At 69.7% G+C, this 57,671-nt stretch carries 37 protein-coding genes and 1 pseudogene (2 of these 38 cut by a window edge); 13 read left to right on the forward strand and 25 right to left on the reverse strand.

Annotated features, from left to right (window positions below; genetic code table 11):
- A protein-coding gene (locus JK359_RS12050; RefSeq protein WP_201834868.1) for a L,D-transpeptidase crosses the window boundary here: on the forward strand, window positions 1-849 show its 3' portion. 405 nt of this gene lie to the left of the window's left edge; only the last 849 of its 1,254 coding nucleotides appear in the window; its start codon lies off the left edge, out of view; it ends in the stop codon at window positions 847-849.
- Window positions 850-964: 115 nt separating this feature from the next.
- Here the strand turns inward: JK359_RS12050 and JK359_RS38965 are convergent, their stop codons facing one another.
- From JK359_RS38965 to JK359_RS12060, 3 genes and pseudogenes are all read right to left on the reverse strand, one after another.
- Entirely contained in the window at window positions 965-1,999 is a 1,035-nt protein-coding gene (locus tag JK359_RS38965) for a cytochrome P450 (protein ID WP_307788095.1), read from the reverse strand.
- A 219-nt stretch (window positions 2,000-2,218) separates the two neighbouring features.
- A pseudogene (locus tag JK359_RS12055) lies at window positions 2,219-3,589 on the reverse strand (NAD(P)/FAD-dependent oxidoreductase); the annotation flags it as partial.
- Window positions 3,586-3,717 carry a ferredoxin reductase gene (locus JK359_RS12060; protein WP_201834870.1) on the reverse strand — a complete coding sequence of 44 codons (132 nt, stop codon included), beginning with the start codon at window positions 3,715-3,717 and terminating at the stop codon, window positions 3,586-3,588. The pseudogene JK359_RS12055 and the gene JK359_RS12060, both read right to left, overlap by 4 nt.
- A gap of 450 nt (window positions 3,718-4,167) precedes the next feature.
- On the opposite strand from JK359_RS12060, the gene JK359_RS12065 reads away from it, so the two are divergent.
- Window positions 4,168-4,725, forward strand: coding sequence for a GNAT family N-acetyltransferase (locus JK359_RS12065; protein WP_201834872.1), 558 nt, complete (start codon window positions 4,168-4,170; stop codon window positions 4,723-4,725).
- 96 nt (window positions 4,726-4,821) lie between these two features.
- On the opposite strand, the gene JK359_RS12070 is transcribed toward JK359_RS12065, so the two are convergent.
- The 14 genes from JK359_RS12070 to JK359_RS12135 form a co-directional block, all read right to left on the reverse strand.
- Window positions 4,822-6,096 carry a cytochrome P450 gene (locus tag JK359_RS12070; protein WP_236677723.1) on the reverse strand — a complete coding sequence of 425 codons (1,275 nt, stop codon included), beginning with the start codon at window positions 6,094-6,096 and terminating at the stop codon, window positions 4,822-4,824.
- Window positions 6,097-6,631: 535 nt separating this feature from the next.
- Complete coding sequence (locus JK359_RS12075) at window positions 6,632-8,359, reverse strand: NAD(P)/FAD-dependent oxidoreductase (protein WP_201834874.1); 1,728 nt, start codon at window positions 8,357-8,359, stop codon at window positions 6,632-6,634.
- A 23-nt stretch (window positions 8,360-8,382) separates the two neighbouring features.
- Window positions 8,383-10,197 carry a non-ribosomal peptide synthetase gene (locus tag JK359_RS12080; protein WP_201834876.1) on the reverse strand — a complete coding sequence of 605 codons (1,815 nt, stop codon included), beginning with the start codon at window positions 10,195-10,197 and terminating at the stop codon, window positions 8,383-8,385.
- Between the two features lie 101 nt (window positions 10,198-10,298).
- Complete coding sequence (locus JK359_RS12085; protein ID WP_201834878.1) at window positions 10,299-11,123, reverse strand: thioesterase II family protein; 825 nt, start codon at window positions 11,121-11,123, stop codon at window positions 10,299-10,301.
- Between the two features lie 32 nt (window positions 11,124-11,155).
- Entirely contained in the window at window positions 11,156-12,439 is a 1,284-nt protein-coding gene (locus tag JK359_RS12090; RefSeq protein WP_201834880.1) for a cation:proton antiporter, read from the reverse strand.
- Window positions 12,436-13,233 carry a thioesterase II family protein gene (locus JK359_RS12095; protein ID WP_201834882.1) on the reverse strand — a complete coding sequence of 266 codons (798 nt, stop codon included), beginning with the start codon at window positions 13,231-13,233 and terminating at the stop codon, window positions 12,436-12,438. The genes JK359_RS12090 and JK359_RS12095 overlap by 4 nt, the downstream gene beginning before the upstream one ends.
- Window positions 13,230-14,471 carry a cytochrome P450 gene (locus JK359_RS12100; RefSeq protein WP_201834884.1) on the reverse strand — a complete coding sequence of 414 codons (1,242 nt, stop codon included), beginning with the start codon at window positions 14,469-14,471 and terminating at the stop codon, window positions 13,230-13,232. The genes JK359_RS12095 and JK359_RS12100 overlap by 4 nt, the downstream gene beginning before the upstream one ends.
- On the reverse strand, window positions 14,468-16,279 hold the full coding sequence (locus JK359_RS12105) for a non-ribosomal peptide synthetase (protein WP_307788077.1): 1,812 nt from the start codon (window positions 16,277-16,279) through the stop codon (window positions 14,468-14,470). Before JK359_RS12105 ends, JK359_RS12100 begins: the two co-directional genes overlap by 4 nt.
- 61 nt (window positions 16,280-16,340) lie before the next feature.
- Window positions 16,341-20,168 (reverse strand): non-ribosomal peptide synthetase, encoded by a 3,828-nt coding sequence (locus JK359_RS12110; protein WP_201834886.1) that lies wholly within the window; start codon window positions 20,166-20,168, stop codon window positions 16,341-16,343.
- Window positions 20,165-20,923 (reverse strand): thioesterase II family protein, encoded by a 759-nt coding sequence (locus JK359_RS12115; RefSeq protein WP_201834889.1) that lies wholly within the window; start codon window positions 20,921-20,923, stop codon window positions 20,165-20,167. The genes JK359_RS12110 and JK359_RS12115 overlap by 4 nt, the downstream gene beginning before the upstream one ends.
- Window positions 20,924-21,049: 126 nt before the next feature.
- Window positions 21,050-22,804 carry an MBL fold metallo-hydrolase gene (locus tag JK359_RS12120; RefSeq protein ID WP_307788096.1) on the reverse strand — a complete coding sequence of 585 codons (1,755 nt, stop codon included), beginning with the start codon at window positions 22,802-22,804 and terminating at the stop codon, window positions 21,050-21,052.
- A gap of 1,246 nt (window positions 22,805-24,050) precedes the next feature.
- Entirely contained in the window at window positions 24,051-25,073 is a 1,023-nt protein-coding gene (gene gntD / locus JK359_RS12125; protein ID WP_307788078.1) for a guanitoxin biosynthesis L-enduracididine beta-hydroxylase GntD, read from the reverse strand.
- A 411-nt stretch (window positions 25,074-25,484) separates the two neighbouring features.
- Window positions 25,485-26,354, reverse strand: a complete 870-nt coding sequence (locus tag JK359_RS12130; protein WP_201834893.1) for a dimethylarginine dimethylaminohydrolase family protein — start codon at window positions 26,352-26,354, stop codon at window positions 25,485-25,487.
- A gap of 85 nt (window positions 26,355-26,439) precedes the next feature.
- The gene (locus JK359_RS12135) at window positions 26,440-30,255 is read right to left on the reverse strand and encodes a non-ribosomal peptide synthetase (protein ID WP_201834895.1); all 3,816 of its coding nucleotides are present in this window, start codon (window positions 30,253-30,255) and stop codon (window positions 26,440-26,442) included.
- An 837-nt stretch (window positions 30,256-31,092) separates the two neighbouring features.
- Between JK359_RS12135 and JK359_RS12140 the strand changes: the two genes are divergently transcribed.
- The 4 genes from JK359_RS12140 to JK359_RS12155 all read left to right on the forward strand — a co-directional run bounded on the left by JK359_RS12140 (window position 31,093) and on the right by JK359_RS12155 (window position 38,601).
- Window positions 31,093-32,352, forward strand: a complete 1,260-nt coding sequence (locus JK359_RS12140) for an MFS transporter (protein WP_201834897.1) — start codon at window positions 31,093-31,095, stop codon at window positions 32,350-32,352.
- 115 nt (window positions 32,353-32,467) lie between these two features.
- The gene (locus tag JK359_RS12145; RefSeq protein ID WP_307788098.1) at window positions 32,468-33,214 is read left to right on the forward strand and encodes a thioesterase II family protein; all 747 of its coding nucleotides are present in this window, start codon (window positions 32,468-32,470) and stop codon (window positions 33,212-33,214) included.
- A gap of 468 nt (window positions 33,215-33,682) precedes the next feature.
- Window positions 33,683-37,366: a non-ribosomal peptide synthetase gene (locus tag JK359_RS12150; RefSeq protein WP_201834901.1), complete on the forward strand. Its 3,684-nt coding sequence runs from the start codon at window positions 33,683-33,685 to the stop codon at window positions 37,364-37,366.
- A complete protein-coding gene (locus tag JK359_RS12155) occupies window positions 37,363-38,601 on the forward strand; it encodes a cytochrome P450 (RefSeq protein WP_201834902.1) in 1,239 nt (412 codons plus the stop codon). The genes JK359_RS12150 and JK359_RS12155 overlap by 4 nt, the downstream gene beginning before the upstream one ends.
- 82 nt (window positions 38,602-38,683) lie before the next feature.
- Here JK359_RS12155 and JK359_RS12160 read toward each other — a convergent pair whose 3' ends face one another.
- The gene (locus tag JK359_RS12160) at window positions 38,684-41,152 is read right to left on the reverse strand and encodes a non-ribosomal peptide synthetase (protein WP_201834904.1); all 2,469 of its coding nucleotides are present in this window, start codon (window positions 41,150-41,152) and stop codon (window positions 38,684-38,686) included.
- Between the two features lie 646 nt (window positions 41,153-41,798).
- On the opposite strand from JK359_RS12160, the gene JK359_RS12165 reads away from it, so the two are divergent.
- From JK359_RS12165 to JK359_RS12175, 3 genes are all read left to right on the forward strand, one after another.
- On the forward strand, window positions 41,799-42,098 hold the full coding sequence (locus JK359_RS12165; protein WP_307788099.1) for an ACT domain-containing protein: 300 nt from the start codon (window positions 41,799-41,801) through the stop codon (window positions 42,096-42,098).
- A 12-nt stretch (window positions 42,099-42,110) separates the two neighbouring features.
- The gene (gene gntD, locus JK359_RS12170) at window positions 42,111-43,193 is read left to right on the forward strand and encodes a guanitoxin biosynthesis L-enduracididine beta-hydroxylase GntD (RefSeq protein WP_201834906.1); all 1,083 of its coding nucleotides are present in this window, start codon (window positions 42,111-42,113) and stop codon (window positions 43,191-43,193) included.
- Window positions 43,194-43,794: 601 nt separating this feature from the next.
- A complete protein-coding gene (locus JK359_RS12175; protein WP_201834908.1) occupies window positions 43,795-45,171 on the forward strand; it encodes an MFS transporter in 1,377 nt (458 codons plus the stop codon).
- Between the two features lie 50 nt (window positions 45,172-45,221).
- On the opposite strand, the gene JK359_RS12180 is transcribed toward JK359_RS12175, so the two are convergent.
- The 4 genes from JK359_RS12180 to lnt all read right to left on the reverse strand — a co-directional run bounded on the left by JK359_RS12180 (window position 45,222) and on the right by lnt (window position 50,247).
- Window positions 45,222-47,141: a helix-turn-helix domain-containing protein gene (locus JK359_RS12180; RefSeq protein ID WP_201834910.1), complete on the reverse strand. Its 1,920-nt coding sequence runs from the start codon at window positions 47,139-47,141 to the stop codon at window positions 45,222-45,224.
- Window positions 47,142-47,217: 76 nt separating this feature from the next.
- Entirely contained in the window at window positions 47,218-48,033 is an 816-nt protein-coding gene (locus tag JK359_RS12185) for a 3-hydroxybutyrate dehydrogenase (protein WP_201834912.1), read from the reverse strand.
- A gap of 55 nt (window positions 48,034-48,088) precedes the next feature.
- Entirely contained in the window at window positions 48,089-48,568 is a 480-nt protein-coding gene (locus JK359_RS12190) for an NUDIX hydrolase (protein WP_201834914.1), read from the reverse strand.
- A 68-nt stretch (window positions 48,569-48,636) separates the two neighbouring features.
- Window positions 48,637-50,247: an apolipoprotein N-acyltransferase gene (lnt, locus tag JK359_RS12195; protein ID WP_201834916.1), complete on the reverse strand. Its 1,611-nt coding sequence runs from the start codon at window positions 50,245-50,247 to the stop codon at window positions 48,637-48,639.
- 381 nt (window positions 50,248-50,628) lie between these two features.
- Here lnt and JK359_RS12200 point away from each other — a divergent pair, with 381 nt between their 5' ends.
- Window positions 50,629-51,603, forward strand: a complete 975-nt coding sequence (locus tag JK359_RS12200) for an O-antigen ligase family protein (protein ID WP_201834918.1) — start codon at window positions 50,629-50,631, stop codon at window positions 51,601-51,603.
- A 336-nt stretch (window positions 51,604-51,939) separates the two neighbouring features.
- On the opposite strand, the gene JK359_RS12205 is transcribed toward JK359_RS12200, so the two are convergent.
- Together JK359_RS12205 and JK359_RS12210 are read right to left on the reverse strand one after the other, a co-directional pair.
- Complete coding sequence (locus tag JK359_RS12205; protein WP_201834920.1) at window positions 51,940-52,497, reverse strand: hypothetical protein; 558 nt, start codon at window positions 52,495-52,497, stop codon at window positions 51,940-51,942.
- Window positions 52,498-52,907: 410 nt separating this feature from the next.
- Complete coding sequence (locus JK359_RS12210) at window positions 52,908-53,693, reverse strand: glutamate racemase (protein ID WP_201834922.1); 786 nt, start codon at window positions 53,691-53,693, stop codon at window positions 52,908-52,910.
- 57 nt (window positions 53,694-53,750) lie between these two features.
- Between JK359_RS12210 and JK359_RS12215 the strand changes: the two genes are divergently transcribed.
- Window positions 53,751-54,935, forward strand: coding sequence for a glycosyltransferase (locus JK359_RS12215; RefSeq protein ID WP_201834924.1), 1,185 nt, complete (start codon window positions 53,751-53,753; stop codon window positions 54,933-54,935).
- Between the two features lie 6 nt (window positions 54,936-54,941).
- Here JK359_RS12215 and JK359_RS12220 read toward each other — a convergent pair whose 3' ends face one another.
- Window positions 54,942-56,249, reverse strand: coding sequence for a TerD family protein (locus JK359_RS12220; RefSeq protein WP_201835443.1), 1,308 nt, complete (start codon window positions 56,247-56,249; stop codon window positions 54,942-54,944).
- A 285-nt stretch (window positions 56,250-56,534) separates the two neighbouring features.
- Between JK359_RS12220 and JK359_RS12225 the strand changes: the two genes are divergently transcribed.
- Both JK359_RS12225 and JK359_RS12230 read left to right on the forward strand, forming a co-directional pair.
- Window positions 56,535-56,972, forward strand: coding sequence for a DUF6643 family protein (locus JK359_RS12225; RefSeq protein ID WP_201834926.1), 438 nt, complete (start codon window positions 56,535-56,537; stop codon window positions 56,970-56,972).
- 43 nt (window positions 56,973-57,015) lie between these two features.
- Window positions 57,016-57,671: the 5' portion of an MOSC domain-containing protein gene (locus JK359_RS12230; RefSeq protein ID WP_201834928.1), read on the forward strand. The gene runs 169 nt beyond the window's last position; the window shows 656 of its 825 coding nt (coding positions 1-656); the start codon lies at window positions 57,016-57,018; the stop codon falls past the right edge of the window.

The following is a 57,671-nucleotide window of genomic DNA, read 5'->3' on the forward strand; positions in this document are numbered from 1 at the left end:
GAGGCCGAGGACGCCGAGGGCCGCTCCGCCACCGCCAACGCCACGATCACCACCGTCTCCCCGGCCAACGACTTCATCGGGCACCTCTCCCCCGAGGACGGCTCGACCGTCGGCGTGGGCATGCCGGTGACGGTCAGCTTCGACAAGGCGATCGGCGACAAGGCCGCCGTGCAGTCGGAGATCCAGGTCAGCTCCAGCAGCGGCCAGCAGGTCGTCGGCCACTGGTTCAACGACCACCGGCTGGACTTCCGCCCCGAGAGCTACTGGAAGCCCGGCTCCACCGTCACCGTCACGCTCACCCGCAACGGCATCCGGAAGACGGTCACGTTCAAGATCGGCCGGAGCCAGATCAGCACCGTCGACACGAAGACGAAGCAGATGACCGTCGTCCGGGACGGCAAGACGATCAAGACCATCCCTGTCTCGTCGGGCAGCCCCGAGCACCCGACGTACAACGGGCAGATGGTGATCTCCGAGAAGTTCCGGCAGGTCCACATGAACGGTGCGAGCGTCGGCCTCACGGAGAAGGACGGCAAGCCCTCGTACGACATCAAGGCCGTGCCGCACGCCATGCGCCTGACCGATTCGGGCACGTTCATCCACGGCAACTACTGGGGAAACTCCGTCTTCGGCAAGGTCAACACCAGTCACGGCTGTGTGGGCCTGAAGGATGTCAGGGGCGGCGGCGACGGCAGGCAGCCCGCCGCGTGGTTCTTCGACAACTCGATGACCGGTGACGTCGTGATCGTCAAGAACTCCGAGGACAAGACCACGTTGGCCCCGGGCAACGGCCTCAGCGACTGGAACATGCCGTGGAGCGAGTGGGTCGCGGGTAGCCCGACCACCTGACACCACGCCACTGCGCCGGCCCCGAAGACCGCAGCCGGGCCGGTTCGCTCTGTTCGGATGCCCTGCCGGCCGGGCCGTCCGCGGCGCGACCGTGCAGCGGGCCACGGCTGCCGCGTCAACCGTCACCCTGCTCGATGTCCAGATGGACCGGACCCCGGAGAACGGGGCTGCGCCGGTACGGCGGCGGGTCGGCGACCAGCCTGGGGCGTTCGAGCCGGCGTACCAGCTCGGTCAGTGCGATCTGGGTCTCCCGCCGGGCCAACGGGCCGCCGAAGCACAGGTGGATGCCGCTGCCGAACCCCAGGTGCTGGTTGTCACGCCGGTCCGGGTCGAAACGGTCCGGATCGGGGAAGCGCTTCGGATCGCGGCTGCCCGAGGCCAGCATGAGCATGATCTGCGAGCCCTTGGGGATGACGGTGCCGGCGACGGTGATGTCGCTGTACGCAGCCCGCCAGGGAATGATGTGCACGGCGGGCTCGTACCGCAGCAGTTCCTCGACCAGCGGCACGACGAGGTCCGGTTCGCCGCGCAGTCGCCGGAGCACCTGCGGGTGGCGCAGCAGCGTCAGCATGCCGTTGGCGATGAGGTTGACGACGGTCTCATTGCCGGCGATGAGCAGCAGTTTGGCTGTGGCGACGATCTCGTCGTCCGTCATCCGGCCGTCGGGCCCGTCATCGTTGGCCAGCCTGGCCAGCAGACCGTCGTCCGGCCGGCTGCGGCGCTGTTCCACCAGCCCGCCGAGGCACTGGCGCAGGTCCTTGCGGGCCTGGACGCCCTTGTCCAGTTTCTCCTTCGGATCGGACTTGGGGTCGTAGTCGATCGAGTTCATGATGTCGTTCACCCAGCGGTGGAACCTCGGCTCGTCCTCGCGTGGCACGCCGAGCAGGTGACAGATCACGGTCACCGGGAACGGGGAGGCGAAGTCGTCGACGACGTCGATCCGCGCCTTGCCCGCGACATCGTCGATCAGGCTGCCGACGGTGGCGGTCAGGTCGCTCTCCATGCCGGTCACCAGCCCCGGTCTGTGCGGGGGGCCGAAGTGACGCATCGCCATACGCCGCAGGCGATCGTGCTCGGGCGGGTCCATCTTGATGAACGCCGGCTTGACCCCTTCCTCGAGCGCGGGCATCGGACGCGACAGACTGCGCATGTCGCAGCTGAGATGCGGGTCGTTCAACGTGTCCGTGATCTCACGGTAGGTACTGATGACGTAGCTGCCGTCCTCCTGCCGGGCCACCGGCGTCTCGCGCAACTCGGCATACAGCGGGTACGGGTCGGCCCGGGCGGAGTAGTCGAAGATCCGTTGCAGCGTGCCGGGCCTCCCGGTCGTGGCCGACCGGCCTTCCTCCTGCCGGTGCCGGCGCACGGCCGTGACGCGGCGCTCCCCCGGCTCATGGCCCGAGACGACCACGGTGGCGCCCTGAGCGGACAGGCTGGGGCCCGGGAAGCCGACGGGCACCGGTTTCATGCCGGCCGGCTGGTCCGGCGTGGGGCAGGGGGGCGGGAAGGGTGCGGCCGTCTCGATCAGACGTCGGTAGTAACCCAGCCAGTGGGCGTTGTCGAAGCTCACGGCAGCCGTGACGCGGCCTCGATAGCCGTATGCGGTGACAAACCGGTGGTCGTCCAGCGATCCCTGGACAACGACCAACTGGTCGGCGAAGTTCGGCACGCCGACGGACTTGATGTTGACGCCGAACTGGATCGACCAGAACAGCGGGATGGACAGGTGGGACCGGTGGTCCGCCTGGGCGCTGACCATGTTGTGTGCCGCGACCTCGGCCTGCTCCACGGCGTTGGCCCAGTGCTCCAGGGAGATGAGGCGGTGTTCGTAGAGGGGGTTCGGGCAACGCGCCACGTCTCCCGCGGCGAAGACGTCGTCGGTGACGCGGCCGTTGTTGTCGAGGGCGCGGCAGCCCGTGTCGCAGGTGATTCCCCACACGTCCGCCGACAGGCCCGAATCCCGCAGCCACTCGGTGTTGCGGATGGACCCGAGTGCCACCACCGCCACGTCGGCGTCGACCGTACTGCCGTCGTCGAAGTGAGCACGGCGAAACCGTCCCTGCGCGTCGCCCTCAAGCCGGGTCACCTTGACACCGCAACGCAGGTCGACGCCGTGAGCGCGCTGCAGATCCGCCACGACCTCACCGATCACGGCACCGAGCGCCCCGGCCAGCGGGGCCGCCCCGAGTTCGGCGACGGTCACCGGGATGTCCCGCTCCCGGCAGACGGAGGCGATCTCGGAGCCGGTGAATCCCGCACCGATGACCAGGACGCGGGACGGCCCGGCGGCGAGGGCTCGCTGCAGGCTCTCGGCATGCTCGCGCGTACGCACGACGAACACGCCGTCCAGAGCCGCCTCGGACTCGACGAACCACGGCCGGGCCCGTACCCCGGTGGCGATCAGCACCCGGTCGAAGGGAACCGCACGTCCGTCGGCGAGTCGCACGTGCTTCGCCGTGAGGTCCAGACCACTGGCGGGCACGCCCAGCAGCCACTCCGCACCGATGCCACGCCGGCGGGGCAAAGCGGTGCTTCCGGCCGGCACCCACCCGGCCAGTACCTGCTTGGACAGGGGAGGCCGGTCGTAGGGCTCGCCCGGCTCGTCGCCGATCATGGTCAGTGATCCGGTGAAGCCCTCGTCGCGCAGCGCCTCCGCCGCCCGCAGTCCCGCCAGTGACGCCCCGACGACCACGATGCGGCCAGCACGCCTGAACGCCTGCAGATCGTCGGCACCGGTCATGACGGCGCCGTCTCCGCCGGTGCGTGCCGCGTCGCCGACCGGCCGACCGGGATCGCCTGCACCGGGCGGGCCGCCGCGGCGCGCGGCACCTGGGCGCGCCGGGCGTCATCGGGGTTCGGGTCGTACATGAGCCCTTCCTCCCCCGCATCCGGAACGCCTCGGGAGCGAGGAACGCGCACTGCGCATACCCCTTCGCATCGGAAGCGAAGTGCGAAGGCGCTGCCCACCCTGCGAAGTGCGAAGGAGTCCACCGCGTTCGTCGGGTCTCCATAGAAAAGAATTGATCATCGCGGCTAAGGCGATCGGAGCCTGATCAGGTACATATCCCTGGATGCGGCTGCATTTGGGTTACGTGAGCGGCACTCTTCCGGATCGCCGTTTCGAACGGACCCTGTGGCACGGTATGCCGGAATACCGTCAGAGAGTCAGCGTATCAGCGGCATCAATACCGGCGAGGCCGGCGTTGGAGGGCGCGATCCAGTCTGGACGACGATCAGGGGTGAGACAGGGCATGGCGGGCAACACCTGCCTCGGTGTGGCTCTCGGTCCCGCGCGCGCAGCAGCTGATCAAATAAGGCATGGCATCGTCCTGGACTGGCAATCGGGTACGGCTACGCGCAATCGAGCCCGACGACTGGACAGCGTTCATGCACCTCGCCGACGATGACGGGCGGCGAGGCAGCCGGCTGGATCTGCCTCGGTCCGCCGAGAGCTACCGTGCCTGGGCGAGGGAGCAAGCCGTTGCCGAGTGCCATGACGAGCGCTTCCGGTTGGCAGTCGAGGCGACGGCCACAGGAGAGCTGGTGGGCACGGTCGGCTCGCACCGCACCGGCCCTCGTTCAGGTTGGTTCGAGTGTGACGTCACGATCGGCGCCGACCACCGGCGCAAGGGCTACGCGGCAGAAGCCGTGGTGCTGCTGCTGCGTTTCATGTTCGCCGAGCGGCGCTATCACAAATGCCTGGCAGCGGTCTTCGCCCACAACGAGGCATCTCTGGCGCTGTTCCGTCGGCTCGGCTTCACCGAGGAGGGGCGTTTACGGGAACACGTCTTCTTCGCCGGCCGGCACCACGACCTCGTCTTGATGGGCATGCTCAGCCAGGAATTCGATCAGCGGCACACGGTGAGCCGACCATGAGCTGGTCATCCGGGCGTGTACGGAACGGCACTCGAACTCCGTCGACGTTCGCTGTTCGCCGGCGGAGGCGTCCTGTCACCGAAAGCAGGACTGCCCTCAGCCACGCGGGGTGGCGCGCAGGCGCAAGCCGACGGTTGCGAGACCTTCCAGGGTGGTGACCTGGTAGCTGGGTTCCGGTCCTGGCGGCTCACTCAGGTGGTGGCAGCGGGCGGTCTGCGCGGTCAGGAGCGTCAGCATCGCCATGGCCAGAGCGGCTCCCTCGCAGCCGTGCGGCCCGGTACCGAAGGAGAGGAACACCCCGGGCTTCGCCGGCGAGCCCGGTTCATCGAGCCAGCGTTCGGGCTGGAACCGGTCCGGCTCGGGATACTCCCGTGCGTCACGGTGGGCGGTGTAGGGGCAGACGAGAACGGTGGACCCGGCGTCGATGGTGTAGTCGCCGAGCTGAGTCTGCCGCGGGGCCCGCCGGGTCAGTAGCCAGCTGGGGGGATACAGCCGGAGCACCTCACTCACCAGTGCCTGGGTGTATTGCAGGCTGCCGAGGTGGGTGCTGGTCGTCGCGGCCGGGTCCGCGGGCAGCACGGCGGCTTCCGCCGCGACACGGCCCGCTGCCTCGGGGTGCCGGGCCAGATGGAGCAAGATCCATCCGGCTGCCCGGGAAGGAGTCTCGAAGGTGGCGACGGTGATCCCGGGGAGAGTGTCGAGGACGGCTTCTTCCGGCAGCAGGCCGTAGTGGGGGGAGGGCCGGAGCATCTGTCCCAGCATGTCGTCACCGAGCCGGCCCGATGAACGACGCCGGCGGACGATGGGCCGCAGAGCGTCGGTGAAGGCGACTTGCTGCCGTGTGCGGAACCGCCGGGCCGGTGTGGGGATCCAGCGCGGCCATACCCAGCGTGCGGGGCGTACGAGCACCTCCCGGGCCAGGAAGAGCTGTGCGGCATGAGGCAGCAGGGTGGGCGCGTCCTCGGAGAAGAGATAGCTCACGCCGATCTCTGCCAGGGCGTGCCGGACCCGGGGCAGGATCTCGACGTCCTGCCCCGTGGGCCACTGGTCGGCAAATCGAGCGGTCCGGGGCGCGATCTCACCGATCCGAGCCGCAACCGCCTGCGCACGTAGTCCGCGCATGCGGGCGGCGTGAGCGTGCGCACGCTCCTCGGGAGTCGGTGTTCCGCCCGACCGCTTCAACGGCGGGAAGAGAGGCGAGGGCGCCTTGGGGAAGTCCTGGGCGCGGCGCAGGACCGCTTCACACGGCCCGGCCGCAGCGGCCACGTAGACACCCGGCTCCAGCTGCCAGACGTCCCCGCACTCCTCAGCACCACGGCGCGCCATCGCCAGCCGGTCGCGGCTCCAGGCCGCGAAGCTGCCTTCGGGCAACCGCGGCGGCTCATTCCTTCGGCCCATGAGATCGTCCCTGGCGCTCGTGCCTGTCCAGGCCGATGTCGTCGGCAGCGTGGCTCGGAACTGGCGGGCGCCCAGGGGCGCCCGCCGGCAGCGCGGTCAGTCCTGCTAGTCGCCTGCGTAGGCATCCCACTCGTGGGAGCCGTACGCACCGTAGTGGCGGGTGAAGGACAGCTTGCCGAGCAGCTTGGCGATCATGGTGCACTCCTCTCGCCTGTCTTCAGCACCGAAAGCCACACATGACATATTGCCACGCACAGCGCATCTACGATATGGGGCATATTTCGGTCCTCAGCCGCAGGCAATGGCTTCCGAAGGCCCTCCCGGTCCTCGGCTATGTGCGTCTGACCTGCGTGTTTCTACGGTGTGCTCCCCCACCCCGCCAGCCTCACCAGAATCGTCGCCGCCAGCGACATCGGCACCACCATCGAGTGGCACGACACGGACAAGCCGCATGCGGACCTCGCCCGAGACAGGGGCGTGGTCCGCATGCGGCGTCCCGGAGGTGCTGTCAGCTACCGACAGTCGACGGGGCTCGGTAGAGCGCGCGCATTTCCGCTTCCAGCACCTTGACCTCGTCCAGGCGCGGCCGGCTCTTCGGCGCGAAGAGACCGTCCTGTTCCCAGCGCTCCGGGTTCAGACTCAGCGCCGTGACGTTCAGCCAGCCTCGGGCCCGTACGGCCTCAAGGTGCTCCGGAAGTGCGTCTTCCAGCGCCAGGTAGAAGATCACGTGGGCCAGTTCCTCGATGCGGTCGAGTCCGTCACGGATGCTGGTGAGCACCGAGGCGAAATCGAGCGAATCGGCACCGGGGAGATTCTGGACGAACAGACGGGCGAGCGTCGGCAGGTCGTCGTAGTAGTCGATGTAGTCGAACTCGAATGCTCCCCGGTAGGAGCGCGCCCACTCCTTGAACAAGTTCATGATGGTGCCCTGGGTAGCCACCGCATGTGCCCCCAGCGCGCTGATCGTGGTGCTGGTGGGCTCGTCCAGATAGGTGTTGTTGTAGAACTGCGGGTCGGAGAACGACCAGCCCACGTAGTAGTCCCAGATGGTCTTCAAAGACATGATGACCGCGTTGTCATGGAACGCATAGGACCCCTGGATGTTCTGGGTCAGGCCTTCGGCCAGCGAGAGGAACCAGCGGTTGGCGTACCGCACAAACGGCTCGTCGAAGGTGCCTTCCTTGTCGCGGCCGATCATCTCGGTCACAAATCCGTTGGCATAGCCGATCAGGTTGGAACCGACCGAGTAATAGGGGTCGGCGAAAACCGCGGCGTCGCCGACGCACGCCCAGCGGTCCTGCGAGAACACCTGGTGCGAGGAGTGGCTGTAGTTCTTCAGGACACGGAAGTCCAGGACCGGGAGTTCACGGATGGCGGGGGCGAAGCCGGGGACGCGGTCGACCACGAAGTCGATGGCCTTCTCCAGCCGGTTGTACTTCGTCACGGGGTGCAACTCGTCGGACACCACGATGCCGACGCTGGTGTGGTCGGGCGCCAGCGGTATCGCCCATACCCAACCACCCTCGAACATGAAGTGGTTGGTCGAGTTCCAGCGGGTCTCCTGTGCTCGGTCGTGCCAGGCGGTGTGCTCGGCATCCACCACACTGTCGGTGTTGAGGCGCCCCTCGAGGCGGAACCAGACCGAGTTGTGCGGCTTGGGGTAGCGCTTGGTCAGGTCGAGCTTGCGCTGGAGCAGCCGGTGGCGACCGGTCGCGTCGACCACCCAGCGACACGTGACGGCGACGGGCTCCTGCTCACCGTCGCCGTCGGGCTGGTAGGTCACCCGGTGCGGCGCGTCCTGCTCACCGATCTCGATGTCCAGAACCCGGACGCCCTGTTCGAGAAGGGCACCCGCCTCGACCGCGACCACGCGCAGATGTTCCTCGAAGGAGCCACGGTTGAGCTGGTAGGACTTCGCCGGCAGGAACCTGTTGACCCCGAACTCGGACTCCTGGTGGAGCCCTTCACCGTTTCCGTAGAAGTAGCGGAGCCCGAGCTTCTCGAGCTGGTGCTCCTCCAGGTAGTCCCGCACCCCGACCACCGAGGCGAAGTAGTGGGCACCCACTTCGACCGACGACTCGCCGACCTTGAAGGCGGACAGCGGGATCGGTGAACGCTCGCGTTCGGCGACAAGCACGCTGAGTTCGGGGTGCGAGTCCCTCAACTGCTTGGCGAGACAGAGACCGGCCAGTCCCCCACCTGCGATGACCACGTCGTAGTCGACATCCGTGAACATGGATTGAGTACCGCCTTGCCTGCTCAAGATATTTCCGTCTCGGTGTTCTGAAGGTTCTCGATGATGCGGGCCAGGCTCTGGATGGTCCTGCCCAGGTACGGGTCGGAGTTGTCCAGTTGGACCCCCATCCGCTTCTCCACCTCGGCCACCAGGTCCATCACGCTGAGTGAGTCGCCCCCGAGGTCGAAGAAGTCCTCGTCCAGCCCCACGGCCAGCGGAGCGAAGATCTGCTGCCAGATGTCCAGCAGTACGGCTTCAGCATGAGTGCTCGGCTCGGGAGCCGCGCCGGGCCTCCCGAGGAACTCCTCATAGCGCGCGGCCAGGGCCGCCGTGTCGACCTTGCCGTGCCGGGTGAGCGGCACGGCGTCGATGGGGATGACCGCCGAAGGCACCATGTACTCCGGCAGATTGTCCCTTGTCGCAGCACTCAACCGCTCGATGTCCTGCGCCGTGGGGCCCACGACGAAGGCCACCAGGCGTGGCGTCACGGTGTCGGCGCCGTTCCAGTGCAGGGCGACGTGTTCGACGGTGCTGTCCCGCTCCAGGACCTCCGCCACGCTGCCGAGTTCGACCCGCCGACCGCGGACCTTCACCTGCTGATCCCGGCGCTCCACGAACTCCAGAACGCCGTCCTCGTGCACCCGGACGATGTCCCCCGACTTGTAGGCGCGCCGTCCGGCGAACGGGCCCGACGACGGGGTGACGAAGCGCTCTGCCGTCAGTGCGGCATCTCCCACGTAACCTCGGGCAAGTCCCGCACCGGTCAGGTGGAGTTCGCCGCAACCACCTGGCTGCACCACGTTTCCGGACGCATCGAGGACGTACGCGTGGGTGTGGTCGATCGGTTTACCGATCAGCACCGTGGGGTCCGTCGGCGTCAGCCGGTGCACCGTGGAGCAGACAGAGTTCTCTGAAGGCCCGTATTCATTCAGGAGAGCAACGTCCGGGAGGCGCGCATAGTGCTCTCTGACCAGATCGGTCGTAAACCATTCCCCCGCGACGGTGACGCTGCGCAGCGCCTTCACCGAAGCGGCTTCCATGCCGACGAGGAGGCGTCGATAAAGGCCGGGCGTAATCAGGAAGTGAGTCACGTCCCGGCATGTCATCAGATCGACCAGATACTGCCGGTCGGTAATCCGGTCGGGCCGCGGCAGCAGCAGTTTCGCACCGGACGTGAGGGCGCAGAGGATGTCTTCGACGGAGCTGTCGAAGGAGGGACGAGGTATCGCCAGCGTCACATCATCCGAAGTGAATCCATAATAGGAATTCCGCCAGGTGATCGTATTCACGATGGAGCGGTGTTCGACGGCTATGCCCTTGGGCATCCCGGTCGTCCCCGAGGTGTAGATCACATACGCCAGGTCGGCGGGACCCGAGATCGGCACGGGATCCGAGTCCGGGGTGCCGAGGAGTCTGCTCATCACGTCGATGACGAACAATTCACCGCTGAAGAACGCCGCACCGACGGCGGTCGAGGACTCGACCACCATCGCACGGGGCCCGACGTGCTCCACGATCCGGTGGGTCACCGCCGGCGGATTGTCCGGATCGAGTGGCACATAGGCGCCGCCCGCCTTCAACGTCGCGAGTGCAGCAACGATCACACTCGGGGGATGTCGCACCAGGATCGCCACCGTGTCATCGGGGCGGACTCCGCACACATCACGCAAATGGTGGGCGAGCTTGTTGGCCCTGTGGTTCAGCTCAGCATAGCTGAGGGAGTCGCCCTCATACTCGAGGGCGATACCGTCGGGGGAATTCCGGACACTCTCTTCGAAAAATTGCTGTATGGTCCACGAGTTGCCCGCATCGGCCACCTGAAAATCCCCCTGCACCATGCCTTTAGCTTTCTTCCTGCCGTACCGTATCCTCTTCTGATCGAGTGATCAAGAGGAAGCTTCCAAACCCTCGAGAGCGCGCATATAAAATCCGAATCGAATCACGTCACCGCGATGTCGAGGTCGCGGACGAGCGCATCGATCGTGTCCGGAACGCGGGTCTGCGGAAAGAAATGTCCACCTGCTATCTCCACCGTCCGGAAGGGTCCGGAGCACAGGTGCCGCCAGGTCGAGACGGCCTGCTCCGTGGCGACCGGATCCTCGTTCCCGTACACCGCGGTGACCGGAAGGGTCAGCGCCGGCCTGTCGGCCGGCGGCAGGAAGGCGGCGTGCGCCCTCAGGTCCGCGCGCAGAGCCGGGAAGAAGCCCGCGCGGAACTCCGGGCGTTCGAGTCCGGCGGGGTTTGCGCCGAGGAGCCGCCACAACCGCTCGATCTCCTCGTCGTTCCCGACGGGCTGCAACGGTGTCAGGCCAGGGGCCCCGGCCCCGAGCACGAAGAGATGTTCCGGCGGCCGGCCCGCCTGTGCGAGCCGGTGAGCCGTCTCATGAGCCAGAAACGCACCGAAACTGTGCCCGACGAGGACCAGGGGCCCGGGAACCGCCAGAACGTCCGGCAGCACGTCGTCGACCAGCTCGTCCACCGAACCCAGCGAAGGTTCCCTGCCTCGCTCCTCCCGCCCGGGCGGAATATGGGCGTGCAGCGTCAGCGCTTCCGGCAGTCGGCGACGCCACGCGGTGTACGCCGTGGAACCACCTCCCGCATAAGGGAAGCAGACGAGCGAGACACGGCCTTCGTCCCGGGAAGAAGCGGCCGGTGAGCCGAGACGTCGAAGGGCTCCGGTCCCGTGAGGCCTCGCGCCCAGCGCGGCCGCGGGTGCCTTGGCACGGCCGTCTCGAGTGGCATCGCGCGTACCGGACTTGATCATCCCTCTCCCTGAACGGTGTTCCTGAGTCCTCGTCAATGCGCGTCCGCGGTCTCGGGCAGACCCGCCGAGTCGGTTTCACCGGCGCCCTTCGCCTTGTATCGGCGTGTGAGCACCAGCAGCGGCTGGGTGAGCAGCGTGGTGATGATCGCCATCAGCACGAGGACGGTGTACAGAGATGCACTCAACAGGCCTGCCTGGAACCCCGCGTTGAGCGCGATCAGCTCGGTGAGTCCGCGAGTGCTCAGCAACACTCCGATCGTCACCGACGTCCGCCCGTCGAGCCCACTGACCCGGGCCGCCAGCGCGCCGGACCCCACCTTGGCCACGACCGCCAGCACTGTGACACCGATCAGGACGGCGACCGCGGTACCGTCCATCGAGCTGACGGAGACACTGCGACCCGAGACCACGAAGAAGAACGGCAGGAACAGGGAGCCGATCGCGTCCAGGCTGCGGACGAGATCCGGGTCGAGCGTGCCGTCCGGTTCCCTCGGGGTGACCACTCCGGCCAGGAGCGCACCGAAGATGACATGCAGGCCAAGAGCGCTGGTCACCCATGCGGCGGTGAAGGCGAACCCGATGAGCACCGCGAGACGTGCATGCGTGGACACGGCGGGGCGTCGCATCACCCGACGCAACAGCAGGCGCACCGGCCAGGCCATCACGGCCACCGCGAGGAGGAGCAGTACGATCCGCACGGGGACGGGCAAACCGGATGCGTCACCGCTGCCCATCAGGGTGGCGACCAAGACCATCCAGCCCGCGACGTCGATCAGCCCGGCTGCCGAGACGGCTACCACTCCGGACACCGTGCCGGCGAGTCCGCTCTCCCGGACCACGACGATCAGCACCGGGACCGCCGTGATCGACAGCGCCACGGCCAGGAAGAGGACCGAGCTGGCCGTCATCTCGCGCGGCAGGCCCAGCTTCTCCAGCGTTCCGTGGAAGAGCACCGCGGCGCCCACGCCCACCAGCATGGGGACCACAAGCGCGGCGACGGCGACGGACAACGTGACCCGTGACCTCCCGCGCAGCACGTTCAGATCGAGCTCATAGCCGATGAAGTAAAGGAACAGCACCAGGGAGACCTGGCTCAGCCCGGTCATCATCGGCGCGATCTCCGCGGGGAAGAGTGTCTCCCCGACGGAGGAGGGAAGCTGACCGAGCAGGCTCGGGCCGAGGGCGATTCCCGCGATCAACTGACCGACGATGGACGGCTGTCCGAGCTTGCGCGCCAGAACACCCGCTCCGTTGGCGATCAGCAGGATGACCGCCGTCACGCCTATGAGATGGGTGATGGCCAGATCCGTGCTCACAGTTCTCCTTCCGTGGCTGGTGCCGCATTTGCGCAGGGTCGCGGAGCAGCGGCCTTCTGCAGCAGTTCCTGTAGGGCGGATCCGGCGTCGGGGCGCTCGAACAGATAGAAGTGACCGCCGGGGAAACCTCGCACGACGACCGGGTCCGGGCCACAGTCCGCCCAGTCGCTCAGGCCGTCCGGCGCCGACGTCTCGTCCTCGGTGCCGTACCAGACCTCGTAGGGGACGCCCCGGTGGTCACCCTCACCGGCTGTGTAGGTGTCGGCGAGGTGGAGGTCGTGGCCGAGTACGTCGACGAAGTGCGCGACGAGTTCGGGATCCTCGAACAGTTCGGGCGGACAGCCGCCGAAACGGCGCAGGTCCTCGAGGACCGACACACGGGTGCGGCTGACGAACGGGGCTGCGGGCATGGTGGCGGCGGCCGCGGCTCGGCGCGGTGACGCGGAGGCCGACACCACGACGGTGCGGACCAGCGCTCGTCGGTCGTCGGGAAGTGTGCCGACCAGCCGGTGCGCGAGAAGGCCGCCCAGGCTGTGACCGAAGACCACGCACGGCCGGTCCACCGCGGCGCGGAAATCCCGGGCGAGACGGTCCACCGCGTCCTCGAAGTCCGTGGGCCTGAGGGCCTCCTCGCCCTCGTCGCGGCCGGGGAGTCCGAAGAGCAGCGACTCGGTCTCGGCCCGCAGGCCCCGGACGAACGGCAGATAGGCGGTTGCCGAGCCGCCGGCATGGTGGAAAGCGAGCAGCCGGGTGGGGGCGTCCGACGGCCCGACGCGCAGGAAGGTGGCGGTCATTCCGGTCGGTCCCCCGTTCCGTTCCGGCCGTGGAAGGTGACCGGCAGGCTGATGGTCCCGTTGATGAAGTTCGACCGGAGCCGCTGGACCGGCCCGGACAGGGCGGCCGTCACCGGAAGGCCGGCGATCGCGCGGAAGAGCACCGAGAGTTCGGTCTGCGCGAGCATCGCCCCGATGCACCGGTGCAGGCCGGCGCCGTAGGAGAGGTGCCGGTTGGGGGTACGGGCGAGATCGAAGGTCTCGGGGTCGGTGAACTGCTTGGCGTCACGGTTCGCCGATGCATTCCACAGAGTGACGACATCGCCGCTACGGATCATCCGCCCGCCGATCTCCACGTCCCGCAGTGCACCGCGCCGCACATACAGATTGGTGGAGCTCCAGCGGAGTATTTCGTTGACGGCGCTGTCCAACAGGCCGGGCGTTTGCCGCAGTTCCGCGTACTGTCCCGGATGGCCGATGAGTGCCTCCAGTCCGGAGCACGCCGTGTACGACGAGGTCTCGTTACCGCCGACGGCGATGTTCATGCAGTTGTAGAGGATCTCGTCCTCGGTCCAGGCGCGGCCGTTCATCTCCGCCTTGAGCAGTCGGCTGATCAGATCGGGGCCCGGGTTCTTGCGGCGTGCGCGCAGGACCTCCGCGAAGAACTCGAAGATATCGGCCTGCGTCATGGCGAGGACCAGGCGCTCGTCCTCCGCCGGGTCCGTGAAGTGCGGGTCCCGGAAGCCGATCATGCGGCGCGTCATACCGATCAGGTCGTGGGCGTCCCGGTACGACACCCCGGTGATGGCCATCACCGCGCCCGCGGGAAGTTCGGTCGCCACGTCCGTGGCGAAGTCACAGCCACCGTCGGCCAGCGCACGCTCCAGGGCCGTCGTGACCAGCCGGGTGACCTGCTCCGCGACTCTGCGGAGCATGTCCTGGCTGAACGCCCAGTGCAGTTGCTGGCGAATCATCCGGTGCCGGGGCAGATCCGTGGCGACCATCATCAGCCCAGCCGAGGGGTCTTTCTCGCTGCGGAACGAACCGCCGAGCATGGGCCCGCTCTCGGAGCTGAAGCCGGTGTGATCGAGGTACACCTGAGAGATCTCTTCGTACCCGGTCAGAGCCCAGAAGCCGCCGTCCTGACCGGTCTCGTGCCAGTGGACCGGGTCGTTCTCACGTAGCCACGCCAGCATCGCGTGGTGTTCCTGCCGGACGAACCGATCGGGATCGGTCAGGTCCACGACGGGCCGAGTCACGGGCGCACCGCCTCCTTCCGGTCACGTATGAGAGCGGCGAGAGACTCCAGCCGGCTGGTGGTCAGTACCTCCCGGGAACTGAGCGTGACCCCCAGCTCCTTGGAGACCCGCCGCAGGAGCCTGAAGGACAGCAGCGAGTTGCCGCCCAGCTCGAAGAAGTCGTCGGTGGCACCGGCCCGTTCGACCGCCAGGAGTTCCTGCCAGATGGCCGCCAGGTAGCGCTCCTCCTCATCACGCGGGGTGATGTACGCGGCATCGCGCCTCTGGTGCTCCGCGACGACATGGCGCAGCTGGTCCAGATCACGCTTCCCGTGGGCTGTGGCGGGGATCTCCGGGACCCTGATCAGCGCGCTGGGAACCATGAAGTCGGGCAGTGCCGCCTCGGCGTACTCGCGGAGCGCGCTCAGCGAGACAGGGCCGTCGGCGACGACCAGCCCCACCAGGTGGCGGTCCTCCCCCTCTCCCACGGGGAGCACAGCCACCTCGCGTATGTCACCGTGCCGGGCCAGTGTCCGCTCGACCTCGCGGGGTTCGACCCGGTATCCACGGATCTTGACCTGGTCGTCGGTACGCCCCAGATAGTGCAGCTGGCCTTCCGCGTCGAGGCGGACGAGATCACCGGTCGCGTACATCCGGCTGCCGTCGGCGGCGAACGGGTCGCGCGGGAACCGCTCGTCGGTGAGTTCAGGCTGGTCGAGATAGCCGAGCGCGACGCCGGAGCCGGCCACGTACAGCTCACCGGATTCACCCGGACCCACCTCGGCACGGGAGGAGGCGTCGAGCACCCGGAGGGTGGCACCGCGCAGTGGCCGGCCGATCGGGACGGAAGCCGCGTCCGGTGCCAGCTCCCGTACCTCGTACGCCGCGCATGCCGTGGTCGCCTCGGTGGGGCCGTACAGGTTGAACAGGCGTCCGGAGAACGATCCGGCCAGCAGATCACGACAGGCTTGCGGGAGGATGACGTCCCCGCCCGTGCACAGGATGCGCAGGGGCGAGAACGCGTCCCGGTCCTCGCGTACCACGTGGTTGAAGGCCATGGTGGGCACCAGCATGGCGCTGATCCGGTGACGCCGGAGTTCCCGCTGGATGTCGCGACCCACCAGGTCAGGCATGGTCGGCAGGACCACGATCTCGGCGCCACTCGCGAAAGCGCACCAGGTCTCGTAGTGGAAGGCGTCGAAGGAAAGGCTCGACACATGTCCCACCCGGTCCTCCGGACCGAGTCGGGGCAAGGTGTCGTCGTACGCGAACTGGTGCAGGTTCTCGTGGGTCAGGACCACGGCCTTCGGGGTGCCGGACGAGCCCGATGTGAAGAGCAGAGCGGCCGGGTCGGCTGCGTCGACGGGCTCCTGCCGGCCCGACGACGGTTCCGTTCCTTCCCCGACGTCCGGGAGATCTGCGAGGCGGATCGACTTGACGCCGAGTCCGGCCAGGTGTCCGCTGTCGGGCGAGTCGGTCACCACAAGTGCCGGCCTGCTCCGGGTGATCATCAAGTCGCGACGGGCATCGGGGTACCGGGTGTCGACGGGCACGTAGGCCGCGCCGGCCTTGAGGACCGCGAGCAGGGTGACGAACACCTGGACTCCGCGCTCGAGGTGGTAGGCAACGCGATCGCCGCGCTGCACACCGGCACCGCGCAGCCGCACAGCGAGCGCGTCGGAGGCCCGGTCGAGCTGCCGGTAGCTCAGGTTGGTCCGGTCGTCCCGGACAGCGGGCCGGTCGCCGTGTCGCAGAACGGTTTCCCGGAACAGTCCGTTCAAGGTCGCCCCGGACACCGGCTGGCCTGGGAGGGAAGTGTTGTGTTCCACTGATCCAGAGTTTCTGACTCGAGGGCACCGAGGTGACGGTGCGACATGGTGGGCGGGGGATTCAGAAGTCGTAGTGCGTCGCACCCAAGCCCGGTTCCGCACTGGCTCGTTCGCTGGAGACGCGAGTCGCGGGACTCGTGGTCACCTCACGCAGCAACTGGACCAGCTGGTCGGCGAATTCCTCTGCCTCCTCAGCCGTCACCAGACAGTCGTCGTAGGTGAGATCCAATCGCAGAAGGTCACCGCGGCGGCTCGCGTACAGCCACAGGTCACTGTTTGCGGGCAGCTGGTCGGGCAGTACGTCCTCGACCGCATAGGTCTCGGCGCGGATGCTCGCGTTCTCCCAGCTGACACCCAGATCCAGCAGCAGGCTGCGGCCCGGGCCGCCAGGTAGCGGAACGCGCTCGGCGAGGACGTCGAACGGCAGCCGCGACTGCTCGTACGCCTCGAAGACACGGTCCTGGACGTGCTCCAGCAGACCGGCCAGATCGGTCTGCGGCCCGAACTCGAGGCGCAGCGGGACCGCGTTGGCCAGATAGCCGATCAGTGGATCGGCGTCAGCGTGCCGGCGCAGGCTGGCCGGGAATCCGACGACCAGGTCGCGGCGTCCGGTGGCCCGGTGGACAAGCGTCGTGAACGCGGTGACGGCCACGGCGAACGCGGTACCCGTGGCCCCGTCCAGGACAGTGGCGGGTACTGTGCGTCGGGCCACGCCGGCCTGTCCGCGCCGGGTGCCACGCCGGGTGCCGTCCACCAGATCGCCGTACTGCTCCACACCGTCCAGCCGCTTGCGCCAGAATTCTTCCTGCTCGCGGGCCTCTTCGCTGTCGAGCCAGGCGTGTTCCTCCGCGATCCAGTCCCGGTAGTCGTACTGCAGCGGCGGAAGTTGCGCCGGCTCACCCGCGACCACCTGGTCGTAGGCGGTGAACAGATCGGTGAGCAGCACCTCGACACTGGCACCGTCGTACACCAGGTGGTGCGCCGTGACGGTCAGCAGGTCGCCGCCACGCGTGCCCTGGAACAGCCGGACCTCCAGCAGCGGGGGCCGACCCAGGTCGAAGGAGACCTGCCGGGCCTCGCGGAGCGCGTCCATCACCTCGCTCCCACCGGGGTCCGCGTCGGGCAGAGCGACAACCGACAGCGGTGGGCCGTCCGGAAGGCGGTCCAGCACGACCAGCTCGGCCGACGCCCCCTGGGAGCGGACGCAGGCACGCAGCATCGACTGCCGGGCCACGACGGCGTCCAGGGCCGAACGCAGCGCGTCCGCGTCGATGCTACGGCCGGTGTGGACCAGGTCGGAGATGATGAACGCGCCCGGTGTCTGCCGGCGCGAGGTCAGCCAGACCCGGCGCTGCGCACGCGACAGCGGGCCCGCCGCGCCGGCTGCAGGACCAGTCCCCTTGCCCACAGGGCCGGCCGGTTCGGACGGTCGCCGCGGGGTGCCTGGCGCATCGTCCGCGACTGTCCGGGCCACGGCCCGGACAGTCGGCCGGGCGAAGACCGTCTTCACGGCCACCCCGAGTTCCTGGGCGATCCGGGCGGCGACCAGGCTGTGGCCCCCCAAGGAGAACAGGTCGGCGTCGAGATCGGTGACCGGCTTGCCCAGCAGCTCCGACCAGAGCCGCGCGACACGCTGTTCGGTCTGGGTCCAGGTCGCATCCGCGGCCGGGGCATCGGATGCCGGGGCGTCGGGCAGGGCGCGCCGGTCCAGCTTGCCGCTCGGCGAGAGCGGCAGTGCGTCCACCGTGACGAAGGCCTCGGGCACCATGAACGCGGGCAGCCGCTCGGCCAGGAACGCGCGCAGACCGGAGTGCGCCGCGCCGCCCACCACGTAGGCCACCAACCGCAGTTCGCCCGACGCGCCGGGAGCCGCGATGACGGCGCAGGCACGGACCTCGGGGGCGAGTTCCAGGACGGCGGCGGTCTCGCCCGGCTCTACCCGGTTGCCGCGAATCTTGACCTGGTCGTCGATCCGGCCCAGGTAGCAGAGTGTGCCGTCGGGCAGCCAACGTGCGAGGTCACCCGTACGGTACATGCGTTCGCCGTCCCGTTCGGGGTGCGCGACGAACCGCCGGGCGGTCAGTTCCGGGGAACCGAGGTAACCGCGTGCCAGGCCCACGCCGCCGACGCATAGTTCGCCGGGTGCGCCGAAGGGCACGAGACGGCCGTCCTCGTCGAGCACGTCGGCCCACCGGTCCGGCAGCGGTCGTCCGATGGGGACCGCCTCCTCGCCCGGGACGAGCCGGTGCAGGGTCGACAGGACGCTGTCCTCGCTGGGGCCGTACTCGTTGAAAAGATCGGAACCGGGCAGCAGTCGGGCGTGCCGGGCGGCCAGCGCCTCGGTGATCCGTTCCCCGCCGAGCACGACCTGCCGTACGGAACGCAGAGCGGACCCGGCGTAGTCGAGCAGCAGTTGATAGAGGCTCGGCACCATCTGGGCATGGGTGATCCCCTCCCGCTGGATGACCGCCGCGACCTCGTCGGGGTCGAGCAACTGTTCGCGAGTGATGACGACGAGCGGGGCCCCGGACGCCAGAGCGGTGAAGACGTCGGAGATACCGGCATCGGCATGGAGGGGATCGACCTGGAGTACGCGGGAGTCGGGCCCCATTCCGTAGTAACCGATCCTGAACAGCACGGTGTTGAGGATCCCCCGATGTTCCACCATGACGCCCTTGGGGGTGCCGGTGGAGCCCGAGGTGTAGACCACGTAGGCGAGGTCGTCCGGGCCGGCGGCGGGGAAGTCAGCCGCGCTGCCACTGGCGGCGGCCGAGGAGGTCCGGGCCGCGACCACCGGTACGCCGCACTCGGCCAGCGCTCCGCCCGGTATGCCGTCCGTCACCACGACGACGGCACCGCTGTCCCGGATCAGACCGGCCAGCCGGTGCTCGGGCTGCTCGGGGTCCAGGGGCAGGAAGGCGGATCCGGTCTTCAGGATGGCGAGGAGGGCCACCACCATCAGTTCGGAGCGGACGCACGCGAAGGCCACCACGCGGTCCGGGCCGATGGGTCCGGCCGCTGCGATGCATCGGGCCAACGCCTCAGCTCTGGCGTCGAGTTCAGTGAAGGTCAGGGTCCGTTCGCCGCAGCGCACCGCGGGCGCATGTGGATGCCGGGCGACCTGGGCCTCGACCAGTGCGAGCAGATTCCCCTCGGTGACGAAGTCACTGTCCCCGCCGGAGCCGAGTGCGAGCAGTTCCGCGTGCTGTTCCGGCGGGAGGGACCGGCACGCCCGCACCGGTTGGTCCGGGTCCGACGTAAGGCATCCGAGCAGCAGGCAGAGGTGATCGAGTATGCGCCGGACAGCCCGCTCGTCCAGCACATCGGAACGGTGGGAGGCCGAGATCTCCAGGGTGCCGTCGGGCCGGGGCCGCCCCACGGCGATGGTCAGGTCCCCCACCGGGGTGGCACGGGTGCCGTCGGGATCCTGCCGCACCACGACGTCCAGGGCGAGGTGGTGATCGGCGGGCCGGCCCGCGACCTGGCCGTGGGCGGAGGCGAGGGCGGACGCCTCGGCATGCGCCAGTTCGCGCAGGGTGCGGTCACCGTCGACCGTACGGCGCACCACCCGGAGGGACCCTGGTTCCCCGGCCATCACACCGAGCGCCACGTCCGCCTGTCCGCTCAGCCGTGCGAGCAGGACACGCACGACGGCGGCCGTCACCGCGAGCGGTGAGCCGCCGGACTCTCCGCCAAGCGCGGTGAGCCGCTCGGCGACCGCCCGCTCCACGGTGGCCCGCAGGTCCGAGGTGGCGTCGGGACCATCGGGACCGGGACCTCGGCCGAGCGGCAGGTCCGCCGCGCGGTCCGCCGAAACCTGCTGCCCATGGGCGACTTGCCGCTCGTCGGCGCCGGTCAACTGCTCCTCGTCCACATCAGAACCCTTCACAGTCTCAGGTCGGACAGTTGCTCGGCCAGGTCGCCGAGGAGGACAGGGAGTTCGTCGATCAGATAGAAGTGTCCGCCGGGGTATCGGCGGGCGGTGAAGCCGGCGGTGGTCTCCCTTGACCACCCGGTGAGCACGTCACCCGGAACGCGCGGGTCCGTCTCGCCGGCGAACGCCGAGACGGGACAGCTGAGCGCCGGTCGCACAGCGGGGCGGTACGCCTCCAACCAGGAGAGATCGCACCGCACCGCGGGGATCACCAGCTCCAGCAGGTCCGGCAGGGCCAGCAGCTGCTGGGATATCCCGCCCTGTTCGACCATCCAGTCCAACAGGCCGGCCTCGTCGAACCGTGACACCGCTCTGTTCGGGGTGGCGAGCGCGGGCGGCGGAGAGCCCGAGACCGACAGGTGGACCGGCCCCGCTCCGGTGGCGCTGAGCCGGTGCGCCAGTTCGAAGGCGAGAAGCGCGCCGTTGCTGTGACCGAACAGGGCGTACGGCACGCCCTGATGGTCGGCGTCGACAGCCTCGGCCATCGCGTCGAGATCGATGCCCAGAGGCTCCCGGATCCGGTTCTCACGACCGGGGAGTTGAACGGCGATCACGTCGATCCAGGCAGGCAGGCTGCGCGCCCAGTCCCGGTAGGCCGAGGCACCGCCGCCCGCGTGGGGCAGGCAGTAGAGGGCGAGGCGGACGTCCGGGCGCCGCTCGCCACGCATCAGCCAGGGGCTTCCCGGCCTCGCGGATTCCTGCATGGTCATGATGTCAGCCACTTCATCGGTGCGGTTGCCGGACTACGGGACTGGTGAGTGCCGGGCCCGGGGGTACCGGTACCGGAGGTCCTCCGGACTACGGTCCACATGGGTATGACGGCGGTCGGAGCAGCGTCAGGCCGCAGGCCAGCTGCGCTCGGCCTGGCGGTACAGAAGCTCGGCGGTCACTCCGCGCCGGGCCGTCAGTTCGGCGAGCAGCGCCGCCTGCTGTACGGGTTCGGCATCCGCCTCGTACTCGGATCCGGTGAGGTGCTTGAGCCAGGGCTCGAGACCCATCGCGTATGCGTACACATGCTCGGCGCCGAGTTGCGCGGCCAGCCGGTCGGCCATCGCGGCATCGCTTCCCTTGAGCCGGCGTTCCGCGTTGTGCTGGCGTGACAACGGCTCGTCGAGCAGCGGCCCGTACAGCCATTTGAGCGGGGCGCCGACGCACTCGAGTCCGATGAAGAGCGCGTCGAGCCGACCGATGACGTCGGCGATGTTGTCGTACAGCGCCGGCTCCACCGGGGTGATGTCGGTGGCGAACATGAAGGAGCGGCCGAGTGCCCGAACCATCGGCACGATCTTGGTGCGGATGTCCAGGTCGGCGTGTTCCCCGATGAAGGGCAGTGCCGTCACCTCGACACGCTCCGCGATGCTGTGGCTCTCCAGCTCGCCCAGCTCCTGCACCCGCTCGAACCCGAGCGCCTGGAGCATCGTCTTCAGGCTCGGGTCGGCCAGCGAACCTCCGGAGGCCCGCGGCACGAGGATGACGCCTACCCGCGACCGCAGTTGGAGCAGTGTCTCCAGGGAGAAGTGGTCGGAGTGGAAGTGGCTGATGACGACCGCGTCGATGAAGGGAGGCAGATCGGCAATGGTGAAGTGCTCGTGTCCGTCACCGTCGTAGCCGATCAGCGGATCCAGCAGCACCGCCGTGTTCTCGGTCTCGATGAGTACGGTCGCGTGGTTGAAGTAGCGGACCCGGACCGTGTCGGGTGCGGCCTTTTCGTACGGCTCCGGCGCATCCGCCTGGAAGAGCGCGGTGAACGCATCCAGGTCGGTGACGTCGAGGCGCTCGGCGAGCGCCTCGACGTCCACCGGGGCGAGCCGGGCCGCGAAGAACTCGTCCCACAGCGGGGAGTCGAAAGGCACCGGCACGTCGAGGCGGTGCGGGCCGGGAAGGACCGGGCTCCCGTAGACGAAAGGCTGGGCCGCGGGCGCCGCGCTCAGCGTCATGGTCTGGGCTTCGCGCTCGAATGCCTGCGAGCGGTACATCAGCGATTCGAAGAAGCGGAAGGAGGGGCGGTGCGCTGTGTCGTACACCAGCTCCACCCGGCCGCGGAGCGACTCGGGTACCTGGGCGTACAGCGGCTCCATCGAACCGCCGGCGGCCTTCTCCTTGAGGAGTGCCCGCAGTTGGTCGATGTCCTCCGCCAACTGGAGCTTGGCGCTGCCTCCACTGAGCATGGCGTCAAGGAGTTCCTTAACCTGCTCGACACCGGCGCCTTCCGGATTCAGGAAGGGACCCCCGTACCGCGAGGGGTCGGACAGGACGGACTCATGCATGTGAGGTGCCATCAGGTATGCCTGGACGATCGGCAGTAGGCGATCCCTCAGGTTCAGTGCGCCTGTGTGCGGCGCCAGCAGATACGGCCAGGCGTACCAGCGGTGAAGGAGCGGCTGAGCCACCACAGACGGACGGAGATACATTCTCCGGTTGGCCGACACGGTTCCCCCATGAAGTCTGGATCGATGCGGACACGCCAGTTCGCGGCATTGCGCACGCTCAACATGAACTTGGACAGACAGCAAGAAAGCGGGACCACGCATTACGGATCGATGGCCCCGGGAGAGACGTAACACCACCTCTCCAGCTGCAAGAAAGGCCATTTCTACCACATGGCGAGTCCGCTGGTCTCGACGATATTTCTGAGTCGCCGCCGTGATCGGCCCACCGACATGAAGCACTTCCAACGCCGTCCCATGTCAAGGGAGTTGGGTTGCGATGTGAATCACATGGAATGCCGAAGCAAGATCGTGCTTGACTGCCTCGTAGGCGTGAGCGGTCGGGTCGGGGGACGACGAGGTGTGAGTCGGAAGGGTCGCCCCACCCACCATACCCAAGCCTGACCAATCCTCGTCTCACACAATTCACCTCTTCGACAGACAAGTCCTTCGTGCGCTTCTTGAGTTCTGTCGTCGGCCAGACCGCAGGTCATCCGCCAAGAACTCCGTTCACCGCTGCACACAGTTCGTGCGAAATCCCGCTTTTGAACGCAGGGAACTCCAACGAGAATCGTGCAATGACTCGAGACAGCCGCGCGGGTTTCGGCCCGGTGCAGGGCCAAGTCTCGTGCAAGTTCCGTGACTGCGCCGGTGGTTGGGTAGAGCCGGTTGGGTGCGTAGCGGGGCAGGGACATTGCCGGCCGAGGAGGTCCAGCGGTCGGCGGAAGCCGGCCATGTTGTCCGGGCCGTGTCCGTTGCGGGCCTTGCAGGCGTCCCCGGTCGAAAGTGGTGTCGCGGACGAAGTGGAGCCTGTTACCGATGGCCCATGGTGAGCGGACGATGTTCGCGATGTGTTCGGGGGAGGCTTCCCGGCCGGCCAGGTCCGTGACGACGTAGCCGGTCGTAGGCTTGCGCGCTCGCCTTCGCCCCAGGGAAGAGGGGCGAGTTGGCGGTGCGGGTTTTTCTGGCTGCGTTTCACGGTGAACCCGCGGTCGACCTTCTTTTCCTCGACTTCGTTGGTCTTGGCCGCCGGGGCAGGCAGGGTTCAGCATCCGCCGACTCGTCGCCGTACCATGCGCGATGCGCAGACCGTAACGGTGCGGGCGCCGAGCTGGGCAACTGCGTCCTGCGGTGCGCTCGGTACCCACTGCCCGATCGCCCGGTGCCGGCCGCCGGCGACTTGACCAGGCAGACAGTGGAGAGGGCTGACGTACATCGAAACTCCGGTTCCGCAGGGCGACTTGAGAGGTCACCCTCGTCAACCGGGGCTTCGTTGCGTTCGCAATGCTCCAGCGCACATCGTCACACCGCCGTGCCCTGTACATTCACATACTCACCGGCACTCTGAACCCGCCTGTGGAGTGCCTATGGAGTACAGAGAACATCAAGCCCGCCGAGATCAACTTCAAGATCACACCACAATGCGAGCCGCGGCGCAATCCCGCGCGGCCCGCGACTTGCGGAGATCACGGGTAATTACCGTTTTCTGCAGCCAGCGGTCGGTGCCGTCGTAGCGTGCCGTGAAAGCGCGACGCCCATGGGCTGCAAGGTAATTGTCGACGACCAGCAACGCGCCCGCATCGACCACCACATCCTGTTGTACCCGCTCCAGTTCCGTCACCAGTTCCTTGAGCGCCAATTCTGCCTCGACATCACCATCAGCGCAGCGCATGAAGAAAGGATCGATGCGCAGATATGGTGAGTCCGTGGCACCGAAGAGAACTGCGACCGGTTCGGGGTCTTCCCTCATTGCACGCATCCGCAGCAATCCGGGGTCATCGGGCCGCTCAACGGCGAGCTGACGCAGATGCTCGTCGTCGGGCAGAATGTAGAAGCGCCGCTCGGACAGCACCTGGCGGGCGGGTGCCGACAAGTGCACGTCACGAATGGACGCCAGGGTCGTCGGCACCCGGTCGTGATTACGAATGCCGAAAAGGGCGAGGTAGTCACAGCGATAGGGATGAAAAGCATCCTCGGTGTGCCACTCCAACAGCACTTCACTGCCGTGGCCACTTTGCTGGCCTTCTTCGCCAGCGATGGGCAGCACATTCTGGATCATGCGGCCGGATTGCAATGTCGGCCAGCTGAACACTTCGCCGAGGCACTTGCTGATCAGTGAGAGAAACAGCTCTTCGCGGCGGGTGCGTCCGGCGGCTGCGGCCTCGGCCCAGTCGCGGGGCGTCGGGCCGACAGCACTGTCGTCGACGCCAAAGCCGTGCAAGAGGAAGGCGGCAGCCGAGTCATTACGTCGAAATTCCTCCAAGAATCTACGCAATCCGATCGGAACACGCGACACCAGCTCCCAGGCGTTGTCATGGAACACCTGCTCCCCGGGATCGCTGTAGTCAACATCCGGGTCAGCCAGCAGCTGCTCCAAGGAGCAGACTTCCTCGACCGAGAGCTCGTAGTTCAGGATTCCGTGATAGTGACTCACTGATATCTTCTTTTCTCGTTCAGGGAATAATGGGATCGCTGACAAGACCCAGCGGGGGACCAATAGAGAAGTTGGCCCGGAGACTTTGCGATGTCTACCGCTACCCCAATGGCAGGAGCAAGCACGGAAGGCGCAGATCGGTCCCTCTTGCGCCTCTCCGGCTCGTACATCGATGATCGTCGTCATGTCGTGCACGAGCTGCCCTCAAAGCTGCTGCTTTGACCAGTGAAGATATGAGCCTGGACGCTCGAGCTCGTGTCATTCATCGACCACCACCCCGCGCCGAGGCGTGCAGCCCGCACGGGGAGCGATCAGGTCGGGTGGGTGTCAACCGCTACGCAAGCGGGTCCGCCAGGCCGGTTCGACGAGGGAAAGCGGCTTGGCATCACGCGGGGACCGGCGCCGGCGTGGCTACCGGGAACCAAGATTCAGGTCGAGCGTCATGCAGCGGATACCGCCTCCCGCCTTCAGGAACTCGCCGATCGAACTGACCACCACCGTGATACCACGGGCTTCCAGCGCGGCGGCCAGGCCATCGGAGCAGGCGGACATCACGACGTTCTTCCCGATGACAACGGAGTTGGCGCTGAAGTTCATGGCCTCCGCCTCGCTCACGACCAGTGGATCCGGGACCAGGTCGAGCACCCGCTTCCTGCTCTTTTCGTCCCATGCCGAAGGAGCCATGATCGCGGTGCGGGAGTCAAGGGGGCAGAACGACATGTCCAGGTGGTACAGGCGCGGGTCTCGCAGCTGGATGCTCACGACCTCGCTCTGAAAGACCGCGGCCATGTGCTCGTGCGCGGATCGCGTGGTCCGGAAGCCATGGCCCGCCACAAGGGCATCGGCGAAGGCGAGCACATCACCGCCCTCGAGGAACGCCTCGGCGTCTGTCAGCGGTTCGAGCTCGGCGAAACCATTCGTGGTCAACCAAGCGGCCCCGTACGCCGCCTCGGCGCGCCGTTCCTCATGGCGGAACTTCGCCCGCAGAAACCGGCCGCCCCTGACCACGGCGATGTCCGCCGGGAACACCATGTCACTCAAGCCCTCGACGGAATCCTGGGCGAACGTCTGGGCGCCGCAGCCTTCCAAGGCTTGGCGCAGGCCTTCCCACTCCGAAAAGCTGCGCTCGCGGTCCGGCCGGTTCTCCCGGTTCATCCATGGGTTGATTTCGAAGGTCACATCGAAGTGCGAAGGTCGGCAGAGCAAGAACCTTCGCCCGGACCCGACCCGCGCCGACACGGAGTCCGCTGCAACCAAGGTGCTTTTCTCGACATTGTGCATCAGGACTGAGCTGCTTTCTCTCGATGGGTGTGCATCCTGGTTGTGGCGTGCCCCGGCCTTACGGCGCCAGCGGCCCGGCCGACGATCACGGCGCGGCGGTCAACGGCGCGTCGGGGGCAGCCAGGAGCTCGGTGAGCAGCGCCCCCAGCCGCTCGCCCAGCTGCGTGGCGCATTCCCAGGTGAACAGGTCGCGGCGATGGCCGACCCACACCTCGGCACACTCGGACGAAGCCGGCGGCGGGATCAGGAAGCTGAACGACAGGTCGAAGTCCGAGACCTGGTCGTCCGCCGGCAGATGATGCACGGTCTCTCCGCCGTCGGAAGGCGCCATCCCGGCAGTGCCCGAGACAACGGTTTCCACGAGTACGTCGAAGAGCGGGTTGCGGCCCTGGTCCCGTGGCAGGCCGAGGTCCCGGACCAGTCGGTCGAAGGGGTACTCCTCGTGTTCCTGGGCGTCCAGTGCGGTGCGCACACAGTCTTCGACGAGCCGGCTGAAGCCGGCGGACGGGTTGAGCACGGTGCGCAGCACTACGGTATTGACGAACAGGCCCGCCTCGTGAGCGAGATCGGGCGTGGGGCGCCCGGCGGAGACGGTACCCAGCGACATGTCGACGGCACCGGTAAGCCGGTACAGCAAAGCCCTGACGGCGGCGGTGTACACCATGAACGGGGTGGCGCCGGTGCGGACCGCGAGGGCCCGGACGCCCTCGGTCGCCCGCTCATCCAGGACTACGCGGGCGAAGCCGCCCGCGTTGGTGCGGCGCGGGCCCGGGACCAGGTCTCCGGGGAGCGCTGGAGCGGGTGGGAGGTCGGCCAGCGCCGCCCGCCAGTACCTGGCGTGCTCCTCACCCTGGCTGCCGGAAAGCCGGGTGTCCAGCGCTGCGGCATGGGCCACGTAGCCGGCCACCTCCGGCAGACGCGGCCGCTCGCCGCGCTCGAAGGCCCGGGCCGCGGTCAGCAGGTCGTGCATCAGGACGCTGTATGACCAGGCGTCGTTGACCGCGTGGTGGACGTTGAGGAGTAGCACCGGCGGCCGGCCGGTGGTGGTGAGGCAGCGCAGCCGGAACAGTGGGCCCGCGGCCAGGTCGAAGCGCCACCGTGCCTCCTCCGCCCGGGCCTTGGCCAGGGCCTCGTCGAAGGTGTCCGGCGAGACACGCTGGAGCCGTGGCCGGACTCTGAGCCGACCGGCGGGCCGGACCACCTGCCAGAGTTCGCTGGACCCCTGCTCGGCGGACATCTCGAACACTGTGCGCAGCGCCTCGTGCCGGTCCGTCAGGTAGCCGACTGCCGCCTCCAGCGCGGCCGGATCCAGTGCCCGGGTCAGCTGGTAGGCCTCGACCATGTTGTAGGTGCGGACCTCCTCCTCGTCGAGGGACTCCAGCAGCCAGAGGCGGGCCTGGGCGTTGGTCGCGGGCCAGCGGGACGGCCTGCCGCCGGCCGGGGCCGGTGTGCCGGTGGGGTTCGGCTCGGGGTCGCGGGCGGGCATCTCGCGCAGCGCCTCGGCGAGGGCGCGGGGAGAACGGGCGCTGAACACCTGGCGGATCGAGAGGCCTTGGGCCGCCGGGTCGGTGCAGAGCACACCGACCAACTGGGCAGCGGTAAGACTGTGTCCGCCGGCCTCGAAGAAGTCCTCATCCGCCGACTGCGGTGGGTGGCCGAACACCGTCTCCCAGGCGGCGGCCACCGCGTGGTCGGCATCGTCGACGGGGATCCAGGTGCCTTCCGCCTCGGGCGCGGACTCGGTAGCCAGCGCGAGCCGGTCGATCTTGCCGTGCGGGGTCCTCGGCAGCTCGCCCACTTGCCGCAGCAACCTGGGCACCATGTGCGCCGGAAGGAGCTCGGCCAGCGCGGCGCGGACGGTCTCGGGCTCGACGTCGCCGTCGGCGGTGTACCAGGCGCCCAGGACCACACCGTTCACACCGACCGGCCGGGGCAGGACGACCGCCTCGCGGACGCCGTCGAGTCCGACCAGTGTCTGTTCGACCTCGCCGGGCTCGACTCGGTTGCCGTGCAGCTTGACCTGGTCATCGTTGCGACCGAGGAAGTGCAGCGTCCCTTCCACGTTCCAGCGTGCCAGGTCGCCGGTGCGGAAGGCCCGGCCGAGACCCGGTATCGGGCAGTCGACGAACCGCATGGCGGTGGCCTCCGGCACGCCGAGGTAGCCCCCGGCCGCGACAGCAGGGCCTACGACGTATATCTCGCCCGGTACACCCACCGGCGCGAGGTCGCCGCTCGACGTCAGCACCAGCACGCCGAAGCCGGGGTTCGGACGGCCGATGGGGACCGCTGACAGGGAGACCGCCTCTCCACCCGAGCAGTGGAACGTCGTGCAGGACATAGTGGTCTCGGTTGGCCCGTAGACGTTGACGAACGTGCCGATCCTCAGCCGCCCCCGGGTGCGGTCGAGCAGACCACGGGGAATCGTGTCGCTGCCCAGCACCAGGTAGGGCAGTTCGAGCCCGGCGTCCGGCGGGAGCACCTCCAGCATGGTGGAGAGCAGGCTGGGCACGCAGTTCACCATCGTGACCTCGTACTCGCGTATCCGGTCCCAGAAGGTGAGCGGATCCAGCTCGTCCGGCGCGCCGATGGCGACCAGAGCGCCGCCCACGGCGACGGCGAGGAAGATCTGGAAAGCGGTGGGGTCGGCGGAGATCGCGGACAGCAGCGCACAGCGCAGGCTCTCGTCGACGCCGAGCAGATCGGCTGACATGACCACGTGGTGGGCGATCTGGTCATGCCTCAGCACGACGGGCTTGGGCAGGCCGGTTGAGCCCGAGGTGAAGAAGACGACTGCGTCGTCCTGCGGCCGGGGCCCGGGCAAGGGCGACGCCGCGGCGGGCTCCCCGGCGGCCTCGGAAGCGGCGCGCAGTTCGAGGGCTGACAGAACCGGCAGCCGGCTGTCCCCCGTGGTGACGTCGCCGATGACGAGGCATGCCGCGCTGCTGTCGATGAGGTGCTGAACCCGCGCGGCCGGGTGCCGCGGATCGATCGGGACGTACACGGCGCCGGCCCTGAGCACGGCAAGGGTGGCCAGGATGAGGTCGCCACCGCGGGGCACGGCGACCGCGACCCGGTCACCGGGCCGGATGCCGTACTTGTCGGTCAAATGCCTGGCCACGCGGTGGGAGCGTGTGGCGAGTTCCCCGTGCGTCCAGGAGAGACCGGACTCGACGACCGCCACCCGGTCAGGCCAGCGGCCGGCCGAGGCATCGGCGAGGTCCGTCAGCGTCCGGGGCGGGAAGGCTGCGAGCAGCGGCAGGCCGCTCCACGCCTCTAGCTCGGCACGTTGCCCGGGGCTCAGCGGGTCGATCTCGGCGGCCGTCCGATACGGGTCAGCGGCTATGGCGTCGAGGGTGGCGGCGAGGCAACGAGGCAGGTCCGCTCCGACAGCGGGAACCTTGCCGTCGGAGCCGACCACCTGCAGCCGGATACCGCCGTCGGCCGCCAGTTGGCCGTGCACGAGCATCTCAGCGGGGGCGGTGAGCTGTGCCTCACCCCAGGCGACGGCGAGTTGAGCGACAGCGGAGCCGTCGGCCTCACCGACCGCGTCGAGCCGAGCGATCAGCGCAGCCCGGTCCTGCCACGGCAGCGCGGACGCCTCGGCCAGATCCCGGTGCAGCTCCTGGAGGAAGTCGCTCACCTTGGTGTCCGGACCGAGCACTGTGCGCAGCAGCACCTCGCCGCTGCTCATGCCGGGCGCCGGGCAGAGGACCGCGAGGTCCTTGGCGGCCCCGAACCGAGCCATGGCGAGGCGGGTGGCGGCGATGAGCAGCAGATGGAGACCGGTTGGATCGTCACCGGCGAGGTGCCGCAGCACAGCCGCCCGCGCCGGTGGAACCACCACAGCACCAGGGGCGGTCACGGTGGCGCCACCCGCCGGAAAGAGGTCTTCCCGGCTCATGCCCCGAAGTGCGGTAGCCCAGTGCGCTCGGATAGCTGCGGGTTCCAACAACGATTTCTCCCTGAAAGAGCTCTGGGTGGCGGGAGATCAGTTGTATACGAGTTAATCGTTTCCGGCCACATAAAATTCCCGCAGGGCACTTTCCCGTTCACATTGAACGGTTGAAAAGTTATCCAATCATGATGATCGCACACCATCAATGTGATTGGCATCACAGCACCCAATCGAGAGTCGACGCCGGCAGTCGCCAGGCGCGGCCTCCACCGCTGTTTTGAAGGAATGAGTCCAGCGCCTGGCCGGCGGTATTGGCCATGCCGCCACACACTTCCGTAGTTAGACCGCCGAAGCCCCGACAGCAGTACCTCGACCGTCTCCCGCAGGGTCCGTCGGACTGACGCCCGAGGGGGTCGCCGGCGACTCCTTCACCGAGACCGGGGCCCACCCATTCACCCAGGAGAGCCTGCTCGGCCCCACTCGGCTGATCCTCCCGGCGCGCTTCAAGAGGTATCGGACACTTCGTCAACATTGATCCATTTGCGGCGAGTTAGCCGCACATGGCCTTGGCCGTTGGAGCGAGCGGGTCAGTGGAGTCTCCCCCGGCACGACCCTGACGGGGTTCGACGTGGTGCGCCACGGTGGCGACCAGGAGCCAAGGTGATCTGCATCACAAAGAATTCGATTGAGAGGCAAGATCGTGAGCGGCTAAGTTGTGGTCGCTTGTTGCGATCGGCTTACGGTCGAGGCTCTTGCCAAAGGTACTTCGGGGGATCAACAATCAGCGCCGGTCGGCGGAATAAGGCCACCCTTGATGCACTCCTCCCTGAATGAAGGAACTGTGTGAGTTCATTCCGCATCTTCCGTGCGAATCCGGCATTCAGGCGGTACTGGTCCGCCAGATCGGTTTCCTTGGTGGGAGACGGCATTGCCACCGTCGCACTGTTGCTTCTGATTACCGGCAGCGGGGCGAGCCCTACCGGGGTCGCGGCGCTGTTGCTGGCTCAGGCGGTACCCAGATTCTTCGGACCCATTGCGGGCGCGCTCCCCGACCGTTTCGAAATCAAGCGCCTTCTTCTGTCGGCAGAAATCGGGCAGGGCGTCGTCTTCATCGCCATCGCCCTGGTGCCGTCGCACACGATTCTCCTCGTGCCCCTCGTCGCACTCGCGTCGTCACTGTCCACGATCTTCAATGCCGCCGGCCGTACGGTCATGCCCCGGCTGGTCGACACTGATCAGCTGGTGTCCGCCAACGCCTGGATGGGTACCGCGTTCAATCTCCAGGCGGCACTCGGCCCGGTCCTGGGCGGCACGGCCGCCGCGCTGATCGAACCCAGCGGCGCACTGCTGGTCAATGCGGTCAGCTTCTTCATCGGTGCCGCTCTGCTGCTCGGCCTCCCCCGAATGGAGCCCGTCGGCTCCTCGGACACCGGCTCGTCCGGATTCCTCGCGGGGGTCGGCGCGGGTATTGCCTTCACATGGCGGCACCGGACGGCTCGGGCTATTTTCCTCGTGCTGCTCTTCGGCATCATGTTCGCCTCGTTGGACAATGTCGTCCTGGTCTTCCTCGCCCGCGACGTCCTCGACTCCGGTTCGTTCGGCTTCGGTCTGCTCGGAACCGGTTCAGGGGCGGCGATGGTCCTTGCGTCACTCTGGCTGACCCGGTCCACGACCAAGCTCTCGGCCGTGACCCTACTGGCCGGAGGATGGTTCATCGCCGGACTGGGTATCGCGCTCACCAGCATGGCTCCGATCCTGGCGGTGGCCGTGGCGGCCCAGGCCCTGATGGGCGTGGGCAACAGCGTCGCGATGATCGGTGAAGAGACCCTGCTGCAGAAGGGCGTACCGGCCGAGATGCTGGGACGTGTGGGTGGCGCGCTCTCCTCCGCCGCCTTCGCGGGCAGCGCTCTGGCCTACGCCGTCGGCGGATTCGTCGCCAGCGCGCTGGCGCCCCGGACCTCCCTCGCCATCGCCGGTGTCGGTCTGATGGCTGTGACGTTGTTCTGTCTGCCTGGTCTGCGCCACCGCGGCGCCGACCAGGGCGAAGAGCCGGCCGAGGGCGACGACCTGGAGCATCACACAGCTCCTTCGTCGCCCGTATGAGGGCCACCGTGTGCCCGGCCGGTCCGTCCGCTGGGAAGTGCTTCCGTTGACCGCTGACACCGGCGGGCTGATCGCCTGGGACCCGCCCCGGACTGCACGCGTCCACCTCGTGTGCGTGCCACATGCAGGCTCCGGGGCCTACCAGTTCCGCTCTTGGCAGCGGTTGCTCAGCCCTGAAGTCTCCCTACTCGCCGTACAGCTGCCTGGCCGGGAGAACAGGTGGCGCGAGCCGCCGGCCACCCACATGGCAGAAGTACTGGACGCACTGGTACCGGAGTTGCTCAGCCGCCTCCAACTGCCCTACGTCGTCGTCGGACACAGCATGGGTGCACTCCTGGGCTACCAGCTGGCCCAGGTCCTCGGCACCCGGCACGACCGCTGGCCCGAGCACTTCGTAGCCTCGGCCGCCCTGCCGCCCGACGAACCGTTGCCGCTCAGCGGCATCGACGGCCTGGACGACGCAGAACTGGTCGCCGAACTGATCGAGCAGGACGCGATACCGGCCGACATCGCCCGCAACGACCGTCTGGTCCGGCTCGTGACCAGACCGCTGCGCGGTGACCTCGCCATGTGCGACGCCTACGTCCCCACCGCCGGGCCCCCCCTTCCCTGCCCGCTCGACGTCTGGCGCGGGGCAGACGACCCCGGGGTGTCCCATGACGGCGTCCAGCGGTGGAGTCGCCACTCCTCCGCGGGCACGACGTTCCGCACATTCCCCGGCGGCCACCTCTACCACCTGGCCGATCCGCGTTCCGTCATCGACGAACTCCGCCGCATCGTCACCGGGGTACGGCCACGAGGCGGGCACGCCCGGGGGCTTCACTCCACAGACCGTGCCTCGGTCGACGAGGAGGCACCGTGACCACCCCGCGCATCCCACCGCGGACCGAGCCCGTCGCCGGCGTCGAGGGGATCATCAACGACCGTGAACCACTCTCCGTACTGTTCGGCGCCCGCCGCGCCCCCCTGCTGCGATTCGACGCCTCGCTCGTGACTCCCGTAGACGGCGACGGCGAGGCGGCACGTGCCTCCGCCGGCATCAACGAGCTGCTGGAACAGTCCCGCAGCGCTGCCCGATGGCCACCGTTGACTTGGTCTTCCGCAACAACCACCGGGTCGTGCACTCCCGCACCTCCTTCACAGCGCGCCACGACGGTACCGACCGCCGGCTCAAGCGGATCAACGCCACGCACGATCTACGCAAGTCTGCCGACCTGCGCCGCCCCGCGGCTCCGCTTCTGATCGGCTGGGGCCCGCAGGCAGCGGGTCCCGCAGCAGCCTCCGGTTCCGGCAGCCCATCGCACCACCAGCACACCGAAAGGACCCCGCCATGACGTCTGCCGAGCCGACGACTCACGCTCCAACACTCCGCCCCGTTCCCGGGCCCGACGTCCTGCTCGCCGCGACCATCGCCGTAATGGGCCACTTCGACGGCGACGCCGACCAGACGCTGACGGTGTGGCAGAACGGCTCCGCGCGTACGGTCCGTGTGTCCACCGACGCCACCGCCGTGTCCGCCACTCTTCTGGCTGCCACGAGGTCGGGTCTGCTGGACGCCGAGCCGGCACCGTCCCTCGACGCCGGACGGCTCGTCGACCTCACCGGAAACTGTCCCGCGCCGGCCGACCTCGACCTGCTCGTGCGCCTCGACGACGCCCAGCGGACCGTGCACGTGGCCACCGGTCCGGCCTGGGCACGCACCGCGACGGCCGAGCGGCTCAGCGGGCTCATCCAGCGCGTCGCCGACCATCTCGCCGACCCGGCCACCGCCGATGCCTCGTTGTCCCGGCTGCCGTTCCTGACCACCGACGAGCGCAACCGCCTGGTGATCGAACTCAACGACACCACCGCCGAAGTCCCGCCGCGTACGGTCGCCCAGGCCATCGCCGATCTCGCCGCCGAGGACCCGGACGCCCCTGCGGTCATCACCCGTGACCGCACCCTGAGCCGCCAGGAACTGCAGGATCTGGCGCGTACGGTGGCGGGGCAGCTGGCGCGGGCAGGGATCCGACGGGGCGACTCGGTCTACGTCTGTCTCCCCCGCTCCGCCGAACTCGTGGTCGCCTGGACGGCCGCCCTCGGCGCCGGCATCGTATGCGTTCCGGTCGACCCCGCCTACCCGCAGGCCCGGATCCAGCAGATCGTCCAGGGCGAGTCCCCGACCGTTCTGACGGTGCCCTCGACCCACGAACTGATCCCTCACGCACGGCGCATCCCAGTGGTGCTGGATCTGCCGACCGGCTCTCCCTCCCCGGACTGCGAGTGGCCGGTGGCGGCCGCGCCGGAGTCGGTGGTCTATGTCATGCACACCTCTGGTTCGACCGGTGTCCCGAAGGGCGTCGCAATCCGTGAGATCGGTTTGCGCAACCTCATGCACGCCTCCGCCAGGCAGTTCGGTCTCCGCCCGGGGCGGCGCTCGTTGAGCCTGGCGAGCCCCGGATTCGACGCCAACGTGTGGGAACTGCTCGCCCCGCTGTACGCCGGTGCCGCAGTAGTGCCCTTCGACGACGAACTGATCTCGGCAAAGGGCCTGGCCGAATGTGTCCGGGAGACCGAAGCCGACACGTTCTTCCCGTTCTCACCGCTACTCATCAGACTCGATCCCGCCGACTTCCCCGGCATCCGGACCGTCATCACAGCCGGCGAGCTGTTCAGCCAGGACCTCGTCGACCGCTGGCAGCCAGGCCGCGACATGATCTACGCCTTCGGTCCCACCGAGGCCACCGCCCTGCAGTCCTGGCACTACTGTCACGCAGGCTCCTCCGAGCCGGCTCCCTCGATCGGGCGGCCGATGACCAACCTGCGTATGTGGCTGGTGGATCCCTGGGGCGGACTTGCCGCGCCCGGTGCCGTGGGAGAGCTGTACATCGGTGGCCTGGGAGTCGGGGCAGGTTATGCAGGACTGCCGGAGGCCACGGCGGCGAAGTTCGTCGTACGGCCCGAACTCGACGGCGACAGCACGCTGTACCGCACCGGCGACCTCGCGAGTTTCCGCCCCGACGGGGCCATCGACTTCCGTGGCCGCAAGGACAACCAGGTCAAGCTCCGCGGTTTCCGGGTCGAGCTCGGCGAGGTGGAGACGGTGCTCGCCGCCCTGCCGGGCATCGACACCGCGATCTCCGTGGTCCATGAGACCGATACGGAGCGGCTCCTGGTCGCCCACCTGATCCCGGCTCCGGGCGCCGAGCTGCCGTCCCCCGCACACCTGCGGGAGCAACTGGCCGATCTGCTGCCGTACTACATGATTCCCAGCGCCTTCGTGGCGCTCACCGATATCCCGTACACCCCCAACGGCAAGATCGACCGTACGGTACTGGCCCGCAGGCCGCTGTCGGAGCCCTCCGGGCCTGCGACCGGCTCCGACCACACGGCGAACCGCGAGATCCTCGCCGAGGTCAGCGCCGCCTTCGCCGTCGTCCTCGGCGTCCCCGAAATCGCCCCCGACCAGGACTTCTTCGCCGCTGGAGGCCACAGCCTCGGCGTCGCCGAAATCGCCGCACGCCTCAACGACCACTACCGGACGGACATCCGCGCTCGCGACCTCTTCGAACACCCCACCCCCGCATCCCTCACCCACCGCATCGCCCAACTCCTCGCCACCACCGGGGGAGCGACCGCGGAGCCGGCCTCCGACGAGGGCGGACTCGGTCTGCTGCCGGTGCAGTCCTGGCAGTGGCTGCTCCGGCAGGCGCGGCCGGAGGACGACGCCGCCTACAACGTGCCGACGCTCTTCGCCTGTGGCGGCGCGGTCGACACCGAACGTCTGCGCGCGGCGCTGAAGGCCCTCCGTCTGCGGCATCCGATGCTGCAAGCGACCGTGCGCGAGGTCAATGGTGCTCCTCAGGTCTCGCTGGACGGCCCGGAGCTGGCGCTCGAGGTGCTCGACCTGAGTGAGGCGGCCGACCCGGAGGCGGAATGTGCCGAGGCCGTCCGCCGGCGCGCCAACCTGCCGATCGACCTGGCCGTCGGTCCCGCTCTGCGCACCACTCTGTTCCGCCTGCCCGGCGGCCACCACCGCCTGCTGACGGTCTGTCACCACATCGTCAGCGACGGCCCGGGCATCGACATCCTCGCGCGTGACCTGGTAGCCGCCTACGAAGGAACGGCGGACGCCCTGCCGCCCCTGACACGTGACCCGCTGGCGGTCGGCCGAACCGAGTCCCAGCTGTTGGCGAAGGGGGCCTTCGACGGGCAGCTCGACCACTGGCGTGAGGTGCTCACACCTCCGCCGGCCGCGCTCCCGCTGCCCGTGGACAACCCCCGCGCCCGCCCCGCCGGCGCGCGGACGACGACCGTCGAGGTCGAGTTCGGCGCCGAGCTGACCGGCTCCCTGCGCGAGGTTGCCCGGCAGGCTCGTACCGGCCTCGCTGCTCCGCTCGCGGCCGCCGTCGCCGTCGCGCTCAGCCGCTCCACCGGCCACAAGGACATCTGCCTCGGCACGCCGGTCAATCTACGGGGTCAGCTCGGCCTGTCCGAGCACCTCACCAACGGAGCCAACTCCACGGTCCTGCGCCTGCGGATGGGGCCGACTTCCCTCGCGGAGCTGCTCGCCGAGGTCGCGGAGCAGATGCACGCGGCGATCGACTACGCGCGGATCCCCTTCCACCACGTGGTGGACCGCCTGGCGATGCCGATCGTCCCCTTGCGCAACGCGCTGTTCGACGTGTTCGTGACGTGCTACCGCCGCAGCGAGGCGGGTACGGCCCCGGGACTCACACTCTCGGGACAGGTGGTCCCGTTGGATTCCGGCCTGTGCGATCTGTCGTTCCAGGGCTGCGAGCACCGTGACGGGCTCACCCTGATCCTCCAGTACGACAGTGACCTCTACGACGAGGACACCGCTCTGCTGTTCCTGGACCGGTGGCGGCTCGCCCTCACGGTCCTGGCCACCGAACCCGGTGCGCCGTGGTCCCGGCCGGGCCTCGGTACGCCGACCGCTCCGCACACCCCCACGGTGGCGGGCTTCGGCGGCTTCCGGTTCGACACCGCGATCGGTGAGGGCGGCAACGGATGAGCGTCCCGCACCCCGCCGCACAGCGGCGTCCCCAGCCGGCTGAGTGGACGGACGTGAATCTGGCCGACCCCTCGGTGCATGCGGAGTTCGATCTCACCGAATGGTGGCGCCGCAGGCGCCAAGAGAACCCCGTCGCCCGCCACGACCACGTCCCGGGCCAGGACGGGTTCTGGGTGGTCTCCCGGCACGCCGACGTGATGGACGCCTACCGGCGGCCCCAGGACTTCGGATCGGCGTCGGGGAATGTCATGGACACCCTGCTGCACGGTGGAGACTCGTCGTCCGGGCGGATGCTCGCGGTGTCGGACGGCGAGCAGCACCGCGGAGTGCGCCGGCTGGTGCAGCGCGGGTTCTCCCCCGAACTCCTGGACCGGCTCGGGGCATCGACCCGCGCGGCCACCCACAAGCTCGTGGCCCGGGCGGTGGAGCGCGGCCGCTGCGACTTCATGAAGGACGTCGCAGCCCACATTCCGATCGCCGCGATCTGCGAACTGCTGGGCGTGGCCGACTCCGACAGTGAATACATCATGAAACTGGCCAACTCGGCCCTGGGCTCGGACGTCCCCGGGCAGACCGCGCGGGAAGCGCAGTTGGCCCAGAGCGAGATCCTCGTCTACTTCTCGCAGCACGTCCGCCGGCTGCGGGCCGATCCCGGCGACGACCTGTTGAGCATGCTGACGACCAGTGAACTGGACGGCAGTCCGCTACGCGACGACGTGATCGTCTTCAACTGCTACAGCCTGGTCCTCGGTGGCGACGAGACCACCCGTCTGGGCATGGTCGGCGGGCTGCTGGCCCTGATGGAACACCCGGAGCAGTGGGCCCGGTTCAAGAGCGGTGAGATCTCGGTCGAGTCGCTGGTGGAGGAGGTCATGCGGTGGACCACCCCGGCGATCCACGTGGGCCGGACGGCACTGCGCGACACCGAGCTCGGCGGGCAGCAGATCACCAAGGGGGACGTGGTCACCCTTTGGAACACCTCCGCCAACTGGGACGAGCGCGTCTTCACCAACCCGGAGACCTTCGACGGCGGCCGCCGGCCGAACCGCCATGTCAGCTTCGGTTTCGGCCCTCACTTCTGCGTGGGCGCCCAGCTGGGGCGGATCGAACTGAGTGCCTTGTTCGAGGCGCTGCGCGCCTTGGTCGCAGGGGCGGAACTCACCGGCCCAGTGGGGCGCTTCTACTCCAACTTCCTCAGCGGGGTCAGCAGCCTCCCGGTGGAGCTGCGTCGCTGAGCTGGTGACGGGCCACACGCCGAAGGGGCCGACGGGATCTCTCCCGTCGGCCCCTTTCGTACCGTGTTCCTACACGACGTTGCTACACGACGCCGCCCATCGTCCGGCACACACCGGCCACAGTGGGCTCGGCGAAGAAGGCGTCCAGGTCCGTCTGCATCCCTGTCCGGCTCTCCAGCTCCGTCAGGAGCATCACGGCCATCAGGCTGTGACCACCGAGGTCGAAGAAGTCGTCGTCGAGGCCGACCTCGGCGAGCGCGAGGGTCTCGGCGAAGACCAGCGACACCGTGTCCTGCAGACTCTCCAGGGCGGCCCCCTGCGCTACAGCCGGTTCCTGCGCCGCGTCCGGTTCCTGCGCCGCCGCCGGCTCCTGCTCCGCCGCCGGTCCGGGCTGCCGACGGGCCGGCGCGGACAGCTCCACCGCTGCCCGGTCCGCGAGCACGGCCCGGTCCACCTTTCCGTTACGCGTGAGTGGCAGCACGTCGAGGACCTCCATGCGCCCCGGGACCATGGAGCTCGGCAGCACGGACCGTGCGGCTGCGCGCGCCGTGCCCGCGTCCACGGTGCCAGTGAGGAACCCGACCAGGGTGAGGGCGCCGTCCGGCCCGGTGACGGGCAGAACGACGGCGCTGTGCACACCGGGCAGGGCGCAGAGCCCTGCCTCGACATCACCGATCTCGACGCGATTGCCGTGGATCTTGACTTGGGAGTCGCCGCGGCCGAGGAACTCCAGACCGTTCGGCGTCCACCATCCGCGGTCGCCGGTCCGGTACCTGCGTCCGCCGGGCTCCTGAGCCGCCGTGACGAAGACCTCGGCGGTCAGCTCCGGCCGGTTGAGATAACCGGCGGCCAGGCCGGGTCCCGCCAGCTGGATCTCGCCCGGGAAGCCGGGCGGCACCATGCGCCCCTTCCCGTCCAGCACGTACACCGCGGTGTTGTCGATCGGCCGGCCGATGGGGAACCCGTGCTGCGGACGGTCGTCGTAGTCGAAGGCGGTGGCCCCGACCGAGTTCTCGGTCGGCCCGTACTCGTTGACGAGGCGAGTACCGGGCAGCAGCCGGCGGTGCCGCTCGACGAGTTCGGCCGGAGTGGCCTCGCCGGCCACCGTGACCAGCCGCAGGCACCCGGGCGCGGCCAACGCGTCGATCAGCACTGCGTAGAGGGACGGGACCAGTGTGATGTGCGTCGCCCCGGTCCGCTCCACCAGCGCACGCACCCGTTGCGGCTGGAGCCGGTCCGCTTCGCTCAGCAGGATCAGCCGTCCGCCGCTTCCCAGGACTGAGAACAGATCGGAGACGGAGCTGTCGAAGGCGAACGACGGAACCTGAAGGAGCCGAGTCTCGGGGCCCAGGTCGTGATAGCGCCGCTTCCAGGCCAGATAGCTGCCGATCGCTCCGTGCCGGATCAGCACTCCCTTGGGCCGGCCCGTCGATCCGGAGGTGTAGATGACGTACGCGAGGTCGTCGGTGGCGGGCTCGTCCGCGGGCGCCAGCACCGTTCCCGGGGCCGTCAGTTCGGTGGGCGGCACCACCGGGACACTCGTGCCGCCAAGGGCGGTGGGGCCCTCGGCCACCGCCAAGACGCACTCCGCGTCAGCCAGGATGAAGGCGATCCGGTCCTTCGGCAGATCCGCGGGCAGCGGAACGTACGCCGCTCCCGCCCGCAGGATGCCGAGGCTCACGGCCACCGCGTCCGCGCTCTTACCCAGCACGGTGGCAACCCGGTCGCCGCGGGCTACGCCCCGCTCTCGCAGCCGCCCCGCGACGAGATCCATCTGCTGAGCCAGCATGCCGTAGCTGATCTCGTCGTCACCGTCGACCACGGCGACGGCGTCGGGGTTCTCAGCCGCTTGTCGCAGGAAGGGGCTCAGCAGGGTGCCTGCCTCGTGCGATTCCTGGAAGTGGCCACAGCCCTGGTCGAGGACGGCCGCCCTGTCCTGGGGGGCCATCAGTTCGACGTCCGTCAGGCTCCGGCCAGGCTCGTTGAAGCCCTCAAGGACGGTGATCAGAGAGCGCAACACGACCTCGGCCCACCATTGCTCCAGCAACGAGGTGGAGAAACCTGCGGTCAGCGTGCGCGGCCCGCCCGGAGCGCCGGTCAGGGTCAGCTGGAGCGCGGTGCCTGCGACCTCCTTCGCCGGCCGCCGTTCCGTACCGACGGACAGGGCGAACGCGGCTTCGGGCGGTGCTGGATCCGCGGGACGTGCTGCCCGCAGTTCGGTGTCGATCGCCAGCACGAGATCACGCGGGGACTGTGCAGCTGCGATGTCCACGGTGCAGACGAACGGCCCCCGCGGATCGAGCACGTTGACGCTTACCTGCTCCTGCGCCTCCGCCGCGGCCAGTACGACCGCGGCCGCGGCCACCACGACCACCAGCTCCTCCACGGCCCGGCCGCCCGCGATCCGGTCGAGCGCGCGGCGCGCGGCATCGGTCAGCGGCAGGGACTCCTCCGCCCGACCAGTGATTCCGGGCCCGGTCAGGCGAGCCCGGAGCGGAGTCAGCTCCCGCGCCACCCCGGCGCCCGTGGGAGGTACGTTTTCGCGAATCATGTGATGCTCCTCCAGAGCTGACAATGCGTCAAAGCGGCAGCACCGCCCGCTTCAGCTCAATGGAGGCGTACGGCCGAGGACCGGTCGGCGGCCGATTTTGACACCAAAATCCCTATCGCACCGCAGAAAAAGTATGGGCAATAGCAGGGACACAGTGGGCAGAGCCATCTGGCACTCGCCATTCGCACGATAGCTCAAAGATGATCACGTATGTCAAGAGCGTATCGGGCTCCCCACTCAACCTCTCCCCTTGCTTCCGAATTGCCCAACTTCCTTTCCTTACTACCTTGCTGATCAATCGCCACTCTGGCATTGTCTATCGATAGCTGGGCCGACGAGCGGGGTGAGGGAAGCAGTATTCGTCGACATGCCCGCACGGGGGCTTGCGGTATGGGGTCCGAACATCGCGCGCCGCGCCGAACCCACTCCGAATACTCGCCATCCAGCAGACCGCGGTCGCAGCACCCACTTTTTGTCCGCTCCATCCGATTCCGGCTGAACGCACCCTCGAAGGGCAGGTCGCATCACTGTGCTCCCCCAGAGTGTTCGTGCGCTCCCCGGACGATACGTGATCACCCTCCGCCCGGAGAACGAACAGCCCACCGGAGACTGGCTCTTCGCGGTTCGCGGCCCAGAGGGCCTGACCGTGGTACATCCGGCCGACCCGCACCGATCGGCCGATACGACAGGGTCCGCCCAGGAGACATGGGTGCCTCTCTACAGCGGTGACACCGCGCACGGCCAGGACGTGCCAGGCATGCTCGCCGCTCTCCTCACTCCGCTGGCGACAGGCGGCGTACCCGTCTTCGTCGCCTCCACCCACGACGCCGACCTGATTCTGGTCCCGGGCAGCCGGCTGGACCTGGCCGTCCAGCTGCTACGCGCCGCCGGACACCGGGTCGCCGAGGCGGGGGCGCAGCATCGATCACCCACCCGAAGCAACTAGGAGAGCACTTCGATGGACCTCTCGACCCCCCGAGTCGCCGGCGAGCTTCCGCTGCGCCCGCTGGACGGCGCGCCGTGTCTGGAGCTGACCGCCGAGGAGCACTCAGCGATCAAGGAGCTCGCGGACAGCCTGCTCGATCACCCCGGGGACGTTCCACTCGAGCAGCGACTCGACCAGATAGCACTCGCCGCTCATGACGTGCCGGTGGGCATCCGGGCCCAGTTGACCGACTTCCGGTTGACCGGACGGCCCTACGGCGGGCTGGTGCTGTCCAATCTGCCGATCGACGAGTCCCTCGTCGGCCCCACCCCGACCAGCTACGGCAGCGAGCCGGAGAGTCGAGAGGCGGACCGGGCCACGGCACTGTTGCTGCTGCTCGGTTCGCTGCTGGGCGATCCTGTCTCCTACCTCACCCAGCAGCGCGGACGCATGGCCCTGGATGTCTTTCCGATCAAGGGTCACGAGCACCAGCAGCTCGGCTCCAGCTCCACTGTTGATCTGGAGTGGCACAACGAGGACGCGTTCCACCCGCTGCGCGCCGACTGGATCATGCTTGCCGGACTCCGCAACCGTGATCGGGTTCCCACGACGTTCGCCCCGCTCCAGGACCTGGAACTGGACGACAGGACAAGGGAGTTGCTGTTCGAGGAGCGCTTCGTCATCCTGCCGGACGAGTCGCACACGGCAGCCTTCAACAGCGACACGACCGGCATGGACAAGGCCAGCTGGGTCGAGGACGCCTTCGAGAAGATCGCCGAGATGAACGAGAGCCCGCGGCGCACGGCGGTCCTGTACGGCGACGAGGACGCCCCGTTCCTCCGGATCGATCCGGCGTTCATGCCCAGGGACCTGGACGACAAGGCGGCGGCGGCGCTCAAGACGGTGATCGCCGCCTTCGACGCCAGCCTGCGCGATGTGATCCTCTGCCCCGGAGATCTGCTCATCGTGGACAACATGCGTGCCGTGCACGGCCGTCGGCCCTTCACGGCACGATACGACGGCACCGACCGCTGGCTGCGGCGGATCAACGTCCTCGCGGACCTGCGCCGGGCAGCAGGCCGTCGGTACACCGCCCACGGTCGCGCCCTGGTGTGACCACCGTTCCCTCCTCGGCGGGTCCGCCGATCCTGACGGACCCGGCGAGGAAGGCCGTCGACGAGATCACAACGGGTCTCCGAGTTGGCTTACTCCGTTCATGCCATCTCCAACCGCGTAGGTAGGGAGTCGGTGCAGCAGTTGCTGCGTGAGGCCGTACCACGCGGCTACGCACGTGTACTCGACCTCGGCCGCGGCGCGAACGCACGGCTGCTGCACTGTGAGACCACAGCCGGAAGGCCGCCAGGTCCGCCGTGCGCGCCCGGGACAGCAACCCCCTGAACGGTGTCACTCCGCACCGCTGGGCCGGATCGGTGAGCTGCGCCGCACGATCCGTGCTGAATGCCGAGTTCTGCACTGCGCAGTCAGCACCGAGTCAGCACGCGATTCAGCACCAAAACGCGTCGAACAGCGCAACTCGGACAGACCTCTGCCGCCGTTCCCAGAGGTCGTCGAACTAGCACCGATGCGCGTCTCATGTGGCCCCGCGCACCCCCAGCCCCCCGAACTATGGTGCCCCACCACATACGACCCTGACCTGAGCATTCCTACGGTATGGCGACACACAACCGTCCCCGCCGAACGCCAGGAAGTGGTGCTGATGTCCTCCCCCGCAGCTTCTCCCCCACCCCCCGCCAGCCTCCCCAGAATCGTCGCCGCCAGCCTCATCGGCACCACCATCGAGTGGTACGACTTCTTCCTGTACGGCTCCGCGGCCGCGCTCGTCTTCAACAAGGTGTTCTTTCCGGACTCCGATCCGCTCGTCGGGACACTGCTGTCGTTCCTGACGTACGCCGTGGGATTCGCGGCCCGCCCGCTGGGCGCGCTCGTGTTCGGGCACTACGGCGACCGGCTGGGGCGCAAGAAGCTGCTGGTGCTGAGCCTGGTGCTGATGGGCGGGGCGACGTTCGCCATCGGCCTGCTGCCCACGCACGCCACCGTCGGAAGCGCCGCCCCGGTGCTGCTCACCGCGCTGCGTCTGGTGCAGGGATTCGCGCTCGGCGGCGAATGGGGCGGTGCCGTGCTGCTGGTGTCGGAGCACGGCGACGCGAAGCGCCGCGGCTTCTGGGCGTCGTGGCCCCAGACCGGCGCGCCGGCCGGGCAGTTGCTGGCGACCGGCGTGCTCTCGCTGCTGACCGCCGTGCTGTCCGACGGCGCCTTCGGCACCTGGGGCTGGCGGATACCGTTCCTGCTCTCCGGCGTGCTCGTCGTCGTCGGTTTGTGGATTCGTCTGTCTGTCGATGAATCGCTTGTCTTCAAGGAGGCGTTGGAGCGGGCCGAGGCACGACGGGACGCACAGCCCGAGAAGCTGCCGCTCGTCTCCGTGCTGCGCCACCACTGGCGGGACGTGCTCGTGGCGATGGGGGCCCGGATGGCGGAGAACATCAGTTACTACGTCATCACCGCGTTCATCCTCGTGTACGCGACCACCTCGGCCGGCCTCTCCAAGCAGACCGCGCTCAACGCCGTGCTCATCGGCTCCGCCGTGCACTTCGCCGTCATCCCGGCCTGGGGCGCGCTGTCGGACCGGATCGGGCGGCGGCCGGTCTACCTGCTGGGCGCGGCCGGTGTCGGGCTCTGGATGTTCCCGTTCTTCGCGCTCGTGGACACGGGGTCGTTCGGGTACCTGGTCCTCGCGGTGACCGTCGGACTCGTGCTGCACGGTGCCATGTACGCGCCCCAGGCCGCGTTCTTCGCCGAGATGTTCGCCACCCGGATGCGGTACTCGGGTGCGTCGATCGGTGCGCAGTTCGCGTCCGTGGCGGCCGGTGCGCCCGCCCCGCTCATCGCCACCGCGCTGCTCTCCGACTACGACAGCTCCACGCCGATCGCGCTGTACGTGATCGCGGCCTCCGTGCTGACCCTGGTCGCCGTGGCCCTCGCGCGCGAGACGCGGCACCGCGATCTGGCCCGGGTGGAGGAGGGAAGCGGCGAGCCGTCGGGGGCGAGTACGGCCGCTCCGGCGCGGACCGTCTGACCGTCGCCCTCGCGTGCTCCGTGCGCCGGCCGGCCTCCGTGCGGGGCCGGTCAGCGGCGTCCCGGTGCGGCCAGCCGGTGCAGTCTCAGGGCCAGTTGGATCTCCAGGGCCCGGGCGGGGGTCTGCCAGTCCTCGCCGAGCAGCCGGCCCACGCGCTCCAGCCGCTGCGCCACCGTGTTCACATGGACGTGCAGCGCGTCCTTGGTGCGGGCCGGGCTCATCCCGCCGGCGAAGTACGCCTCCAGGGTCTGCAGCAGTTCGGTCCCGCGCCGCTCGTCGTAGGCCACCACGGGCCCGATGGTGCGGTCGACGAAGCCGGCGATGTCCCGTTCGCCCGCGAGGAGCAGGCCGAGGAAGCCGAAGTCCTCGGCCGCCGCTCCGTCCCCGGTCCGGCCCAGCAGGTGCAGGGCGTCCAGGCAGCGGCGGCCCTCGGCGTAGCCGGCCGTCACGGCCCCGGGGTCCGCGGCGAGGTCGGTCACGGGGGCGGAGGCGCCGACCGTGACGGGCTGGTGGACGGCCGTGCCGAGGTGGCGGGCAGTGCGGCGGGCCACCCCCGTGGCGGTGTCGCCGGCGGCCAGGGGCAGCAGCAGGACGGTGCCGCCGTCGCGGGCCGCGGCCAGGCCCTGCCGCGTGGCCGCGAGGTGCGACGCGGCGGCCCAGAGCCGGCGGCGGGCCGCGGCCTCCTCGTCGGCGTCGGCGGCCGGGCCGTCGAGGCGGGCGGCGAGTACGACATGGGTGGCGTCGAGGTCCGCGTGCAGGCGGGCGGCGCGTTCGCGCAGCAGCCGCGGGTCGCGGTCACGGGCGTCCAGGAGGTCGTCCAACAGCTCGCCGCGCACGCGCTGTTCGGCCTCGGCGGCGGAGCGGCGGGCGAGCAGCAGCAGTGAGGTGACCATCGCGGCGCGCTCCAGGGTGCGCTGGTCGACCGGGTCCAGGCCGGGCTGGCCGTGCAGCACCAGCGCGCCGAGGAGTTCGCCGCCCGCGGCCACCGCGGCGATCCAGTCGCCGCCGTGCAGGACGGCGTGGCCCTCGGCGCGGGACGCCTCCAGGGCCTCGGCCGGGGCGGCGGCGGCCTCGGTGAAGCGGACGGTTCCGGCGAGGACCTGGGAGACGGCGGCGGCCACGTCGTGCACACCGCCGCCGCGCAGGACCAGTTCGGCGAGGCGGTCGTGGACGTCGGAGGCCCGTTCGATGACCGCGCTGCGGTCCCGGATGATCTCGTTGGCACGCTCCAGGCCGGCCAGCGCCGAGCGGGTCTCGGTGAGCAGGTTGGCGGTGTCGATGGCGGCCGCGGCGAGCGCGGCGAAGGAACCGAGCAGGGCGATCTGTGCGCGCTCGAAGACGCGGGCCCGGCGGTCCGCCGCGAAGAGGACGCCGATCACGTGCGGGCCGAGCATCAGTGGCACGCCGAGGATGGCGACCAGGCCCTCGTCGCGGACACCGGCGTCGATGGTGAGGGTGTGCTGGAACCGGTCGTCCTGGAAGTAGTCGTCGGTGACGTACGGCCGCGCGGTCTGGGCGACGAGTCCGCCCAGCCCCTCCCCCATGCCGAGGCGCAGCTGCTGGAAGCGAGCGGCGACGGAGCCCTCGGTGACCCGCATGTAGGTGTCGCCGCGCTCCGGGTCGTTGAGGCTGAGGTAGGCGACGTCCGTGCCGAGCAGGGAGCGGGCGCGCTGCACGATCGCCTGCAGGACGGCGTCGAGGTCGCGGAGTCCGGCGAGGTCGTGGGCCGTCTCGAAGAGCGCCGACAGCTCCGCCTCGCGCCGTCGGCGGCCCTCCAGCTCCGCTCGGACGCGCAGGGCGAGGACCCTGGCCTCCTCCAGCGCGGCGATCCGGCCGGCCGGCTCGCCCTCGGCGCGGGCGAGCAGCACGGGCTGCTCGTAGGCCTCCACGGAGGCATCGCGGGCCAGCAGGCCGAGGTACGGGGCCTCGGCGCTGCCGCTGGGTGCCGGCTGCAGGTGATCGCGGGACATGGTCACAGGATTCCGTATCGGCCGCCCGGCACGGCAGGCCTGTGGAAAACTCCCGGTGCCGGGGCCGCCGGGCCGGTCAGTGGGCCGTCCACCCGCCGTCCAGGACGAGCGAGGTGCCGGTGACGAAGGACGCCTGCGGGCTGCACAGGTAGGCCACGGCCTCGGCGACCTCCTCGGGTTCAATGAGCCGCTGCAGCGCGCTGTCCTTGAGCAGGACCTCGGACAGGACGCGCTCCTCGGGAATGCCGTGGGCCCGTGCCTGGTCGGCGATCTGCTTCTCGACCAGTGGGGTGCGCACGTAGGCGGGGTTCACACAGTTGGAGGTGACTCCATGGGCGGCGCCTTCCAGGGCGGCCGTCTTGGAGAGGCCTTCGAGGCCATGTTTGGCGGCCACATAGGCGGACTTGAAGGCCGAGGCTCGAAGACCATGGACGGAGGACACGTTGACGATCCGGCCCCAGCCTTGGGCGTACATGTGCGGGAGGGCACCGCGGATGAGGCGGAACGGCGCCTCCAGCATCACGGTCAGCACCGTGCGGAACACCTCGGGCGGAAACTCCTCGATGGGCCGCACGAGTTGCAGTCCGGCGTTGTTGACCAGCACATCGGTGCCGGCGGCGGCGCCTTCGGCGGCGTCCAGGTCGGTGAGGTCCACGACCTGCGGTACGACGGTGCCGGTAAGGCGGCCGGTCCGCTCCGCCTGCTGGACCAGCTCGGCCAGACCGGCCGCGTCCCGGTCGACCGCGCGCACCTCGGCGCCGGCGGCGGCCAGCCGCAGCGCGCAGGCGCGGCCGATACCGCCGGCGGCCCCGGTGACGAGAGCGGTGCGGCCTTCGAGGTCGAGGGCGGGGGGCCGGGGACCGGGGCCGGACAGGGGGGTGGGCGAGGTCATGTGCCGACCCTAGGCGGGGACCCCACGGTCACCACATGTGGTCCGCACCCATACTTCAGCCGACCGACGTAGCGTCAAACCATGTGGGTGCGTCAGACATGGCTTGCTTGATCCGGAAGAGCCCGAACTCATGCAGTTCCGGCAGGGCGTCCACCTCGAACCAGCCGACCTCCAGCGACTCGTCGTCGTTGACCCGTGCCTCGCCGCCCACGGCCCGGCAGCGGATGGTGATGTCCATGTACTGGCAGATGTCACCGTTGGGATAGGCGAACTGTTCCAGCGCCTGGACGAGCACGATCCGCTCGGGCACGCAGTGCACCGCCGTCTCCTCGAAGACCTCCCGCACGGCGCAGGCCGCGGGCTGCTCGCCCGGGTCCGGGATGCCGCCGATCACCGACCACTTGCGCGTGTCGGCCCGCCGGCCGAGCAGCACCCGGCCCTCGTCGTCGAAGACGATCGCGGTGACCCCGGGGAGCCAGAGCAACTGCTGCCCGGCGGATGCCCGGAGCGTGCGGATGTATTCGGGAGTAGCCATGTTCACGACCCTAACGGGCCGCTCCGCCGCCCACCGGCGCGTTCAGAAGTCGTACCGGGGTCGTACGGCTACGCGTCACCGGCGCGCCGGGCGCGCAGGCCCGACCCGATCGCCCAGCCGATCCCGCCCGCGGCGACCAGCACCAGGGCGACCTCCGGGAGGATGCCCAGCTCGGTCGCGGGGGTCTCGGACGTGCGCAGCGGCACCTTCTGGACCAGGTACGCGGGGACGAACATGCCCGTCTTCTGGGTGATCCGGCCGTCCGGCATGATGACCGCGCTGACACCGCTGGTCACCGGCACGGTCACGGTCCGGCTGTGCTCGACCGCGCGGATACGGGACATGGCGAGCTGCTGGTAGGTCATCTCGCTGCGGTCGAAGGTGGCGTTGTTGCTCGGCACGGAGATCATCTGCGCGCCGTGCGTCACCGTGTCCCGTACGGCCCAGTCGAAAGCGGCCTCGTAGCAGGTGGCCAGCCCCACCTTCGCACCGCCGATGTCGAACACGCCCGGCTTGCCGCCCCGGTCGAAGTCCTGGCGGGCCATGTCGGTCCAGTTCTTGTTGATCGCGCCGACGAGCGAGCGGAGCGGGAGGTACTCGCCGAAGGGCTGGATCTGCCGCTTGTCGTAGGTCTGCGTCGGACCCTTGGCCGGGTCCCACAGGATCTGCTCGTTGAACAGCTCGTCGTCCCGCTCGACCACACTGCCGACGGACACGGGCACGCCTATGTCCTCGGCCGCCTGCTCGATGACGGCGGCGGCGTCGGGGTAGGCGAAGGGGTCGATGTCGGAGGAGTTCTCCGGCCACAGGACGTAGTCGGGCTTGGCGGCCTTGCCCGCCCTGACGTCGGCGGCGAGCTTGTGCGTCTCGCGCGCGTGGTAGTCGAGCACGGCCCGCCGCTGGGCGTTGAACTCCAGCCCGGCACGCGGCACGTTGCCCTGGATGAGCGCGACGGTCGCGGTGCCTGTCTCCGCCTTGTCGCTCACCAGCGCGCGGGCCGCGACGGCGCCCGCCACCGGTACGGCGACGCTCAGCAGCGCGGCGGTCGCGGCGGCCCGCCGCACGGTCCGGGTCCGGCGCCGCTCGGCGACCAGCCGGCCCGCCTCGAAGAGGCCGAAACCGCACAGGACGACCGCGAAGCCGAGGACGGGGGTGCCGCCGACCGCGGCGAGCGGCAGGAAGACGCCGTCCGCCTGGCCGAACGCGATCTTGCCCCAGGGGAAACCGCTGAAGGGCACGCGCGCGCGTACCGCTTCGCCCGCCGTCCACAGAGCGGCGGCCCACACCGGCCAGGCGGGCAGCTTGGAGACCGCGGCCACGCCCACGCCGACCAGGGCGACGAACACCGCCTCGATGGCGACCAGGGCCACCCAGGGCAGGGGCCCGACCTCCACGCTCGTCCACACCAGCAGCGGCAGCAGGAAGCCCAGCCCGAAGAGGTAGCCGAGGCCGAGGGCGGCCTTCCAGCTCCGGCCGCGCAGCACCCAGGCGAAGCCGGCGAAGGCGGGCAGGGCCAGCCACCACAGGGTGCGCGGCGGGAAGCTGACGTAGAGCAGCACGCCGCAGAGCGCGGACGCGGCGGCCGGGACCAGGCGGAGCAGCCGCCCGCCGCGCGCGCCGGGGGCGGGCTGCGGCTGGAGCTGGTCCGGCTGGTCCACGGAAGTTGCGGTGACGGTCACCCGGGTGAGTGTACGGCGGCCGGCGTCACCGCCGACAGTGCGGTCCGGCGGCGGAGCACCGGCAGTTGTCGCTGGTGGGCGCCGCTTCGCCCGCCCCGGCGGTACGTCGCCTCCGCCCGCCGGTTCCTGCCGGGCGCGCCACCGGGGTCCGGCCGGGGCAGCGGTGTTCCTGCCCGGCTCGTCCCCAAACCGGTCAGCAGCCGTTACGGTGTGCCCAGCCTCGGCAGCGCGGCCGGTCCCGGCGCGCGGCCGTGGGCTGCCACAGGTCGGGGGACCGGGTACGAGGGGCGGCGGGTGGGGTCGACGGGGACGGGGTCCGCGACCGGTACGTACGGTGCGGACGCCCACAACACGCGAAGAAACGTTTCCGACGGGACGGGCATGATCCTGTTGGGGGCTTGCGCCGGGTGGTCGCTGATCACCGCGGCGGCTCACGACGGACGGCCCGAGGGCATGCTGCTGGCAGTGCTCGCGGCGGCGGCCGGCTATGCCGCGGGCCGGGTCTCCGGTGCCCTGCTGCCGGTGGCCGCGCCCGGCATCGGTGCGGCGGCCGGGCTCGCGCTGGTCGTGGCGCTGCCCGGGCTCTCCCCCGGCCCCTGGTACACCGCCACGCTCGGACACGCCGGTGCCACGGCCGCGCTGCTGGTGCTGGCCACGGGAGCCGCCTGCTGTGCCGCCTGGGCGACGACCGCCCCGGCGCTGCGACTCGGCCTGCGAGCGCTGGCGTGCGTGATCGTGGCCGCCGGGGCCGTGGTGGGGGCGGCGGCAGGCTGCGTGGCCGGCGCGGCGGTGCTGCTGTGTTCGTTCGCCGCAGGCCCGGCGCGCCGCCGGGGCGCCTGGCTGGCAGGCCTGGCGGCGACGGCGGCCCTGGTGGCGGGGACGGTCTGGGCGGTCGCCGCAAAGGCCCTGCCGGCCGGCGTCGCCGAGCCGCTCGAGGACCGGTTCACCCCGCATCGCGTACAGCTGTGGCAGGACGCGCTGCGGCTGGCGGGCCGCAACGGCGGTCTGGGAGTCGGCCCCGGCAGGTTCGCCGAGCCGGACCGGACCGGTGCGCGCACGCTGCTGTCCGACGGCACACCGCACTCGGCACCGCTGCAGCAGGCAGCCGAGCAGGGCCTGGTCGGCGTGCTCCTGCTGGTCGCCGTGTTCTGCTGGGTCCTGTACGCACTGTGGCGCACCCCGCGCTCCACGCCAGTCGCCCTCACCACCGGCGCGGCCCTGACGGCGCTGGCCGCTCTCGCCTCGGTGGGCAACGCCCTGAGCTTCACGACGGTGACGGCCGGCGCGGGGCTGCTGGCCGGCTGGGCCACCGCCCGGCCGTGGACGGGTGACACGGCGACGACACCGGCCCCGTGAGCGAGGCCCGGGCGCGGGCCGTCGGCACAGATCATCTACGGCTGAGCAGCTACGGCACAGGCCCCCGACGGAGACGCGTGCGGGACAGGGCCACGGCAGCACGGGGCTGAGCAGGGGGACGCTATGCCACGGCGCTGAGACGGCGGGCACTACGGCACGGGGCCGAGCGGGCGGGCGCTACGGCATGCGGCCGAGCGGGCGGGCACGACGGCACAGGCCCGAGCAGGCGGGCGCTACGGCACGGGGCTGACGGGGCCGAGCGGGCTGACGCTGCAGCGCCGGGCTGAGTGCGCCCCGGTGTCCGGCGACTGGCTCGGGGGCGGCGGACGCGCCGGTTCAGCCGGCCGTTCCCGGCCTGATCGTCCGCAGGCGGTCCCTGATGACCCGTACCGCCGACTCGGCGTTGTCCACGGTGATCGTGAACGTGTGGCCGTCCCACAGCCGCAGCACGATGCCCTCACCACGGCGTACAACGACCGCCGTGCCCTTCTCGGGGCGCCAGCGGTAACCCCAGCCGCCCCAGTTACGGGGCGTGACGTGGGCCGTGAAATCGGCGCCGGCCACGTTCGAGAGCGGGATGCGGCGGCGCGGCAGGCCGATGTGCCCGCAGCGCACTTCGACGCACTCCTTGTCGAGCCTGAGGTCGACGTGCACGAAGGCGAGGGTGCCGAAGAGGACCAGCAGGCCGGCCGCGATGCAGCCCACGACGGACATCACCAGCGGGGCGACGCCCGAGGTCCAGGCCGAGTCGACGGCCAGCTCGATGCCGAGCGCCATGCAGGCGGCCCCGACCAGCGCGAGCAGCCACTGGACCCGGTTGGTGGCGCGTCCCGTCCAGACGTCCGGATCCGGTGCGGCGTCGGGGTCGGGGGCGAGGTCGGGGTGGTCCCTCATGTCTACGAGGTTACTCAGGTTTCGCTGCGCGGGTAGGGCGTGGCACACAGTGACTGGCCCGGGCGGAGCACGGAGGACCGTACGGCCGGGACCGCTCGCCGACAAGGTCGGTCAGTGGGCCCGGGCGGGGCCGGGACCGCTCGCCGACGGGTCGGTCAGCGGCCGGGGCGGGGCCGGACCGATCGCCGCCGGTCAGTGCTTCAGGGCGCCGCCAGGACCGATCATCGCCGGTCGGTCAGTGGATCAGAGCGCGGCCGGGACCGATCATCGCCGGTCGGTCAGTGGATCAGAGCGCGGCCGGGACCGATCGTCGCCGGGCGGTCAGCGGACCGGGCGGGACGGGCCCGGGGTCGGGGATGCCCGGCACTGCGATGCGGGCCGGGAGCGCGGTCGGGGTTCTCCGCCGCCGCTCAGCGGACCGGGCTGGCGGTCTGCAGGAAGCGGCCCTCCGCATAGGTCAGCGCCGTGTCCGGCAGCTTCGCCTCGCGGCCGCTCAGCAGCACCGTGACGGACGTATCGGCGACGGCGGCCGGGGCCGGCTCCACTCCGATGCGGCGCAGGGCCTGGGCGGCCACCGCTCCGGCGGTGCCGTGCAGGACGAGGGGCGGGCGGCCGGGCCGCTGGACTGCGGCGCGAATGCGCTCGGCGACCAGCTCGTAGTTGGTGCAGCCCAGGACCACCGTGGTCACGTCGTCCGGGGTGCGCGCGGCGGCCGAGGCGATCGCGGCCTCGATCGCCGTCTCGTCCGCGTGGTGCACCGCGTCCGCGAGACCGGGGCAGGCCACCTCGGTCACGGCGACGCCCCCGGCGAACTGATCGATCAGCCCGCGCTGGTAGGCGCTGCCCGTGGTGGCCGGGGTCGCCCAGATCGCGACGGGACCGCCGCCCGCGGCGGCCGGCTTGATCGCCGGAACGGTGCCGATGATCGGCAGACCCGGCTCGAAGCGGGCGCGCATCGCCGGCAGGGAGTGCACGGAGGCGGTGTTGCACGCGACGATCAGGACATCGGGCTCGTGCGCGGCGGCGGCCTGCGCGACGGCGATGGCGCGCTCGGTGATGTCCTGCGGGGTACGCGGCCCCCAGGGCATTCCGTCCGGGTCCCAGGACAGCACGAGGTCCGCGTCGGGGCGCAGCCGGCGTACCGCGGCAGCGGCGGGAAGCAGGCCGATTCCGGAGTCCATGAGCGCGATCTTCACCCGGCCACGATAGACGATGCCCCCTCGGGGGCCGGTCGGGTGGGGCAGACTGCGGCCGTGAGCGCCTTCCTGTGGATCACCGTCGTGTCGCTGGCCGCGTGGTGCTGGCTGCTGCTGGGGCAGGGCTTCTTCTGGCGCACGGACGTGCGGCTGCCGCGGCGCCGGGAACCGGACGAGTGGCCGTCGGTCTGTGTGGTCGTACCCGCTCGTGACGAGGCCGCCGTGCTGTCCGCGAGCCTGCCGTCGCTGCTGGCGCAGGACTATCCGGGGCGGGCCGAGGTCTTCCTGGTGGACGACGGGAGTACGGACGGTACCGGGGAGCTGGCCCGGGAACTGTCCCGGCGGCACGGTGGGCTGCCGCTCACCGTCGGATCGCCCGGGGAGCCGCCCGCGGGGTGGACGGGCAAGCTGTGGGCGGTGCGGCACGGCATCGCGCTGGCACGCGCGCGTGAGCCCGAGTTCCTGCTGCTGACGGACGCGGACATCGCGCACGCGCCGGACAGCCTGCGCGAACTGGTCGCGGCGGCGTGCACCGGCGGGACCGGGGGTTTCGACGTCGTGTCGCAGATGGCGCGGCTTCGGGTGGAGAGCCTGTGGGAGCGGCTCGTGGTGCCGGCGTTCGTGTACTTCTTCGCGCAGCTGTATCCGTTCCGGTGGATCGGCCGGCCGGGATCGCGCACGGCCGCGGCGGCAGGCGGCTGCGTGCTGCTGCGTGCGGGCACGGCGGGCACGGCACGCATCCCTGACTCCATCCGGCACGCCGTCATCGACGACGTGGCGCTCGCGCGCGCGGTGAAGGGCGCCGGCGGCCGGGTGTGGCTGGGGCTGGCCGACCGGGTCGACAGTGTGCGTCCCTACCCGCGGCTGCACGACCTGTGGCGCATGGTCTCGCGCAGCGCCTACGCACAGCTGCGGCACAACCCGCTGCTGCTCCTCGGCACGGTCGCCGGGCTCGCGCTGGTGTATCTGGTGCCGCCCGCCGCCGTGGCCGTGGGTGCGGCCGGAGGCGGTACGGCGACGGCGGTCGCGGGCGCGTCGGCGTGGGCGGTGATGGCCGGAACATACGTGCCGATGCTGCGTTACTACCGGCAGCCGCTGTGGCTCGCCCCGCTCCTGCCGTTCACCGCGTTCCTGTACCTCCTCATGACGGTCGACTCGGCCGTGCAGCACTGTCGCGGGCGCGGGGCCGCCTGGAAGGGCCGGACCTACGCCCGCCCGGGCGCCGTGCCCGACGAGGGCTGAGACCGGTCACTTGCGGCCGGGTGTCCAGTTCATGCCCCAGCCGTAGGCGCGGTCCACGGTCCGCTGCGGGCTCGATCCGCGCTCCGGCACGAGGTACCGCGCCTCGCGCTGGACGACGAGGTCGCCGCCCGTGTTCGTGATCAGGGCGAGCGCGCACACCGGGGAGGGCACGGTGCACTCGTCGAGCGAGAACTCGATGGGGGCGCCGTGCTGCGGCTGGAGGGTGACGGTGGCGTGCAGGTCGGCGAAGGAGCTGGCGCCTTGGTAGATGGTGACGAAGACGAGGATGCGCCGGAAGTCCCGCGTGCGGTCGAGGTTGACGGTGAGGTTCTCGCCGCTCGTGACGGCGCCGGTGCGGTCGTCGCCGTCGAGGTGGATGTACGGCGGCCGGTGGAGCGAACCGAACGCGTTGCCGAGGGCCTGGACGACTCCCTTGCGGCCGTCGGCCAGTTCGTAGAGGGCGCACAGGTCGAGGTCGAGGTCGCCCTGGCCGCCCCATCGGCCGCCCCATCCCGGGAACTGTTTGCGCATCTGCCAGTTCAGGTTCACCCGCATGGCACCGGAGGTGCCGCCCTGCTTGGCCAGCGAGACGGACGGGGCCGCCTTCGTGAGGGTGACCTTGGACAGGCGGACGGGCTGGGCGGGGGGCGCGGGCGGCGGTGCCGGAGCGGCGGCGGGTCGCGGCGGTGTGTTCGCCGGGGTCGCGGCAGGAGGCGGGGGTGTGCCCGGGAAAGCCGCGGCGGGAGGCGGGGGCGGGGTCACCGGGGGCGTTGCCGCGGGTGGTGCGGGGTGCTGCGGTTCGTCCACCGTGATGCCGAAGTCGGTTGCCAGGCCCTCGAGTCCGCTGCTGTAGCCCTGTCCGACGGCGCGGAACTTCCAGCCGCCCTGGCGGCGGTACAGCTCGCCGAGGACGAAGGCCGTCTCCACGGTCGCGCCGGTGCTGTCGAAGCGGGCGACGGACTGGCCGGAGGCCGCGTCGGTCACGTCGATGTAGAGGCCGGGGACCTGTCCGAACGTTCCGCCGTCCGCGGACGCGACGAGGACGATGCGCTCCACGGCGCCCTCCGCGCGCGCGAGGTCCACGAGCAAGGTGTCGGTGACGTGTGCGCCGGTCGTCCGTTTGCCCGCGTGGCGGACCGCCCCGGAGGAGTGGGCGGGCTGGTTGTAGAAGACGAAGTCCCGGTCGGACCGGACCTTCCCCGCGGCGAGCAGCAGCGCGGAGGCGTCCGCGTCCGGCACCCCCGGAGCGGTCCGCCAGCCCAATTCGATGCGCAGGGCCGTGGTCGGCACCGGCGTGTTCGACCCTTTCGGCATTGACATGTCCGCCCCCTTAGCGTCCCGGCTTCCGGGTTCCACCCGGTCGCCCTACCCGCACAACCTATTCCCGGGCGCGTCCGGCACCCGTGAACGGCACCGCAAGATCGCCGGTCAACCGCCGGTAACCCGCCGGGAACTCGGCCTTTACGTGATCCAAACGTTGAATCGCGTCCCTTTTTGCCAAGTTCGCTCGGATTGGGGATCCCAGGCCACTGCCGACACGGAAAACAACCCTCTTATCGGTCTCCCCAACCAGCACATCGTGGGCTTAACTTATGTGCCATGACCTCCCCCCGCTCCACTTATGGTGGCGGCTACTACTCCGCCTCCTTCCCGGACACCCCGATCTACGACTCCCTCGTGGCCGAGCGGGGCACCCCGCAGATCGCCCCGATCCGGGTCCCCGCCGCCTACGACGCGGGCAGCAGCCTCCCCGCCCTGCCCTCGGCCCTGCCGGCCCTCCCGGCGGCCCCCTCGCAGCCGGCCCCCGGCTACGGCTACCCGCAGATGCAGCAGCCCGCACCGCTGCACCACGCGCCCACGGCGTACATCCCGCAGCAGGCGAGCGCCCCGCGCGCCTACCCCGGTCCGCAGGCCCCGCAGCAGCAGCGGCCGATGGCGGCGGGCACCGGCTACGAGGCGATGCGCCCGGCCGCCCCGCGCCCCGCGCCGGCTCCCTACCAGGACCCGTACAACAACCAGCAGTACCGCGGCTACTGACCGGCGTATCCCGGCTGTCGGTGCCACCTGGCACGATGGCGGTATGGGAAACGCCGAAGTGCAGTCGATCCACGTCCACCCGGTCAAGGCGTTCCGCGGGCTGTCGCCCAGGGAGGCCGTCGTGGAGCCCTGGGGCCTGGCCGGGGACCGACGCTGGGCACTGATCGACGACGGGGGAAAGGTCGTCACACAGCGCGAGCAGCCGCGTCTCGCGCTGGCCGCCGCCGAGCCACTGGCCGGCGGCGGCATTCGTCTGTCCGCACCGGGACGGTCACCACTGACGGTCGAGGTGCCGCAGCCGGCGGCGACCGTGCCGATGACCATCTTCGGCACGAAGGTCGAGGCGGTCCCGGCCGCCGCGGACGCCCACGCCTGGTGCAGCGCCTATCTGCAGGCTGGGGTCCGCCTGGTGCACCTGGACGATCCGGCCACCCGCCGCCCGATCGATCCCGACCACGCCCTGCCCGGCGAGACGGTGAGCTTCGCCGACGGCTACCCCCTGCTGGTCACCACGGTGGCTTCGCTGGAGGCCCTGAACTCCCTGATAGCCGAGGGCCCCAACGCCCATGAGGGCCCGCTGCCCATGAACCGGTTCCGGCCGAACGTCGTCGTCGCCGGCACCGAGCCCTGGGCCGAGGACCACTGGACCCGGATCTCCGTCGGGGAGGTCGTCTTCCGGGGCCCGAAGGCCTGTGGGCG

It is taken from the genome of Streptomyces actinomycinicus, from assembly GCF_016741775.1.
Classification (GTDB): domain Bacteria; phylum Actinomycetota; class Actinomycetes; order Streptomycetales; family Streptomycetaceae; genus Streptomyces; species Streptomyces actinomycinicus.

Bases quoted from the DNA above. Each gene is read 5' to 3' on its own strand.
- JK359_RS38965 (WP_307788095.1), bottom strand. From the start codon at position 1,999: ATGCGCAGTCTGTCGCGTCCGATGCCCGCGCTCGAGGAAGGGGTCAAG.
- JK359_RS12060 (WP_201834870.1), bottom strand. From the start codon at position 3,717: ATGTACGACCCGAACCCCGATGACGCCCGGCGCGCCCAGGTGCCGCGC.
- JK359_RS12065 (WP_201834872.1), top strand. From the start codon at position 4,168: ATGGCATCGTCCTGGACTGGCAATCGGGTACGGCTACGCGCAATCGAG.
- JK359_RS12075 (WP_201834874.1), bottom strand. From the start codon at position 8,359: ATGTTCACGGATGTCGACTACGACGTGGTCATCGCAGGTGGGGGACTG.
- JK359_RS12080 (WP_201834876.1), bottom strand. From the start codon at position 10,197: ATGGTGCAGGGGGATTTTCAGGTGGCCGATGCGGGCAACTCGTGGACC.
- JK359_RS12085 (WP_201834878.1), bottom strand. From the start codon at position 11,123: ATGATCAAGTCCGGTACGCGCGATGCCACTCGAGACGGCCGTGCCAAG.
- JK359_RS12095 (WP_201834882.1), bottom strand. From the start codon at position 13,233: ATGACCGCCACCTTCCTGCGCGTCGGGCCGTCGGACGCCCCCACCCGG.
- JK359_RS12115 (WP_201834889.1), bottom strand. From the start codon at position 20,923: ATGACCATGCAGGAATCCGCGAGGCCGGGAAGCCCCTGGCTGATGCGT.
- JK359_RS12120 (WP_307788096.1), bottom strand. From the start codon at position 22,804: ATGGCCTTTCTTGCAGCTGGAGAGGTGGTGTTACGTCTCTCCCGGGGC.
- JK359_RS12130 (WP_201834893.1), bottom strand. From the start codon at position 26,354: ATGCACAATGTCGAGAAAAGCACCTTGGTTGCAGCGGACTCCGTGTCG.
- JK359_RS12135 (WP_201834895.1), bottom strand. From the start codon at position 30,255: ATGAGCCGGGAAGACCTCTTTCCGGCGGGTGGCGCCACCGTGACCGCC.
- JK359_RS12150 (WP_201834901.1), top strand. From the start codon at position 33,683: ATGACGTCTGCCGAGCCGACGACTCACGCTCCAACACTCCGCCCCGTT.
- JK359_RS12155 (WP_201834902.1), top strand. From the start codon at position 37,363: ATGAGCGTCCCGCACCCCGCCGCACAGCGGCGTCCCCAGCCGGCTGAG.
- JK359_RS12160 (WP_201834904.1), bottom strand. From the start codon at position 41,152: ATGATTCGCGAAAACGTACCTCCCACGGGCGCCGGGGTGGCGCGGGAG.
- gntD (WP_201834906.1), top strand. From the start codon at position 42,111: ATGGACCTCTCGACCCCCCGAGTCGCCGGCGAGCTTCCGCTGCGCCCG.
- JK359_RS12175 (WP_201834908.1), top strand. From the start codon at position 43,795: ATGTCCTCCCCCGCAGCTTCTCCCCCACCCCCCGCCAGCCTCCCCAGA.
- JK359_RS12180 (WP_201834910.1), bottom strand. From the start codon at position 47,141: ATGTCCCGCGATCACCTGCAGCCGGCACCCAGCGGCAGCGCCGAGGCC.
- JK359_RS12185 (WP_201834912.1), bottom strand. From the start codon at position 48,033: ATGACCTCGCCCACCCCCCTGTCCGGCCCCGGTCCCCGGCCCCCCGCC.
- JK359_RS12190 (WP_201834914.1), bottom strand. From the start codon at position 48,568: ATGGCTACTCCCGAATACATCCGCACGCTCCGGGCATCCGCCGGGCAG.
- JK359_RS12200 (WP_201834918.1), top strand. From the start codon at position 50,629: ATGATCCTGTTGGGGGCTTGCGCCGGGTGGTCGCTGATCACCGCGGCG.
- JK359_RS12205 (WP_201834920.1), bottom strand. From the start codon at position 52,497: ATGAGGGACCACCCCGACCTCGCCCCCGACCCCGACGCCGCACCGGAT.
- JK359_RS12220 (WP_201835443.1), bottom strand. From the start codon at position 56,249: ATGCCGAAAGGGTCGAACACGCCGGTGCCGACCACGGCCCTGCGCATC.
- JK359_RS12225 (WP_201834926.1), top strand. From the start codon at position 56,535: ATGACCTCCCCCCGCTCCACTTATGGTGGCGGCTACTACTCCGCCTCC.